The sequence below is a fragment of the Companilactobacillus hulinensis genome, from assembly GCF_003946555.1.
Classification (GTDB): Bacteria; Bacillota; Bacilli; order Lactobacillales; family Lactobacillaceae; genus Companilactobacillus; species Companilactobacillus hulinensis.
This window is the reverse complement of sequence record NZ_RHOO01000003.1, coordinates 1-57,671: the sequence shown is the minus strand read 5'-3', so window position 1 is coordinate 57,671 and position 57,671 is coordinate 1. Positions and strand designations below refer to the sequence as shown.

Below are 57,671 nucleotides of genomic sequence, written 5' to 3'. Positions count from 1 at the left end.
TATCGGAGTGTTAATCAACTTCTAAAGTGTAAGTAGTTGTGCAAATTTATAGGTATCTTGTGCAATCATTAATTCTTCATCTGTAGGAACTGTATAGGCAGCAATCTTGGAATCGTTCGTAGTAATGCGAACTTCTTTTCCACGTAATTTGTTGTTATCAGTGTCTATTTTTATACCCAAATACTTGAACGCGTCCAGAATATCCTCACGCACCTCAGGTGAGTTTTCACCGACACCAGCTGTAAATGCTAGAACATCGACACCACCCATTTCAGCAATGTATGATCCAACATATTTAACGATACGATTACGATAAATATCCAATGCTAACTTGGCACGTTTGTTTGTATCTTCTTCCGCTTCAATATCACGCATATCAGCAGAAATACCTGAGATACCCAACAAGCCTGACTTATGATTCAAAATATCGATCATGTCATCAATATCTGTTAAACCAAGTTTTTTCATCAAGTACGGTAGGATAGACACATCAATATCACCACTTCTGGTACTCATAGTAATACCTGACAATGGCGTGAATCCCATCGAAATATCTACTGCCTTACCATTCTTAATGGCACTGATCGAAGCACCGCTTCCTAAATGCATAGCGATAATATTCTTATCATTGATTCCACCATCGACCAATTCATTCAAGCGCTGAGCAATGTAACGATGACTTGTTCCATGGGCACCATACCGGCGGGCCTTGAACTGCTCATAATCAGCAAGATCAACACTGTACAAATAATTGACTTCTGGTATATCAGCAAAAAAGGATGTATCAAAGACAGCAACTTGAATTGCCTTCGGAACTAATTTCTTAAAGACATCAATGTAATAAGCTTCAACTTTATTGTGTAATGGGGCATATTCTGACAATTCAAGAATCTTATCTAGATTCTCTTCCGTAACGATCTCTGACTTTTTAAATACTTCCCCACCAGCAACGACACGATGACCAAAGGCTACAATATCTTCAAATTTCTCAATAATATGTCTTTCTTTTAGAGCATCAAGTAACAACAAAACAGCAATCTCGTTGGATTCAATTGCTTCTTCATGTTCAATTTTTTCACCGTTATATTTGAGTTTAAATACCGACTTAGGTGATCCCAAACGATCGATCATTCCTGAAGCAATTGTCTTTTTTTCGGGCATTTCAAATAGTTTCCACTTCAATGTTGAACTTCCCGCATTTATGGCCATTATCTTCATATATAAATCTCCCTTATTTTTGATATTCACATTTAGCTCAAGTGGTTGTCAGACCGCTACGGAACAACTTTACACCACTTTAAAAAAATGCTACTCTGTAGTAACTATTATAAGTCTTTTGTTGGGGGAATTCATTCGTGAAATTTTTAGATATGCTACGCAAAATTGATAATGAACCAGAGAAAAGTGCTCCAAGTACTGATAGCGCTTCCTCACAAGCGTCTCAAGGAAGTAATGACAACGCCGAAAAAGGCGAAAAAAATAATTTAAATAATGAAGTTGCTGAACAAACTGAACCAAAAGAACAACTTCCAGTCACTACACATGACAAACGTGTCAGCATTGAAGAACAAATGGACGAGCTTTCTCACCACTACGCTCAACTACGTAACGATCTAAAGACAAATCTCTTCTCAGAAAAAGACGAACACGAAACAAAGAAAGAAACTCTCGACAAATACCTAAATACTCTTAAACGTGACCAAAAAGAATCTAGCGAGAAACTAGATGACGTAAAAGCTCAAAACGATGACGCTGAAACAGAACGTCTTGCTGGAGTTCACGCTGATCAAAAGGAACAACAAGGACTCCTCAATCAATTCAAAGAACAACAACGCGAATTATCAGGTAAGATCACTGATAGCCAAAATGATTTAAGTTCTAAACAAGATGACCTATCTAAAAACGAACAAGCTGAAGCCGATATGTCATCATCCATTAAAGAAGAAAAAGATCTCCAAAAGATGATGGTCCTTATGGAGGATCAAAAGAAATCTATCGACAAGTTATACAAAGAACGTGCTGATATTCAAAAAGATATTGCCAATATCAAGGCAGATATTGATTCATTACAAAAAGAACTCGATGATGTAAATAAGAATCTTAACGATACTTCTTCAAATATTAATATGCTCAAATCAAAAGCAAATCAAATTGAAGATAAAATCAAATCAGATCGTAATTATCGTATCGAAACAACTGCTGGACTTGAAAGACATCTTCAAAGCCTCGACGATGAACGTGAAAAAATCGAAGCCGAATTGGAAGAAGTTAATGGCAAAATTGATTACCTTGAAAAGTACATCAAAGATGTTTTCCATTCAGCATACCTAGTTCGTGACGTTTATTTAGACAAGGATAAGGATTACTACGTTGCTGCTGACTCATTCAACAATGAATCACAACAACGAGATGTTTTCGATACTATCCAATTACTTGAGACTAAGTTACAAAAGCCTGTAACGCTTGTTTCCACTTTCTACAATAACCATTTGAACGACTTAGTAGATAAAAATGCTAAAAAAGCTAACATTCATATTCCTAACGTTGTCAGCTTATTTGACCAGTTACAGGCAAGCCCCACACCAACTGACAAGCCCGTTGCAATTCCAGAAAATGACGGTTGGGTAACCAGAACCGACGTTAAATCACATGACACAGTTATTTATGATCAAAATAACACCTTGTTGATGACGGTAGAATATGAAGACAAGAAGATCGACCGTATCAACTACTACAAAAACGATCAGGTAGTTAAAACAAACATCTATAACGCCGCTGGACAATTGTCGTCAGTTCAAAACTTCAATAAAGAAAAGGTTCTTACAGAACAAAACTTCTATCGCACTGATGGATCGATCGTATTAACCGTTATCTTTGAAAGTAAAAAGGCTATTAGTTATCAACTATTTGATAAGAATGGACTATTAGAACACGACTTTAACAGTAAGACTGAACTTATCAACTGGTGGCTAGAAAGTATCTCACCTAATACTGACAATGCTATTTTTGTTGGAAGCAATGATGATTTGCTGTACCAACTATTGATCAAAGCAGACAATTTGGATAGTGAATCAACAATTCCATTGATTCAAAACGTTGCTGACAACATCAAGGATGTTATTGCAACATTGAACAAGAACACTGATATGAACAACATTCTGGTTCAATATAGTAAGGATCTTCATGCAATTGAAGGTGAAACTACACGTGATATTAGTGTTAGTGTCATTAGAACTTCAACTAGCAGCGAACTTGCATTACCAGAATCACTAGAAATATAATAGAATAAATATTAATGGGGTACTCATCTGTTTGAGTGCCCTTTTTCTAAGTTTAGGAAAGTGAAAAAAACTATGAAAACCATATCCGTAATTGTCCCTTGTTATAACGAAGAGGAATCTATAAATCTGTATTATGACGCTATGACTAAGGTTAAAAATGATACTACCAAATTCAAATTTGAATATTGGTTCATTGATGACGGATCAAGTGACCATACTTATACCGTCTTAAAAGATCTGCAAGCACTTCACAGTGATGAGGTTCATTACATTTCCTTTTCTAGAAACTTTGGTAAGGAAGCAGCGCTTTATGCTGGGCTCAATGAAGTTAAAGGTGATTATACTGCCGTTATGGACGTTGACCTACAAGACCCACCTGAAATGCTCCTAGAAATGTTTGATGATCTAGAATCTGGCGAATACGATTGTGTTGGTACAGCTAGAATGGATCGTGACGGTGAGAATTCCATTATTTCGTTCTTCTCTAATGGGTTCTACGGTGTTATTAACAAAATGTCTCAGACCAAAATCATCCCTGGTGCTCGTGATTATCGCTTAATGACCAGACAAATGGTTAACGCTATTCTATCAATGACTGAGTACAATCGATTCTCCAAAGGTATTTTTAGTTGGGTCGGGTTTCGAACAAAGTATCTTCCCTATAAGAATCGTGAACGTGTTGCTGGTAAAACCTCATGGAATTTTTGGAAATTACTCAAATATGCCATAACAGGAATCATTGACTTTTCAGAACGCCCATTAATGTTTGCGACATGGATGGGAATATTCTTCTCTGGAGTTTCTGTTCTAGCAATCATTGCTATTATCATTCGTAAACTAGTTTTCCCTCTCAGCAGTGTTACAGGTTGGGCTTCGATGGTATCGATCATTCTATTGATCGGTGGAATTCAATTATTAAGTATTGGTATCCTTGGCGAATACATCGGCAAAATATTCTTAGAAGTCAAAAAACGTCCAATTTATATTATCAGAGAAAAAAAATAAGCTAAACAGTCGAGATGACAATCTCGATTTTTTTGTACAAATTTTCTTATCATTTGATAAATGATTAAATACTACCACCGAATAGGCTATAATAGACATAACGAACATGAGGACGGATAACAAAATGAATTCACGCGACAAACAAGCAGAGAACACAAAAAATGCAATTTTACGAGTAGCTGCCAAAGATTTTTTATCACAAGGATATCAGGCTACTTCTACTAGAAAAATTGCCCAGGAGTTGAATATCACTCAACCAAACATGTACCATTACTACAAGAATAAAAAAGTTTTATACGCCAAAGCAATTGAGCATGAAGTCGGTGGATTCAGTGAGAAGTTATATGCTGAATATAACAAGAATAAGGATTTACCATTTGATGAAATGCTAACAACTATATCAACTTTCATGATCACTAATTTTAAATTAAACTTTTTTATGTTGCGACATGATTTGGATACTGTTTTTACTGATGAAGAGAAAAAAGAAATCAGTAAGAATTGGGATGGCGGATATTACAAAGTTTTATTCAATATTTTTCAAGCTCACAAAGACGAATTACGTACGGACCTATCGATCCCTGTACAAGTAGGAACTTTTTTGACAATGTTAGTTCCTTACATTGAATACAGCGAAGCTAAACGTAAAAGAAACATTGCAAATCTTAACACCATGATCAAAATATTTATTCATGGTATCAAAAAAGAATAGGAGAACTAATGGAATTTATAACCCTTCTGGCATTAATGCTCTTCCTAACGTTGATCGTTAGTCACATCTTCAATAAAATGAACCTCCCTGCTGTTATCGGACAGCTGATTCTTGGTGTCATTCTCGGTAAGGGATTGCTGAACATAGTTCATTCAACTAATGAATTACAACTGTTCGCTGATATTGGTGTTATTATGATGATGTTCATTGCTGGATTGGAAAGTGACTTGAAATTACTGCGAAAACACTTAGGACCTAGCATTACCGTCGCTATATTTGGGGTTATACTTCCTGTTTTACTGACACTACTAACGTCACTAATCTTCGGTATCAATATGCGCGAAAGTATCTTCATTTCAGTAGTGTTTGCGGCCACATCAGTTTCTATTTCAGTTGAGGTGTTAAAGAGCCTCAATTATTTATCAAGTACTTCCGGCACAGTTATTCTTGGGGCAGCTGTTGCTGATGATATTTTAGCAATTTCTATTTTAAGTGTGATGTCTGGAACTTTGACGGGACACTTTTCAATCAAAAAAATCGGCATTCTCATGGCACTATGGTTATTATTTGTAATCGTCACTTATATCGCCTATCGTTTTGTAGTACCAGCAATTATGAAACTTGCTGATTACACTGAAGCTACTCATGCTCCAACTATTACTGCATTAGTGATTTGTTTGCTATTTGCTTACTTTGCTGATTGGGTACAGTTGGATTCAGTCTTAGGGGCCTTTGTTGCCGGTATTGCGATCTCCAACACACCAAACTACAACAACAAGATCAATCGTAATATTGAAATAGTCGGATATTCAATTTTTATTCCGATCTTTTTCATCAGTATCGGATTGAACCTTGAATTTAATAGTTTGATCAAAGATTTCTGGTTGATTCTAACATTCACTATTACCGGTATTATCGGCAAACTCATTGGAGCTGGATTCGGTGCAAGGATTTCTGGTTTCGATATGAAGGACTCTTACGTTATCGGTTCTGGTATGATTTCGCGTGGTGAGATGGCACTGATTGTTGCCCAAGTTGGATACAGTGTTCATCTACTATCCGAAGAATATTATTCAGCCGTTATCATTAGTATCATTCTGATCACGATCTTGGCACCATTCTTTCTAAAGCATTCTATTAGCAAAAATCCTATTTAGCCTTATCAGTACCACTTATTTGAAGAAAAGATATATAATGGTAGCGTAAACAATTTTTTAATCAATTACATGAAGGAGAAGGTTATTATGGCACATATTTTAGTACTTGGCGCTGGATACGGTGGGTTAACAGCCGCTCGTGACCTTGCCAAATCCACACCAGCAGGAACACAGATCGACTTAGTAGATAAGAACACAATGCACGTTGAAAAAACCGGACTACACATGATTGCAGCAGGAACAACAAGACCTGATGCTGTTAGTTTTGATATTCGTTCGGTTCTTCCTTCAAACGTCAACTTTATTCAAGCGTCTGTTAAAGAATTAGATCTTGATAATAAGACTGTTCATTTTGAAGATCATGATGATATTATTTATGACTATATTGTCGTAGCTCTTGGCTTCCGCTCTGAAGACTTCGGTCTAGAAGGTGCTAGCGACAATGCCCTCATCCTCCAAGACTTAGATACAGCTAAGAATATATATAAACAGTTAAATAAAAATATTGCCAACTACAAAGATTCTCAAGATCCAGCTGACTTAAGCATCGTTGTTTGTGGTGCTGGATTCACTGGTATCGAGATCCTTGGTGAATTAGTTGATACAGTTAAGATTCTTAAAGCAAAATATGGCGTTCCAGAAATCAAAGTTACATGTCTAGAAATGGCAACAAGAATCCTTCCTATGTTTGACGAAGGACTTGCTAACTATGCAGTTTCATATCTTGAAAAGAACGGTATAAAACTACTAACAGGCGCTAAGATCACAAAAATCGAACCTAAAGCTGTTGTTTACATGGACGGCGAAGAAGAGAAAAAGGTCGAAGGAAGCACTATTCTTTGGACTGTTGGTGTTAGTGGTAGTGACGTTATCAAAGACTCTGGTATCGAAGCTAGAAGAAACCGTGTTATGACAACATCATTCCTTAACCTCGAAGAACATCCCGAAGCATACTTCATCGGTGATGATTCAGCCATGATCCCAGAAGGACAAGAACGTCCATTGCCAACAACTGGACAACTTGCTTCTGCTGAAGGTGTCGCTGTAGCCTTCAACATTGGTGCCGCTTTGAATGGCAAAGAATTGAAACCATTCGTATACAGTTCAATGGGTACAGTTGCTTCATTAGGTCAAAACCATGGTATTGCCGAAATCTTGAGTAAAGGTTACAAGTTCAAGGGTCACACAGCTTCACTTATCAAACATCTATCAGGAGACAGAAGTTTGATGGAAGTTGCCGGACTCAAGACAGCCTTCAAGAAAGGTACCATTTAATTTGAAATTAATCTTAAATTAATTTTTTTCATATAAATCAATAGGCGCTGTAATCCCTAACCGGATTATAGCGCCTATTTTTGGTTTAATGCTTGAAAGTTGACCATCTATCACTCTCTGATAAACAGTAAATCACGTTCAATCGGATCAGAAATCGAATAGACTTTATTCTTAAATAGTTTCTTCAATCCTTTGACTATAGCTACATCAATAATTGCTACCAAAATAATTGTAAAAACAACTCCAAATAACTGCAGACTCAACAATTTGATTCCACCACCGTATAACAACCCACTATTAATGACATTGGGATTAACTGATTTTGTTGCAAACAATCCTGTTGCAACAGAACCAATAATTCCACTAACTCCATGACAACCGAAAATATCTAGATAATCGTTTAAATGCAGGCGATACTTCAGATAATTCATAAAATAAAAACTTCCGATTGCTGAGACAGTTCCGATCAACAAGGCTCCTGTAACACTCACATATCCTGCACCAGGTGTAATCCCAACCAATCCACAAATTGCCCCCGTACAAATACCGCTTAAAGTTGCACGTTTCTTATATATTTTTTCTAAAATGATCCAAGTTACTAATCCCGCACACGGCGCAATGGTCGTAGTAAAGAACGCTTGAATTGCTTGAGTGTTCAAACCCAATGCGCTACCTGCATTGAAACCATACCAGCCGATCCATAACAATGTAGTTCCCAGCAATATCCAAAGATCATTACCTTTAGCTGGTTCTTCTGGTTTATATGGTTTTCGCAAAAAATTCGATAGAACTAATGCTGTTATTCCAGCATTAATGTGAATAACCGTTCCTCCAGCAAAATCTAGAATCCCCATGTTTGCCAGTACCCCAGAACTAGACCAAACCATGTGTACCAATGGATAATAGATAAAAATTGACCATAAAACTACAAATGAAATAACGAATTTGATCTTATTGTCAGCAATCGCTCCTAAAAATAACGCTGGTGTTAAAATGGCGAACATCATCTGAAACAATAAATATACAGCTGTCGGCAATTTGGTTTGACCAATCAATGCATTCAAATTAATTCCCGATAAAAACATATGATCAAACTTACCTATAATACCCAAACTATTACCATCAAACGACATTGAATATCCTACTGCGATCCATAATAACCCGGCGACACCAAACATCATGAAACTATCAAAAAGGATCTTAGTTACATTCTTTTCTGGCACAAATCCCGCATAAAAAGCCGCAATACCTGGTGTCATTAACCAAACTAACAGCGTTGCTAAAATCATGAACCCTACATTCATAATCGCCACACCCCGTCCTGATATTTTAATTGCCATATTTTAATGCAATTATTTTTAGAAGTATATCAATACCACCTTAATAGACGATTCGTAATTTATCGGTAAATATAAGCTATAAAAATTGTTAAATTAATAAAATGATATTAATATCTTTCGTAAATGAGAGGTGATAACTATGTCTGTTAAGAAAAATCAAAGCTGTATAATTTGCCGCAAACGCTTCTCTCAAACTGAAGGACTATTCTTGAGAGATCTAACTGACAGTTTGAAACAGTCAGTTATTAAGCGGAACGATTTTGCTAGAGATTCTAGTTTCATCTGTCTAAAGGACTTGCAGATAATCCGACTCGCCAAAATGCAGAATATCATCGAAAAAGATCTGGATATCGACCGTCGAATGAATGCCGAATTGGAAAAGGAGTTATCAAAGAATACCTACGTGATCAGAAACCTCAATGATACTATTCACGGCAAGTTAACCCGTGGTCAAAAACTATCTGATGCAGTCGCTCATTTCGGTGGTAGTTGGGGCTTCATCATTTCATTTGTCATAATCTTGATCATCTGGATGGCAGTAAACGTCGTTCACTTCCTTGGTATAAACTTCGATCCTTACCCTTTTATACTTCTCAATCTATTTCTAAGCTGCATTGCTGCGATTCAAGCTCCTATCATCATGATGAGCCAAAACCGTCAAGCAGAACGTGACCGTTTTGATGCTGAAAATGATTATCGTACTAACAACAAATCTGAAATGGAAATTAGAATTTTACACGAAAAAATCGACCAATTGAATGAAGTTCAATGGCCACACTTACTGGATATTCAAAAGATGCAGATAGAAGTTCTTAGCGAACTGGAAAACGAGATCCAGTCGATCCGGACCGAGCAGGAAAAAACCAAGAATCCCGGACACTATCGGCATCAAAATAAAAATCTTTAATTATAAACTAGTATCACCATGCAAATCGGGAGGATAAGATGATGAATAAAACAACATCCTCATTTTCAAAATTAGGTATGCTGATAACTTTAGGAATTGTCTACGGTGATATTGGTACATCTCCACTTTACGTTATGAACGCCATTATCAATGACGCTGGCAATATGAAGAGTGCCGTTCCTGAATATATTATCGGCAGTATTTCGCTGATTTTTTGGACTTTGATGCTTATCACTACTATTAAGTATGTAATGATTGCCATGAAAGCTGACAATAACCATGAAGGTGGCATATTCGCCCTCTATGCTTTAGTACGCTCTAAAAAATGGCTGATCATCCCTGCTTTGATAGGCGGTTCTGCTCTTCTAGCCGACGGGACACTTACACCTGCAGTTACTGTAACTTCAACGATTGAAGGCTTAAAAGGTCAGTCTATCGCCGGATTCACATTTTCTAACAGTCAAAATATTGTTTTGGTTCTAGTAACCGTGATCCTACTGACAATTTTTGTCATTCAAAAGTTTGGAACCGAACGTATCGGTAGATCATTTGGACCCATCATGCTGGTATGGTTCAGTTTCATTGGGATTATGGGTTTATCCAATATTTTTAACGACCTCAGCGTTCTAAAAGCCTTCTCACCCATCTATGCCGTCAAGATCCTGACTAGTCCTGTCAATCACGTTGGTATCTTCATTCTAGGTAGCGTCTTCCTTGCTACTACTGGTGCTGAAGCATTGTACTCAGATATGGGACAGGTTGGAAAATACAATATTTATGGTACCTGGCCATTTGTCTGCACCATGTTGATGCTCAATTATCTTGGACAAGGTGCTTGGGTCATGACCCATTATTTGGACAAGCAATATATGAATCTCAATACGATTAATCCATTTTACGAGATGTTACCAGGAGAACTACGCATCTTTGCTATTTTGATTGCCACAATGGCAGCCATTATTGCCTCTCAAGCCTTAATAACTGGTTCCTTTACCTTAGTAGAAGAAGCCATTGGACTCAAGATTCTACCAAGATTACGAGTTAAATTCCCAGGCGACATCAAGAGTCAACTATACATCGGCTCAGTTAATTGGCTACTTTGCTTGGTAACTCTCAGCGTTGTTTGGAGTTTTAAGACGTCTGAGCATATGGAAGCAGCATATGGATTAGCAATCACGATGACCATGCTGATGACAACCATTTTGCTACACCAATTCTTAGTGATGAAGCATCACCGAGTTGGTGCAGGAATCTTCGTAACTTTCTTCATTACTCTGGAGTCATTGTTCTTTATCTCCAGTTTGACTAAGTTCATTCATGGTGGCTACGTTACCGTCATGATCACAGCTATCATTCTAATGATCATGGTCGTTTGGTATTACGGTAACAAACGTCGAGATTCATATCTGGATGAAAGCCAGTCTGTTTCTTTGATAGACTACATCCCACAACTAGAAAAATTGAGCAAAGACGATCAGATACCACTTTACGCTACTAATCTAGTCTTTCTTAACCGTATCGAAGACGATTATGCCATCAAACGTTCAATAATCTATTCCATCCTTGACCAAGAACCAAAACGTGCCAAGGTTTACTGGTTCATCACTGTTAATCAGACCAATAATCCTTACGACTGTAATTACAGCATCGATATGATGCATACGAGAAACGTCGTCAATGTCCAACTCAATCTAGGATTCAAGAAGTCGCAACACGTCAATATTTATATCAGACAAATCGTTAACGAATTGTTAGACGATAAAATCATTGATCCTCAAATACCTGATTATTCCATGATACGAAACCGTCGTGCCGGCTCATTCAAATTCGTTATTTTAAATGAACAATTCCAAGATCTTGGAGCTCAAGAACATATGAGTGGATTAGACAGATTCTTAATTGGTGGACGAATTCTCTTACAAAATATCACGTTGCCACCAGCATTGTGGTATGGATTGGAATTCAGCGATGTTACTGAAGAGAAGGTTCCATTATTTCTTGGTAGTCACGTAGATCATTATTTAGTACAGAAAAAAATTATGAATACACAAAAATAACCTTTCCAAATTGGGAAGGCTATTTTTGTGTATATTATTTGACTACTTTGGCTCCGAGAACTTTTTCAAAATGCTCCAACGCCCATTCGTGGCCAGCTTGATTGAACGATGCCACACATGAACTGTGAACAACAATCTTGTAGTTTAAATTGTAAGCATCGATTGCTGTATGGAGAACACAAATATCAGTGCAGACACCTGCTAAGTGAATCGTATCAACATCACGTTCACGAAGTCGAATGTCTAAATCAGTTCCCGCAAAAGCACTGTAACGAGTCTTGTCGAAAAACCTGATATTATCCTCATCTTGATGCTTCTCATACCATGGCTTCAATTCACCATATAGTTCCCTGCCCCACGTATCTTGAATATTATGAGCTGGAAATAGTTTTGTTTCTGGATGGTAACTGTCAAACGGTATGTGCAAATCAGTTGGCAACCAGACCCAGTCATCGTTCTTGCGCATAGTCTCAGCTAACTTGATAATATTAGGCTCAATATCTTGAGCCGGCTTGCCACAAGTCAATGCGCCGTTGTCCGCAACAAAATCATTCGTGTAATCAACAATAAGTAAAGCTTCATGTGATGCCATGTTCATCCCTGCTTTCTTAGTTTGGTTAACTTGATTATTGATGGATATATAAAATAAGTCAATTATTATGGTGACGTTTTTATCCTAAAAATTACTGTAAAGCGTTTTCTTCTCTGATATTATTATGAAATACTCATATGGAGGAACATTATGAATCGAAAAAAGACAATCTATAATATTGGACTGGATATTGGTACAGGATCAGTCGGATGGGCCGTCATTGACGATAACTATGCCTTGTTACACGCTAAAAAACAAAATCTTTGGGGTGTTCGGTTATTCGACCAGGCTCAAACAGCTGAAAAAACACGCAAATACCGTTCTTCCAGAAGAAGATACAAGCGCAAACGAAATAGACTTAATTGGTTAGATGAAATATTCTCTGACGAATTATTCAAAGTTGATCCTGGATTTCTTAATAGGACACGATCCTCTTGGGTATCTCCAAAGGATGAATCTAGAACTCGTGATAAGTATAATTTATTTATTGATAAAAATTTTAACGATCAAACATATTACAAACAATATCCAACAATTTTTCATCTTAGGAAGAATTTAATTGAAAATTCTAAAAAAGCAGATATACGCTTGGTTTATTTGGCCATTCACAATATTATAAAATATCGTGGTAATTTTACACATGAGTATCAAAACTATGATGTTTCCAACATGCAAACTGGCTTAAAAGATACTTTGATAAGCTTAAAGAATGAACTAATCGGCTCAAATTTTGAAATTGAATATACCAATTTACAAAAGATTAACGATATTTTACTAGATAAAAACGAACGTTCATCCGACAAATCTGATAAAGCGGTATCCTTTATTAAAACTAATAATAAAAATACTACTGAAAAGATCAAAACACTATTAAGGCTGATTCTGGGATTGTCAGTAGATATCCGAAAAATTTTTGAAATTGATACAACTGAAAAAATTGATTTACAGTTTTTATCAAAAAAATCCGAAGAACAACTTATCAAATTAAACGATTTTTTAGATGATACCCAGCTAAAGATCATATCTATTGCTCAGTCTCTCAACAGTATCATCGTACTCAATGACATTTTAGGTAAAGAAACATATTTAAGTAATGCAATGGTTAAAAAATACGATATACATCATGACCAATTGGCTCATTTAAAAAGTATTTGGTTAACGGATCCTAATACAAACGAAGTAAAAAAGGCTAGAGGATACTATAACGAATATATAAATGGAAAAGATACTTCAACTGACTTTGAATCCAACATAAAAAAATACCTAAAAGTCGTAAAACATGTGGATGTCACCAAAATAGATTTTGAAGTTGCTAATCATCAATATTTGCTAAAACAACGTAATAGTAATAGTGGTGTAATCCCCTTCCAGCTGAATCGGAATGAATTAGTACAAATCCTAAGTAACCAAGAAAAATATTTTCCATTTTTAAAAGAAAACAAAAATAAAATAATTTCCCTTTTAGAATTTCGTATACCATACTACGTTGGTCCCCTACAGGACAGAGATAAAAATAGATTTGCTTGGATGACTAGAAAATCATCTGGTCCAATAAGGCCATGGAACTTTGACGAAAAGGTTGATCGTGAGAAGTCTTCAACCGATTTTATTAAATGTATGACATCAACAGATCCATTTTTAATTGGTGAACCAGTAATACCCAAAAACAGCTTAATTTATCAAAAGTTCGAAGTCCTGAACGAACTTAATAAAATAAAAATATCTAATAGTAAAAATATAAATGATGCACAACCATTAACCGTTAATACCAAGAAAGTCATATTCAATGAATTATTTAAAAAACAAAAAAGCGTATCCTCTAGTACTTTAAAAAAATGGTTAGTAAGAAAGAGTTTATATACAGATCCTCATATTTTTGGACTTTCAGATCCAAAAAAATTTTTATCAGGTTTATCAACATATCATGATCTACTGAATATATTTGATGATACATTTGTTGATGATCTTAAAAATTTGAAATTTTTGGAAGAATTAATAGAATGGCAAACAATTTTTGAAGATAGAAACATCTTAAAAATTAAATTAAATGGAATTAATAGTTTAAAAGCAAATCAAATTGATAGACTATCAAAAACTCGTTACAAAGGATGGGGTAACTTTTCAAAAAAAATGTTAATGGGTATGTCTACCAATTGTAAGATTCCAGGAGAACATACTTCATCAAACCATAATGTACTAGAACTTATGTGGGAGACAAATGATAATTTAATGCAGGTAATTCATAGTACAAAATATACATTTGAAGAACAAATAAAAATTCAGAATAGTAACATTGATAATTTATCAACCACAGATTTAATAGAAAACATTCACATTTCTCCTGCTCTGAAGAGAGGTGTTAAGCAAGCACTTCTTGTTATCGACGATTTAGTAAAATTCATGGGACATCAACCTAAAAATATTTTTATTGAATTTACCCGCGATTCTATGCCAAGCAAAAAAACAGAATCCAGATACAAAAAAATAGCTGGCATTTATAACGCACTTGAAGAAGATCCTCATCTAAAAATTAAGAAAACATTATATTCAACTAAAAATTTGAAGAATCTACTGGACGAAAACAAGGATAATCTATCTGATGACAGATATTACCTATATTTTATGCAACTCGGAAGAAGCTTATATAGTAATGAAGTAATAGACCTAAATAATTTGTTTACAGGCAAATATCAAATAGATCACATACTTCCTAGATCATATACCCCTGACAACTCATTAGATAATAAGGCTCTAGTATCTATAAATGAAAATCAAAGAAAATCCTCTAGCTTACTTCTTCCAGATGAAGTCATAAAAAATAATATAACCAGATGGATGAATCTTAAAAATACTAATTTAATGAGTTCAAAAAAATTCAACAATCTAACTAGAACTGAAGTAAGTTCTGCCCAACAAAAGGACTTTGTAAAACGACAACTAGTCCAAACTTCACAAATCATAAAAAATGTTGCAGCAATTCTAAATGAAAAATATACAGATACAAAAATAATTGAAACACGTGCAAGCATGGGAACCGAATTTAGAAAGTCCTTCAGTGATTTGAACTATCAAACCTTTCACTATAAACATCCTGAACTGGTTAAAAATCGGGAATTAAATGATTATCATCATGCTCAAGATGCTTATATTTGTTCTGTTGTCGGATTATATCAGCTAAAGAAATATCCAAAAAATGAACTTAACATTGCATATGGAGAATATTCAAAGTTTTTTGAATCATTGAAAAAGGAAGCCAAAAAGCATGGAAATATACTGCCTAAATATGCCAGAAACAACTTTATAATTGGATCCATGAAAAGCGGAAATATTCAAACAACTTCAGAAGGAGAGGTTATTTGGACCAATAAAATAAAAAATGAGGTATTGTCTACATTCAAATATAGACAATACCTCACTAGTAGAAGAACTTTTATCAGAGATGGTGAACTATTTGGTGCAACAATTCAATCAGCAAGTAATAAAAAATTAGTTCCACTATCTAAAAACAAACCTACAGAAATATATGGTGGATATACAAGTGAAAAAACATCATATATGTCATTAGTAACAATTGGCAAAAAAACTAAACTAATTAACATCCCCGTAAGAATAGCACATGAAATAGAAATGAAGCACATATCTTTAAACGAGTGGTTAACAAAAGAGAAAACGCCAGTAAAAGTTCTAATCGCAAAAATTCCTATAAATCAACTCATTGAGAGTCCCAGATATGGATTAATTTCCTTGTCAGCTGCATCTGAGCAGTCAAATGCTAAGCAATTAACATTACCTTTTGAACAAACTGCTTTACTTGCATTATTAAACAAATCAAAGAAAGAGAAACATGCATCAATCATTCGTAATTTTGATGAAGAATACTTATACAACATTTATATTCAAATAATTGAAAAAATAGAAAAACAATATCCTATCTACTCATCCCAAAAGAATATTTTAATTAATGCCAAAGAAGAATTTTTAAGTATATCCTCCGACAAAAAAATTGAAGTAATAAATTCTTTAATATCATTCCTTAGGACTAAACCTAAAAATACAAATATAAAAATTGGCAACATTACAAAGAATAGATTTGAAAGAACACAAAAAAAGTTAGACCTATCCAATTTCAATTTCATATATCAATCACCCACTGGATTATACAATACAAAGATTCATATAAACTAAAAGGCAAAAAAAATAGCCCCCACGCGGGAGCCAATCATTAAAGATTCATTAACATAAATGTTGATTTTAACTTAGTAAGTCATTTCATATTGTTAGAACATCTATTAGTATAAATGACAGTTAGCAATTAATCAACAAAATACTTAGGAGATTTTATGGGTTGGAAAACATACTACATTGCACAGAAATCAAAATTATCTTACAAAGAGAATCATGTTATCGTTCAGCAATTGGTTGAAACCAAATCATTGCCTTTCAACCAAATAGGCTGTCTAGTTCTTGCATCTACTCAAATTGTTATCACAGGTTATCTAGTTTCTAAGCTTGCCGAAGCAAATATCAGAGTCATTTTTTGTGATACAGATCGAAATCCATGTGCTGAATTGTGTACTTATTATACAAATGAAAAAAGGAACCAGAATATCGATACACAAATATCATGGTCTATTACTCAAAAAGAAAGGCTTTGGACTCAGATAGTTACAAATAAGATTGAAAATCAAATCAATATATTACAACAAAACACTTTGGATATCTCTGGAGTAAACAAAGAACTGGAAGAAATTAAAGAAAATGACAGAACTAATCGTGAAGCTGCGGTCGCACGAAAATATTTTCCACTACTTTTTGGAAGTAACTTTTCTAGAGGAAAAAAGGAAGAAAAAATAAATATCATGCTTAATTACGGATACACTGTTATGTTATCAGCCGCTAATCAAATAGTGTCATCTCAAGGATATTTAACACAACTAGGCATTCATCATCATAGTCTTAAAAACGATTTTAATTTGTCCTGTGATTTTATAGAGCCTTTCAGACAATTTATCGATATAAAAGTCATCGAATTAAAGGATCAAGATTTTGATGAACATATAAAAAAGGAATTAATTCAAGTAATGGATCAAACTGTTCATTACGATGGTAAAGATTACATTCTAAGTAATGCCATGGATCAGTATATTAGAGACTGTTTTAAGTTTCTAGATCTGAAAAAAGACTCTATTGGTAAAGTAGGATTTATAAATGAGGCATAGGATTATGAGACTAATGGTAATGTTTGATCTCCCCACTATTACATCAAATGATAGAAGAAACTACCGTCAGTTTAGAAAAAAACTCTTAACGGATGGATTTATTATGATGCAAGAATCAATTTACACTTGTTTAACTGTAGATGGTCAGTCAGCTAACCTTTTAAAGAAAAAGGTAGCACTTTATGCGCCATCCAAAGGCTTAATTCAAGCAATGGTAATAACTGAAAAACAATTTTCAAAAATGGAATATATTTCTGGTATTAAAGATACTAGCCCTGCTAATAGTTCAGAAAGGTTTATTGTTTTATGAACGACAAATGTATAACCGTTTTCCCTTACGATCCTTTTCCAATCAACAATGGTATTACCTTTATAAATTTTCAAAATAAGTATGAATATTCTCAACTACTATTCAATTTAAACCTTTTGAAGAACCACGAAACCTTTAGTGATGATGTAGATCAGTTTATTCATTTTTATCTGAACGATAGTGACAAATTAAAGGATTCCTTGAAAGAGTTAGCTATTATAGGTGATATTACAAGTTTTGACATAAATTCAACGGCAAATATCAAATCAGTTTTTAAAACAATCGTTAATGATTCATATACAATCAATAGAGAAAAGATTGAGTCTATTAACGAACAAATAAACGGTTTATTCTTCGACATGATTAGCATTTATGATGAATCCTTTGATTTTGATTTAACAGAAGAATTAATAAAACTATTAAAATATAAAAGTATACGGGTTGATACTAGTATCTGGAATAATTACTATGATAAAATTCATTCAGTAATAACTTTTTATTCAGATTTCAGTGAAAAAAAGACATTACTCTTTCATGGTTTAGAACACTTCATAAATATAGAACAATTAAACGAATTAAATAACTATTTGAAATCGATTGGCTTGAACGTAATTAGTCTTGAATCATACCCAATGACCAAGAAGGAGAGTACTCTTGAAATTAAAATTTACTCCATCGATGATGATCATATCAGATTTGACTATTAGCCAAATACTTAAAGTTAACGTTAAGTAACTGGTTTTAGAAGTAAGTCATTTCATATAGTTTAGAACCAATAACAGATTGCGCCTGTACGTGTCGGTCGTTTTAGAAGTAAGTCATTTCATATAGTTTAGAACCATCTAAGTGATTACGACAAAAACCGTTCTAGTTTTAGAAGTAAGTCATTTCATATAGTTTAGAACCTTCTGATGTAGAAGTGATTATCAACTCCGGGTTTTAGAAGTAAGTCATTTCATATAGTTTAGAACCTCAAATTTACTACACACAGTCAAATAATCAGTTTTAGAAGTAAGTCATTTCATATAGTTTAGAACCAGGAAGATGTAATTAATAAGCATTCTCCGGGTTTTAGAAGTAAGTCATTTCATATAGTTTAGAACCTTTTGTTTTTGGTTTTGCACTTTTGGTTTGGTTTTAGAAGTAAGTCATTTCATATAGTTTAGAACCAGTAATTACCAACAAATTGACTAAACTTGTCGTTTTAGAAGTAAGTCATTTCATATAGTTTAGAACCTGTATTACGTTCGATAAGGACGAAGAATGTGTTTTAGAAGTAAGTCATTTCATATAGTTTAGAACCCAATTAACCTTAAAGGAAAAACAAATTGTCGTTTTAGAAGTAAGTCATTTCATATAGTTTAGAACCTTGAATGCTGTTCGTTGGTTATTGAATTACGTTTTAGAATAAGTCTTTTCATATAGTTTAGAACCCGCAGATACAGCCTTTGTGCCTTCTGGCCAGTTTTAGAAGTAAGTCATTTCATATAGTTTAGAACCAAGAGAAGTGGAGAGCCAAAGACAGACTTCGTTTTAGAAGTAAGTCATTTCATATAGTGTAGAACCAACAACGTCAGCAAAATGCCCCCACTTCAAGTTTTAGAAGTAAGTCATTTCATATAGTTTAGAACCTATTAAATTGAGTAAGACAACAAACAAATTGTTTTAGAAGTAAGTCTTTTCATATAGTTTAGAACCTAAGATTTTTAATATCGTCGCTGAACAGCAGTTTTAGAAGTAAGTCTTTTCATATAGTTTAGAACCACGTTCCTTGAAAAAGAACAGTGACATATCGTTTTAGAAGTAAGTCTTTTCATATAGTTTAGAACCTAAAAAATGAAATCGAAATCTTACTTCTAAAGTTTTAGAAATAAGCCTTTTCATATAGTTTAGAACCAAGTCATGTATCCTCCGGACCAGTAATACGATTTTAGAAATAAGTCTTTTCATATAGCTTATAACTTACGGGAAAATTCCTGCCTATTTATTTACTTTATAGACAACACATTTCATATAGCTCTATTTAAAAAACCAACTGTCTAAAAAGGCAGTTGGTTTTTTGATGAAATAATGCATAGTACAGTACAATCCCACAAAAAAAGCCCACCACAACCAAGTGACAGGCCAACAAACTAACTATTCATCAATACTTTCAACCTCAGAGTAATCAAAATCTTTAGTGTCATTATCAAACTCAAAAATCATCTCTGCAACTTCCTTAGGCTTCTCGATCATTCCAGCATGACCTGCACCCTTCAGGTCTTTCATAACCAGATGTGGCACACGACCGATTGTGGCCTTGGCATCTTTGACACCAGTTTCTGTCAAAATTTGATCATCATCAGAGAAGATGGCTAGGGTTGGCAGTTTAACGATACGAAGTCGTTTATTCAATGCCTTTTGTTCTAGATATTCTTCAGCAATCTTACCTAGTTTCTTATCTGTCTTCTTATCAACTTCATTGGCTGCATCATTGACAACATTAGGATTATTAAGCTTAGAAGTATCAAAATCTTTGGCAAAATACAAATCAGATTTAACTGACGACTTAGCCATCTTACCTAACAAAGGAATGCTTGCTAGAGATGAATGAGCGTCCATATCAGCGTATTTTGCATTGGCTGGTGTATTTAGTAATACAAACTTAGAAACAGCAAAATCACGCAATTCTGCCATTCTCATAGCAATTAACCCACCGACACCGTATCCGAAGATTACGGTCTTCTCAGTAATACTTAATCTAGCCATCGCTTCTAGCATACTCCAGGCCTGCATGTCGATATCATATTCGCCATTATCTGAAGCGCTTGACTTGCCTTGTCCTAGTAGATCCAAGGCAACAACTGTATATTTCTTTTGTAATTCAGGTGTAATTTCATCAAAATATTCGATGGAGCCATTAACTCCAGGAATTAAAGCGATAACCGTTTTATCGCTATCAAGATCCCCTGTGACATTAACATTTACTTTTCCACGTGAAACTTCTAATACTTTTTCCAATTTAATTCCTCTTTTAATGAGTTATTTAGTAGAACGAGTTCTCTAACAAAATATACCGAAGTTCTACCATTTTTGCATTGTTTTAAACATCTTTTTTTCTTTTTTTCATAAAACGAGTATTTTTGATTGACATTTACCTTAAAACACGTTAGATTGGACTAGACCGGATAAAGAGATGGGAGATTAAAAACATATGAATATTATTAAAGTTCAAGATCAAGATTTAGGCGGTAAGGAAGCCTTCAATATTATTGCCACAGAAATCAAAAATGGAGCTAAGGTTCTTGGTTTGGCTACTGGTAGCAGCCCTATCACTCTTTACAATGAAATGACAAGTAGCGATATTGATTTCTCAAACATTACATCAGTTAATTTGGATGAATATGTTGGCTTAAAGGCTGACAATGATCAAAGTTACCACTATTTCATGAATGAACACCTATTCAGCAAGAAACCATTTAAGAATTCATACGTTCCAGATGGTTCTGATCCTGATGCAGAAGATGCTACATCAAAATATGACAAGATTATTGAGGAAAATCCTATCGACGTTCAAGTACTTGGTATCGGTAGAAATGGTCACATCGGTTTTAACGAACCAGGTTCACCACTTGACGGTAAGACAAGTAAAGTTGCACTTACAGAATCAACAATCGAAGCTAACAAACGTTTCTTCGACGATGAAAAAGACGTTCCTCGTTACGCATATTCAATGGGTATCGGATCAATCATGAAAGCTAAGAAGATTATCCTATTAGCTTACGGTGAGAACAAAGCCGATGCTATTGCTAAAACAGTTAACGGACCTGTCTCATCAGATGTTCCTGCTAGTGCATTACAAAATCACCCAGACGTTACAATTATCGTTGACGGTGCTGCTGCATCAAAACTATAAAATCTAACAATTAATGATTTATATATAATCCTTTGAAATTAAAAATTTCAAAGGATTTTTTTTTGCAAAAATCTGTCAAAATTGCTTTCTAACTTATTCATATATTTAATTATACAGCTTCCACCATGAATAAATCATTGTCATTTAAACAACAAAAATAGCCCACTTACAAGTAGACTATTTTCATCCAAATTGTTTCATGTGGAACATATTGTATCAAAAAACACTTGTTCTCACTAGATATGGTATTTCCTATTTGTCAGCACTATTAGCCAGATCCGTACAAATCTTATGGCTCAATATTGAAGATTCAGGACTAACAGGATTATCTCCATTAGAAGAAACGGCATCCAAGAACTCCAAAATCAGTGGTTCAAATCCTCTAGTAACCAAGTTTCTCTCCCAGTCAGGACGTGCCGTCTGAATCGTTACTCCCGTCTGATAAGTATTCATCAAATTAAGATTCGTAACTTGAGCACGTTCTTCAGTACTTTGAACTGTTGTCTGTTCTAAGTTCACTCCCCCAGCAAGATTATTAGTTATCTGAACTTGAGTATGTTTTGAAGTCAAAGTGACATATCCTTGCTCTAGATTCTTGCAACTAGTAACTAGATGATTACTGACGGATTCAATTGGCTCATCTAGTAAATAAAGTGCTGTATCAACTGAATGAATCATTAAATCAAAAATAGCAAATTTTGTCTCTTGTGGAGCATCTTCCCGAATTTTCTCAGACATAATTAATCTCTTATCAGGAATTGCTTTCAATTGTTGATCAAATGGTGCAAAGCGGCGGTTAAAGCCGCAAGTAAGCATCAAATCTTTTTTCTCAGCTAACTTGTAGAGTTCTTCTACTACGGATAAATCTTCAGACACTGGCTTATCTACATAAACATTGATACCGGCATCTAATAACTGTCTAATAATTACTTCATGTGTACTTGTTGGTGTGTGAACAAAGACAGCCAAAGGCTTCTCGGCAATTAATTGATCTAGAGTTTGATGAATGTGACTGAAACCATATTTCTTAGCTAACTTTTGTCCCTTTTCAGCATTCCTAGTGGTTAAATGCCATTCAAACTTATCCTGTAAACTTGCCATCACTGGTAAATATGCCTTTTGTGCGATATTACCTAATCCAATAACACCAATTTTTTCCATAAAAATAACCTCTTCCTAATGAGCTAAAACAACTTCATTACTAAGAGTGTAGCAGATTACTGGCATCGCTTACAATAGAAACGTTGATATATCACGGTTTTAGGCACAATTGTTTCACATGGAACATATTGTATACAAAAAAATATACAAATACTATATATTGTGTCTTCAATAAATTTGCATGACTTCATCAAGGTAATTCATTAAATGCCGTTTAAAACTTTCTCCTTTAAGGATTTTCAAATGTGTACCAAATGAAAGAACATATCGGTACGACTTATCTCCATCAGGCAAGACCAATTCAGCAATAAATCCTGTCTTTGTTTCTTTTTTGATTGCGTCACTACCAAATTTCTCAACAATTCGATCTCGTACAATATCTTCTGCTTGAATCAATATTTTAGCTGATTGGAATTTACTCAACTTGGCATTAGCGTTGCCAAAGGTCATTTCTGATGCAGGCACTTCTCTAGGTACAAAAACACGCCCAGAAAAGTCAATATTTTTCATCCGAGATAATCGAAACAATCGAAATGCATTTCTTTCCAAGCTGAACCCTTGAATATACCATCGCTCATTTTTATAAACTAATAGATATGGTTCAATCTCACGAGTACTTCTTGCACCCGTTCGATCACTGTATTCAAATTGAATTGTTTTCCGATCATTGATTGAATGATTAATTTTTTCCGCCAGGCTCTTTAACTCGTTGCTTCCAATCCAAGTCGTATGATCAATCAATAAAGTTGGATTTTTATTATTATCAGCATCATACATAACATCAATTTTTCTCAAAGTCTCATTTACATCTGGACTATCAATCAAGGTCCTCACTCCACTTAGAGCGACTCGCAAATTTTTGATGTCATTAGCCGTTAGTAATTTTTTATCTATCTTATAATTCGGCATCAACCCAATTCCACCATTTCTACCCTGGGTAGTAAAAATTGGTATTCCGGCCAAATTCAATGCATCGACATCCCGGTATATGGTTCTAGTACTGACTTCAAATTTTTGAGCCATTTCTATGGCTGACACTTTGTCCGTTCGCAACAGCCACATAATCATATTAATTAATCTAGCAGTTCGCATTTATCCATCCTTTTTTAATATATGACAACTAGATGTCATATTTAAGTTGATAAACTGATTTTAACAAAAGAAAAGATGGTGCACAAAACATGATGGAATATCAAATTAAATACTTCGATGAAATACATTTAAAAGGTTATGTTGCAAAATTACCACTACCCACTATGTCAAATACCGCTGAAATATCGAAACTAAAATCAGAACATTTTACAAATATTTCAAAAAATGGTAGCTTCCCTAATCTAATGCAAGGCAGCAGCGACCAAATTGGCTATGCATTTAGTATGCCAACCAAAGATCATTTAGAATACTTTGCTGGAGCAAATACAATTTCTCAAGATAATAAATCTGTCGAAAAAGTTATTCCAGCAGGTAATTTTGTCGTTCTAAAGGGCCAGGGACAATCAAGTAGAAAGCTTTTTGATAAAATGATTCAACAATTTTTCAGTGAAATATGGAATAATCGCCGTGAACTATACAAAATTGACGGTGGATTCATTGTCGAAACACTTCTAAACGGTAATCCCACCGATTCAATTGTTGAATTACGTATTCCCACAACTGTCGAAAAATAAAAAGGAGCCAAAAATGATTTTCTGAAAATAAAATCATTTTTGGCTCCTACTTTTTGTTTTTTATTTCTGATTTTCTGAAAACGGCTATTTGTCGAATTAACTTTTCAGGCAATTATTGATCATATGGAAATTGAATTGCACCCTTTGATGTTTTGTATGGTTTTAATTCATCTGTAAATTTAAGCACAGCACTGGGGGTAGGATAAAATCCCAAGTGTTTTTTGAATCCAGCAAAATGAACAACATTTTCATCCATATAAAATGTCGGCATCGCATAAGATATCTTTTCTGTGGCTTCTGGCAATTCATCCTTCAAAATTGCATACATTTGTTTCAATTTATCTTGCTGTTCCTCAGGAGCATTATCAATATACACTTCAATTGGTGTCATTTGTGTCTACCTCGAGAATTTTAATCCCATTATACCCTTAATACCCGATACCAGCATACACAAAGTATGAACTAGAAATCACCATCATTAATGAAAATAGTGATCCCAAATACACGTATGACTTCTTATTATTCATCACACCCACTAGCAACAAAAGTATTCCCATCAAAAAAGTATCCAGTAATCTCATTGTCCATCCCCCTAAGACTATTGGTACTAACATTAACACTGCCATACTTAGCGCTATGAATAATTTGAATTTATATTCTTCTTTCGATAACAAATACAAAATGAATACTTGAAGTATCAAGATTATCATTGCAAAAGCAAAAAGCTGCATCAAAGTATCACCTCTTACATATAATTTACACAACAGATATATTTCTTAGGTATATTTACTGTAAATTTTCTGTAAAAAAATAACTCAGCCTACCGACTGAGTTATTTATAGTAACTTATTCCAATTTTATTCAGATACTTTAGCGATTCTTCCTTGTTCTATATAAACACTCAAAATTCCGATATCAGCAGGATTTACTCCACTGATACGACTGGCTTGGGCAATAGTTTGCGGATTGATCTTGCTCAATTTTTGTACAGCCTCAGTAGCAAGTGATGGAACCTTTGTATAATCGATACGGTCAGGAATCTTCTTTGATTCCATCTTCTTAAGACGTTCGATCTTCAATTCTTCCTTCTTGATATATCCAGCGTATTTGATAGCAATTTCAACTTGCTCCTTAATTCTACGATCAACAGGTCCACCTTCTGGATCACCGATCATACTAATAATATCCTCATAGTGAACCTCAGGACGTCTCAATAAATGATCAGCCAGAATTCCATCTTTCAAGCCCTTCAAATTGTGGCTTGTCATAAATGGTTCTGCCATCTTAGGAGTAATCATTTTACGATTCAAACGTGTTAATTCTTTTTCTGTAGCGTTACGTTTTTCGTTAAACCTTTCATAACGATCATCACTGATCAAGCCTAAGTCATATCCCTTGTCAGTCAAGCGCAAATCGGCGTTATCATGACGAAGAATCAAACGATACTCAGCACGACTAGTTAACAATCTGTATGGCTCATTAGTTCCCTTTGTGACCAAGTCGTCGATCATAACGCCGATATATGCTTCATCCCTACGTAAAATAAATGGATCTTTGTTTTGAGCACGCAATGCAGCATTGATTCCGGCCATCAAACCTTGTCCAGCAGCCTCTTCATAACCTGAAGTACCGTTCATTTGACCGGCAGTAAATAGATTCTTAACAACCTTTGTTTCAAGGTTCAATTTCAATTGCCATGGTTCGATAACGTCATATTCGATAGCATAACCAGGACGCATTAACTTAGCATGTTCAAGACCAGCAACTGAGTGCAACATCTTTAGTTGAACTTCTTCTGGCATTGATGTTGAGAAGTCACCAACGTAATATTCTTCCGTATCCTTACCTTCTGGCTCTAAGAAAATCTGGTGACGTGGCTTGTCAGCAAAACGTACGATTTTGTCTTCAATTGAAGGACAATATCTTGGTCCAACACCCTTGATCACACCAGAAAACATCGGTGCACGACTAAGGTTCTCACGAATAATCGAGTGGGTTGTGGCATTAGTATAAGTCATCCAGCATGACAATTGATCCTTTAAATATTGTGAATCAGGTGTCTCGAATGAGAAGTGATTTGGTTCTTTATCTCCAGGTTGTTCTTCTGTCTTATCGAAGTCAATTGTTGACTTGTTGACACGTGGAGGAGTACCAGTCTTGAAACGAGTTAGTTTGAAACCATGACTTTCAAGGTCTTCTGACAACTTGATTGAAGGGATACTGTTGTTAGGACCAGATGAATAAGTCAATTCACCGATGATGATCTTACCACGTGATGAAGTACCAGCAGTTAGAACAACTGACTTAGCATGATATCTAGCACCAGTTGCTGTAACAACACCCTTGCAGACACCATCTTCAACAATTAATTTTTCAACGATTCCTTGACGAAGGGTCAGATTAGGCTCTTCTTCCAAAGTCTGCTTCATCATACGATGGTACATATTCTTATCGGCTTGAGCACGTAATGCACGAACGGCAGGACCCTTACCAGTATTCAACATACGCATTTGAATGTATGTCTTATCGATATTCTTACCCATTTCGCCACCAAGAGCATCAACTTCTCTGACAACGATTCCTTTAGCTGGACCACCGACTGATGGGTTACATGGCATAAACGCCACCATGTCCAAATTAATCGTCACTAAGAGTGTTTTTTGACCCATACGGGCACTTGCTAGTGCAGCTTCAGAACCAGCGTGTCCGGCTCCTACAACTACGACATCGTAATTCTCTGAATCAAATTCCTTAACTTGCATTCTTTCACCTATTTTCCTAAACAGAATTGTGAGAATAGTTGTGTTATCAATTCATCTGGATAACTCTCACCAGTTATTTCACCTAACGTATCCCAACAAGAAGTCATATCGATCTGTACTAGATCAATTGGCATCCCAGCTTCGATTCCAGAAATAACATCATTAAGATTAGCCTTAGCCTGACGCAACAAACCAGCCTGACGAGCACTAGTTATGATGACATCTGTACTGCTATCTTCAATTCCTGCATTAAAAATCTTTCCAATTGTTTGTTTGATTGTATCAATACCATCGTTCTTAATTGCTGATGTAACAAGGATTATGTCATCATCCTTCAATTGAGAAACATCATTTGGCGTTATAACGGGTACTAAATCTTGTTTATTAAAAATAATAATTCGGCGCTTATCTTTTGTAGCATCCAATAACTCAATATCATCTGCTTCTAGTTTGCGACTTGAATCCAAAACTAAAATAACTAAGTCTGCTTCCTTCAAAGCCTTAAGAGAACGTTCAACACCGATTTTCTCAACCTTATCCTCTGTATCACGAACACCGGCTGTATCGATCAATTTGAGCGGAACGCCGTCGATATTAACGTATTGTTCAACAACATCACGAGTAGTACCCGCTACATCTGTAACGATAGCCTTATCTTCGTCCAACAAACGATTCAACAAGCTTGATTTTCCAACATTAGGTTTACCGACAATCGCTGTTGCTAAACCGTGTTGAAGAATTTCACCAGAATCAGCCGTCTTCAAGAGTGCGTCGATATTCGAACCGACTAATTTTGCCTTCTCCAGCAACATCTTAGTCGTCATTTGTTCAGTATCATATTCAGGATAATCAATATTTACTTCGACTTGAGCTAATGCATCTAATATTTCTTGGCGCAAGTTTGAAATCAAGTGATTTAAATTACCATCCAATTGGTTAACAGCAACCTGCATTGCCTTATCAGTCTTGGCACGAATCAAGTCCATAACTGATTCAGCTTCAGTCAAATCGATTCGACCATTTAAGAAGGCACGTTTGGTAAATTCACCCGGTTCAGCCATTCTGGCTCCAGCGCCGATCAATAATTGCAATACCTTGTTCGTTGGAACAATACCACCATGGGTGTTTATCTCAACAACATCTTCTCTTGTAAAGGTCTTAGGTGCACGCATAACTGATACCATGACCTCATCAACCAAACTGTCATCAGTTGGATCATAGATATGACCATAATTGATCGTATGTGTAGGAACTTTGGCCAAGTCTTTGCCTTTATAGATTTTCTTAGCAACCTCTATTGCTTGATCCCCCGAGAGACGGACAATCGATATTCCACCTTCCCCAGGTGGTGTCGAGATAGCTGCAATAGTGTCATATTCAGTTACTGTTGGCATGATAATCTCCTTAATTTCTAATTTTGAGCACAAAAAAAGTGCATAATCCGTCCCAAAAGACGGAAAAGCACTTTGACTACTTTTCTATGTATATAACAATTTTTAAAAACAAATTTCTAAAACATCTTAACGACATTTGTTTTAATTGTCAATTATTTACGACGCTTATAGACACGTTTCTTAGCTTTTCTAAGTTTACGTTCCTTTTCACGCTCGGCTTCTTCTTTCTCTCTTCGTTCACGACGGAACTTGAAAGGATTCTGGAAGGCCAATGTCTGAAGAACTTGGAACGCATTAGTAACAACCCAGTAAATTGTAATAGCTGATGGGAATGTTAAAGCAGGAACAAAGATAAAGATAGGCATTACATAAGTCATGATCTTTGTTGTAGCGTTCTGTGATGGTTGAGAATAACTAGAAATGTATGTACTTAAGAAAGTAAATACACCAGCTAAAATAGCCATAATGTAGTATGGATCGGCTTTACCCAATTGCATCCACAAGAAACTACCATCACGCAATTGTGTTGTCTTATAAATAGCTTGATACAAGGCAAACATAACTGGCATTTGAACAGCTAATGGCAGACATCCTGCGATTGGATTAACTCCGGCTTCACTATATAACTTTTGCGTTTCTTCACGTAACTTTTGTTGTGTATCGACATCTTTTGCTGAATATTTCTTCTGCAGAGCCTGCATTTCAGGCTGAATCTGCATCTGTTTATTCATACTTCTAGTCTGGAACCAGTTAAGAGGCAATAGAATAACTCTAATTACGATAGTAAATAGCACAATTGCCCAACCATAGCTGTTACCAACAAGAGATGCTAACCAAAGAATAAATCTTGAGAAACTATAAAGAATATAGTGATCCCAAAATCCACTACTATGACTAGTAATCGGCTCATTTAGGTTAGAACAACCGGCTAAAACTAGAACCACACTCAATAAGAGTGCGACACCTAAGTATTTCTTTAAGCTTTTTTTATTCACCTTTTACACCTATAAGTCTATATATTTTTCTTACCCTATTATCTTACCTAATTTTAGTAAGTGTACGATATTTTTCTTTGTTTCAAACATGTCCAGATCAACAGATGGTTTTCTTGCAATAATCAAAAAATCCAATTCTGCTGGTATTTCAGGTTTTAGTTCCAACAGAGATTGGCGTACATATCTTTTGATACGATTACGTCCAACGGCCGTGTGGGAAACCTTCTTACCTACTGAAAGCCCAACTCGAAAATGTTTTTGTTCTTTTTTAGGCATTTGGTACAGAACAAAATTTCGATTAGCGCATGACTTTCCTTGTGAGTAGACATATTGGTACTCATTTTCTTTTTTAATTCGATAACTTTTTCTCATATGTCACCATAGTCTCTTGTTTTTCTAATAAAAAAAGACCACCAAAATTTAGTGATCCTTCAAAACTAAGCTGATAATACTTTTCTACCCTTTTTGCGGCGTCTTGCAAGAACCCTGCGACCATTACTTGTACTCATTCTTTTCATGAAACCATGGACGCGTTCACGATGACGCTTCTTTGGTTGATATGTTCTCTTTGTAGTCATTCAATAAACCTCCTGACTTTTATACTTTAATAATTTTAATTCACTTCTTCAGACAATTGCTCGTATATAATACCATGCTTTTACGTCAATTTAAATACCAAATTTTCTATAAGTAGAAGATTTAATAAATTACTTTTGAACATTACGTCTTGTGGATAATTTGTGGATTAAGTTAGCAACTTATTTTTTCCACAAGTCTCTTAACAAATTTTTCCAATCGATTTTTTTGCTGTGAACGAGTTTTCCACAGGTTTAAAACTACAGTTACAAAGTTCTCTTAAGCCCCGTAAAAATGGACTTTGTTCTGAAAATATTTGTGGATAACTGTGTTAATAACTCAAAAGAGTTACAATAATCCACAGGCAGAATTTCTGTTGATAAACACCTTGTTAAAATAAATAAATTTAAACATCTGTTCTGTGGAAAACTTTTTTATAGAATGATAAAATATAAACTGTCTTTTTTCCGTAAAAAATTATAAACAACTTAGATTGGGGGGAAATACGTGCAAAACATAAATAATTCATCCGACTCCTCCATGACTGACTTTTGGACTTACTTTAAACAAAAACTCAAAGAAAGTTTGACTCCAGTTAGTTTTAATACCTGGGTCGGAAGTGCTGAACCTTTGTACATCGAAGGAAATGACATCCACATTGCTGTACCAACTGATCTCCACAAAGATTATTGGGAGCGCCACTATGCGGAAGAAGTTGCCATTTACTCATATGAATTCAACGGTATCGAATTAAATCCGATTATCGAAACAGAAGAGGAACACGCACAAAAAGAGCAGCCTCAAAAGACTGCTCCAAAAGAAACAAATAATGACTCTGAAAAATCAGGTCATGTTTTTCACAATTCTCATTTAAATCCAAAATATACTTTTGATTCATTTATTACCGGTTCTGGTAACCAAATGGCTCATGCAGCAGCTTTGGCCGTTGCCGAAGAACCTGGAGTTATTTATAATCCACTATTTATTTATGGTGGGGTGGGACTTGGAAAAACTCACTTGATGCAGGCTATAGGGCATCAGATGATAAAAATCGAACCAGGAGCAAAAGTAAAATATGTAACTAGTGAAACTTTCGCTAATGATTTTATCAACTCAATTCAGACAAGAACCCAAGATGATTTTCGACAAGAATATCGAAATGTCGATCTACTATTAATAGATGACATTCAATTTTTCGCCGAAAAAGAGGGGACTCAAGAAGAGTTTTTCCATACCTTCAATGAATTACACGATAACGGCAAACAGATCGTAATGACATCTGACCGTCTACCAAACGAAATACCAAAATTACAAGAGCGACTTGTCTCTCGTTTTAAATGGGGCTTATCAGTTGATATAACTGCTCCAGATTTAGAAACAAGAATTGCCATTCTCCGCAATAAAGCAGAGGCTGAACACCTTGAGATTCCTAACGATACCTTATCTTATATTGCTGAACAGGTTGATACTAATGTTCGTGAGCTAGAAGGAGCATTAATTCGTGTTCAAGCTTACTCAACTTTGAAAAATGCTGATATTACTAAGTCAATCGCTGCCGATGCTTTGAAACTATTTAAACTCTCGAAAGAGAAAAAAGGACTTTCAATCGCAAAGATACAAAATAAGGTCGCAAAATACTATCACGTTTCGATCAATGACTTAAAAGGCAAAAAACGTGTCAAAACTATCGTTGTACCTCGACAAATAGCAATGTACTTGTCCAGAGAATTAACCGATCGTTCACTTCCACAAATCGGAATGGAATTTGGCGGAAAAGATCATACGACAGTCATGCATTCATGTGATAAAATAGCCGAGTTAGTCATTAGTGATAATGATATTAAAATGGCGGTTAACGAATTGAAGGATGAACTGAGAAATTAACATGTTGAAAACTTTTGAACTTATAAGAAGTTATCCACAGCTGTTAATAACAGGACTTTTTCAAGCAAAATATATCTTCCAAATAGTTATCCACAGAATTCACAGCACCTACTACTACTGCTATTTATATATTAATTAATTAAAATAGGGAGTCAGATAAATGAAATTTTCAATCGATCGCACTAAATTCGTAAATCAAACTACAAATGTTCAGCGTGCTATTTCAACAAAAACAACAATTCCTATTCTTACTGGGATGAAACTTGAACTTACAGAATCAGGTTTAAGAATCACAGGTAGTAATTCAGACATTTCAATTACATCCTTTATTTCAAAAGATGATGCTGATAATGACTTAACAATCGAAAGCACTGGATCAATTGTTTTACCTGCTAGATTTTTTAACGAAATCATCAAAAAATTACCTGGTGACAACTTTGAATTAGAAGTACTTAACAATAATCAAACACTAATTTCATCCGGTGTTTCAGAATTCACCATTAATGGTTTGGATGCAAATAATTACCCACATCTTCCAGAAGTTGAAACAAACAACCAATTGGTCTTTCCAACTGACTTATTCAAAGAGGTTGTCAACCAGACTGTAATTGCCGTATCAACACAAGAAAGTCGTCCAGTACTTACTGGTGTTAACTTCATCATTAATAGTGAAGGCTTAACATTAGTAGCGACTGATAGTCACCGTTTATCACAACGAAAGATAAACATTACCAGTGATGAAGAATATAATCTTATTATTCCTGGTAAGAGTTTAACTGAACTAGTTAGAACCATTAGCGATTCAGTTAAAGAAATCTCAATGTCAATCTCTGAGAATCAAGTTCTGTTCAGCTTCGATAACGTAATGTTTTACTCACGTCTATTGGATGGAAGATATCCAGAAACAGACCGCTTGATCCCCGAAGATTCAAATACAAGATTAACTTTTGACACAAGTAATTTATTAGCATCAGTTGAGCGTGCTTCACTTCTTTCTCATGAAAGTAGAAATAACGTTATCAAATTAGAAATCAAAGCATTGGATAGAAAGGCTACACTTTATGGAAATTCACCTGAAGTTGGTACTGTTGAAGAAGTTCTTGATTTTGAAAACCTTGATGGAGACGATTTGGATATTTCATTTAATCCAGATTACCTAAAAGATGCTTTGAGGTCGTTTGGAAGCAACACCACAATTGAAATGAGTTTTACATCACCACTTCATCCATTTACACTACGTCCAGTGGATGATAAAGATAACTTTGTCCAATTAATTACACCAGTTCGTACATTCTAAACTTGATCCTCGGATGAATTTAACCCAGAACATTTCGTTCTGGGTTATTTTTTTGCCTTATTCCACATTTAAGCCGTAATTTTTGCTATAAGAGTTTTTCTAAGCTTTTTTAGTGGGTAGATACTTGAATTGTCAAAAATTGCTTAGAAGTGCTCTCAATAACGTTTAAGTTGTCTTTTAACTAAAAAACTACTATAATTATGTTATGTCTTTAATGGTATAAATCTAATAAATAGGGTGTTAATATGTCACAAAAAATTACAATCGATACTGAATTTATCACATTGGGTCAATTACTTAAGGACACTGGAATCATTTCAACTGGTGGTCAAGCCAAGTGGTTCTTACGTGAAAATTCGGTCAGTCTTAATGGTGAAGCAGAAAACCGTCGTGGCAAGAAGTTGCACAAAGGCGATGTAGTTGTTATCGGTGATCAAAGTTTTGAAATCGAATAATTGTATATAAAAAATCTTCGACTCCAAAACTATCGTAACTACGAGTCTTTAGAGATTGGTTTTTCACCGAACATTAATGTTTTTTTGGGACATAATGCCCAAGGTAAAACAAATTTATTAGAGGCTATGTACTTTCTGGCTTTGACCAGAAGCCATCGAACGTCTAACGACAAGGATTTAATCAGGTGGGGAAGTGAGTTTGCACGGATATCAGGTCTTGTGATCAAGGATAATACCAGCAAATTAAAGCTTGATCTGGTCATTAGTAAGTCAGGTAAAAAAGCAAAACTAAATAATCTTGAACAACGTAAATTATCTAGTTATATAGGAAATTTGAACGTTGTTTTGTTTTCTCCGGAGGATTTATCGATTGTCAAAGGCAATCCTGGAATTCGCCGGAAATTTATTGATATGGAGTTCGGACAAATATCTAGTCAGTACTTAAAAACGGTCAGTCAGTTTAGATCAGTTTTGAAACAGCGCAACGCTTATTTGAAAAAACTCCAACATCATCAGTCAAAAGACTTGGTTTACTTGGAAGTTTTATCTGATCAGTTAGCAGGTTATTGTGCTGAAGTAGTTAAAACCAGACTTGATTTTTTGAAGAAGTTACAAGTACATATTGAAAAGATTCATGATCAAATTACTGATCACCAGGAAGTTTTGAAAATCGTTTATTCGAGTTTTTATGATAGCGAGAATAAGACCGTTGATAATATCTATGATATTTATAAACAGGCTTTCAAAGATAATGCGCAAAAGGAAATTCAGCGTGGCGTTACACTTTTTGGTCCTCATCGTGATGATATTAAATTTTTGATCAATGATAAGAATGTTCAAGATTTCGGTTCTCAGGGTCAACAACGTTCGGTTGCATTGAGTTTGAAGCTAGCCGAAGTTGAATTGATAAAAGAGCAGGTCGGTGATTATCCGATTCTGTTATTGGATGATGTTTTGTCTGAATTAGATCAAAAACGTCAGACCCATTTACTTTCATCGATTGGCCGTGGTATTCAAACATTTATTACAACAACTTCGCTTGAAGATGTCGATCAGACGATTGTTAAGAATCCGAATATTTTAAATATTACTAATGGGAAAGTTCAACAGGAGGAAATTTAATGGCTGAAAACAGTAGAGAAGCTGAACTAGAGAAAAAAGAAGAGCTAGCCGAAGAATATGATGCTAGCCAAATTCAAGTCCTCGAAGGACTTGAAGCTGTTCGTAAAAGACCAGGTATGTATATTGGTTCTACTAGTAAACAAGGTTTACACCATCTTGTTTGGGAAATTATCGATAATGGTATTGATGAAGCTTTAGCTGGTTTTGCGACAAAAATTGACGTAACTGTTGAGCCAGATAATTCAATCACTGTCTTTGATGATGGCCGTGGTATTCCAGTTGATATTCAAAAGAAGACCGGTAAGCCGGCCTTAGAAACTGTTTATACGATTCTACACGCTGGTGGTAAATTCGGCGGTGGCGGATACAAAGTTTCTGGTGGTCTACACGGTGTTGGTGCTTCAGTTGTTAATGCCTTAAGTAGTCAATTATCAGTAGTTGTTACTCGTGGTGGTAAGAAGTACGGCATCGATTTTGAACGTGGTAAAGTTAAACATTCCATGCACATAGTAGGGGATGCTCCAGAATTTGAACATGGCACACTCGTTCACTTTGTACCGGATCCAGATATTTTTACAGAGACAACTGTTTACGATGACAAGGTTCTAACAACCAGAATTCGTGAGTTGGCTTTCTTAAACAAGGGATTAAAACTTACATTTACAGATAAGCGTGCTGATACTGCTGAAAAATTAGTCTTTCATTATGAAGGCGGTATTAAAAGTTACGTTGAATATATGGATAAGGATAAAGAGGTTGTTTTTGATGAACCTATTTATCTTGAAGGTGTTCAAGATGGTATTACTGTTGAAGTTGCCTTGCAATACACTGATGAATTCCACACTAATTTGATGACTTTCGCTAATAATATTCATACCTATGAAGGTGGTACTCACGAAGTCGGATTTAAGACTGCCTTAACTCGTGTGATCAATGATTATGCTCATAAGAACAAACTCCTAAAGGATACTGAAAAGTTATCTGGCGAGGATGTTCGTGAAGGTATGACAGCTGTTGTTAGTGTTAAGCATCCAGATCCTCAATTTGAAGGTCAGACTAAGACTAAACTTGGTAATTCAGATGCTAGAACAATTACTGATAGATTGTTTAGTGAGCACTTCATGAAATTCATGATGGAGAACCCAAGTACAGCTAAAAAAATCGTTGAAAAGGGTAGTTTAGCAACCAAAGCACGTTTGGCTGCTAAACGTGCTCGTGAAGTAACTAGAAAACAAAATGGTCTTGAAATTAGTAATTTGCCAGGTAAATTGGCTGATAACGCAAGTAAAGACCCAGCAATTTCTGAGTTATTTATCGTCGAGGGTGATTCTGCCGGTGGTTCTGCTAAGACTGGACGTTCACGTTTGACACAAGCTATTTTGCCTATTAGAGGTAAGATTTTGAACGTTGAAAAAGCTTCAATGGACAAAATTTTGGCTAATGAAGAAATTAGAACTTTGTTTACAGCTATGGGAACTGGTTTTGGAGAAGACTTTGATATTTCCAAAGCACGTTATCACAAAGTAATCATTATGACTGATGCCGATGTCGACGGTGCCCATATCAGAACCTTGTTATTGACACTTCTTTACAGATATATGCGTCCAATCGTTGATGCAGGATATGTCTATATCGCTAAGCCACCTTTGTATCAAGTTCGTCAAGGTAAGATGATGCAATACTTTGATACTGATAAAGAAAAAGATGATTTCGTATCACAATTACCAGCAAAACCAGAGCCAAAGATTCAACGTTACAAGGGTCTTGGTGAAATGGATGCTGATCAATTATGGGATACAACTATGGATCCAGACAAGAGAAGATTAGATCGTGTTAACCTCGATGATGCAATCGAAGCCAACAAGATTTTCTCAATGTTGATGGGTGACAAAGTTGAACCTAGAAGAATCTTTATTGAAGATAATGCTAAGTATGCTGAAGTAGATTATTAGTTTTTAAGAAAGGAAAGCAAGTTAATGGACGATAGAAGAATAGCAAATGTTAATTTGACGGAAGTAATGAAAAAATCTTTCGTAGATTACGCTGCCAGTGTTATCGTATCTCGTGCGCTTCCAGATGTACGTGATGGATTGAAACCAGTTCACCGTCGTATTTTGTACGGTATGAATGAACTTGGCGTTACACCTGACAAGCCATATAAGAAGAGTGCCAGATTCGTTGGGGATATCATGGGTAAGTATCACCCCCATGGTGACTCAGCTATTTATGAATCAATGGTTAGAATGGCGCAAGACTTTAGTTACCGTTATCCATTAGTTGATGGACACGGAAACTTTGGTTCTATTGATGGTGATCCACCTGCTGCTATGCGTTATACCGAAGCTCGTATGAGCAAGATGGCAGTTGAAATGTTGCGTGATATTAACAAGGATACTGTTGATCTTGTACCTAACTATGATGGCGAGGAAAAGGAACCTATGGTTCTACCTGCTAGATTCCCTAACCTATTAGTTAATGGTGCAACAGGTATTGCCGTTGGTATGACAACTAATATTCCTTCACATAACTTAAAAGAAGTTATCGATGCGCTACATATTTTGATGCGCAACAAGGATGCTACGATTGCCGATCTAATGAAAGTTATTCCAGGCCCTGATTTCCCAACTGGCGGAATTATCATGGGTAAGTCTGGAATTAGAAAAGCCTATGAGCACGGAAAAGGAACCATCATGCTTCGTGCCAAAGTCGATGTTGTGACTAAGAAGAACGGTGCAGAACAAATTATCGTTACAGAACTTCCTTATATGGTCAACAAGGCTAACTTGGTAGAACGTATCGCCGAACTTGCTCGTGATAAAAAGCTTGAAGGTATCACTGACTTGAACGATGAATCAGATCGTGAAGGTATGAGAATAGTTATTGATATCCGTCGTGATATGAGTGCCTCAGTTGTTTTGAATAACTTATACAAGTTGACACAGCTTCAAATTTCATATGGTATCAACATGGTTGCCATCGTCGATAAGACACCTCGTGTTTTATCGCTGAAGGAAGTTTTGTTGTACTACTTGAAACACCAAGAAGTCGTTATCAGACGTAGAACTGAGTATGAATTACGTCGTGCTCAAGCGCGTGCCCATATCCTTGAAGGATTGAGAATTGCGCTTGATCATATCGATGAAATCATCAAAGTTATTAGAGGTTCTCAAACATCTAGTGTTGCTAAGCAAACATTGATGGATCGTTTTAAATTATCAGATAAACAGTCGCAAGCTATTTTGGATATGCGTCTTGTTCGTTTGACAGGTTTGGAACGTGAAAAGGTTGAAGCAGAATATCAAGATTTATTAGTAAAAATTGCTGATTACAAAGATATTTTGGCTAAACCTGAACGTGTTGATAAGATTATTTATGATGAATTGCTTGATATTCAAGAAAAATTCGGTGATCCAAGAAGAACTGAAATCCGCGCTAGTGAAGTTGCTAATATTGAAGATGAAGATCTAATTGAAGAAGAGAATATCCTAGTTGTTTTGACACACAAAGGTTATATCAAACGTTTGTCTACGGATGAATTCCGTGTTCAAAATCGTGGCGGCCGTGGTGTTCAAGGAATGGGTGTTCATGATGACGACTTCATTGAACATATGATTTATACTTCAACTCATGATCGTCTATTGTTCTTTACTAATACTGGTAAAGTCTATAGAACCAAGGGTTATGAAGTTCCTGAATACGGTCGTACGGCAAAGGGAATTCCTGTTATCAATCTATTGAATATTGAAAAGGGCGAGACTATTCAAACCGTTATTAATGTTGATAGGAATGTTGATCGTGAGAATTCGTATTTGTTCTTTGTAACTAAGTACGGAACTGTTAAACGTACACCTGTAACGGACTTCGCAAATATCAGACATTCTGGTCTACGTTCTATAACGCTTAAAGATGGCGATGAACTTGATAATGTCTTCCTAACAAATGGCGACAAAGTCATCTTTATTGGAACACATAAAGGTTATGCTGTAACCTTCAGAGAAAGCGACGTTCGTCCTATGGGAAGAACCGCTGCCGGTGTTCGTGGTATTAAGTTACGTGATGAAGATTACGTTGTTGGTTCATCAATTGTTGAAGCTGGTGAAGAGGTTCTAACTATCTCTGAAAAGGGATATGGTAAGAGAACCTCAGTAGAGGAGTATCCTATTAAGGGACGTGGCGGTAAAGGTATCAAGACTGCTAACGTTACTGCTAAGAATGGTCCTATTGCTGGTGTAGCAGCAGTTAATGGTGACGAAGATATCATGCTGATTACTGATAAAGGTGTTATGATTCGTTTTGCGGTTGATAGTGTATCGCAAACTGGACGTGCAACTTTGGGTGTCAGATTGATAAAGGTTGACGATGATTCAATCGTTTCAACTATGGCAAAAATTGAAGAAGAGGAAGTAGACGAAAGTGCTGGTGATGGTAATACATCATCAGATAATACTTCTAATTCAGATAATGACGATAAATCAGCTTCTAGTGATTCAGAATCGAAACAAGATGCTCCTTCAGATGGAGAAACATCCGACGATGATTCTGGGGATGACTCGGAAGAATAAAAACAAATAAACGTTTCTGCGTAATTTGATTATGTATCGTTCAGGATACATGTCAGGCAGAAACGTTTTTTTATTGAAAATTATTATGGTATTCACTGAAAATTTATGATAAAATCTTACATTGTGAGTATAAAATGTAGTTAATTTATGCTCCTTGTTCTTTCAGTAGAACCATTAGACCATAAGGAGGTGCAGTTATGACACATTACGAAATTACATATATCATCAAACCTGATATTGAAGAAGACGCTAAGAAGACTCTTATCGATCGTTACGACAAGATCCTTACAGACAATGGCGCAACCGTAATCGACTCAAAAGACTGGGAAAAGAAACGTTTAGCATACGAAATTGCTAATTACAAAGAAGGTATTTACCATATTGTTAATGTAAATACTAACGATGATGCAGCTATCAACGAATTCGACCGTCTATCAAAGATCGATGACAACATGCTACGTCACATGATTATCAAACGTGAAGACTAATTTGTTTCACGTGAAACACTTTAAGGAGGCAGACATATGATTAATCGAGTTGTACTAGTTGGACGCCTGACACGTGATCCTGAACTTAGATACACATCTAGCGGGGCTGCCGTTGCCAGTTTTACAGTAGCAGTAAATAGAACATTTACTAATGCTCAAGGTGAACGTGAAGCTGATTTTATCAACTGCGTTATCTGGAGAAAAGCTGCTGAAAACTTTTCTAACTTTACTAATAAAGGTTCACTTGTTGGTGTTGATGGACGTCTTCAAAGTCGTTCATATGAAAATCAACAAGGTCAAAGAGTCTATGTAACTGAAGTTGTCGTAGATAACTTCTCCCTACTAGAATCTAGAGCTGAAAGTGAAAAGAGAAATTCTGGTTCATCAAATAGTAATAACAATTTTGGTGGTAATAACAGCAGCAACAATAACAGCAATCCAAATCAAGCTCCATACAACAATCAACAAAGTCAATCTAATCAGTCTCCATTTGGAAACAATAATAATAACAACAATAATCAATCTAACAATAACAGTAACAACTCAAATAATATGAGCGATCCTTTTGCTGACAATAGCAAGCCAATCGACATATCAGATGACGACTTACCATTCTAATATAGAAGGGATGACTAAAATGGCACAACAAAGACGTGGCGGACGTAGAAGACGTAAAGTTGACTTCATCGCAGCTAATCATATCGAATACATCGATTACAAAGACACTGACTTACTTAAGAGATTTATCTCAGAACGTGGTAAGATTTTGCCTAGACGTGTTACAGGTACAAGTGCAAAGAACCAAAGAAGTCTTACAATCGCTATCAAGCGTGCAAGAATCATGGCTCTATTACCATTCGTTGCAGAAGACTAATTTTGAAAACTAAGGTCGGGACAATTGTCCTGGCCTTTTTTTGTACTTAAAACTGGTAAAATTAGTTAATATATCTCAGTATTATTTTCTCAATAAATATGTGCCGGCTGTGATAAAATTAAGGGGTATATCTAAGAGGGGACTAATATGAAAAAGATAAAATCTAATCTGCGTTTCTTCCTTTCTCGAGTTGATTACTCAACACAACTGACGGCAGTTTCGTTAGTTGTTATGTTGATTTCAATATTTATAGTTGGACTGATACACGGTTCTATAAGCGGTTACATTCAGTCTCTATTAGTCGTGATTGCATTTGTTTTGTTTATATATCTATTTTTGCTTTTAGGAGAAAAAGCTGGTAAGTATACTAATAATTTGCAGTATCGAATTGATCGAGGAACGGACAATAGTTTTGTCGAGTATCCATTGGGAATCATGCTTTATGATGATGATAAGCAAGTACAATGGGTCAATCCTTATTTTGTTGAGAAGACGGGTATTGATTCAGTGTATAGCATGAATATCTCTGACATTTCATCCGACTTGGCATCTTTTGTTGATGATGATGAAGACGAAGAAGAGCATGGTAAGCACAAAACAATTCAAATTGGCAACAAGTACTATTTGGTACAAGTTCAATCAGAATTAAAAGTTATTTACTTTATGGATATTACTCACTATTCAAAAGTTGAGAAACGCTATGAAAAAAATCGTTCAGTAATTGGTCAAGTATATTTGGATAATTATGCTGAAATCACTCAATCTATGAGTGACAGGGATATTTCTAATTTGGATAATTATATTACGAATGAATTATCTAATTGGGCTTCTCGTGAGCAAATGTTCTTAAAGCGTATCGATGATGACCATTTCTTCATCGTTGCTTATACTGGTAAGATTTTTAAAATGGAAGAAACTGGTTTTAAAATACTGGATATGATTCGTGAATATACTTCTCAACAGAATGTTCCGTTGACGTTAAGTATGGGCTTCTCCTATGGTGTTGATGATTTGAATACCTTAAATGATGAAGCACAGAAAAATCTTAATCTTGCACTAGGTCGTGGTGGAGATCAGGTTGTTGTTAAAGAAATTGGTCAAAAAGCTAGATTCTATGGCGGCAATACTGATCCAATGGAAAAGAGAACACGTGTTCGTGCAAGGATGATCAGTGAAGCTTTGCAAGAGTTATTGAAGGACAGTGATCAAGTTATTGTTATGGGACACTCACATCCTGATATGGATGTTGTCGGTTCTTCACTTGGTATTAGAAGAATTGCCTTGATGAATAACACCCCATGTAAGGTTGTTATTGATCCTAAAACAATCCATACCGATGTTAGTCGTTTGTTACAGTTGATCAATAAGGATCCTGCAATTAAAGACGATATTGTTACACCTGAGGAGTCTTTAAGTATTAGAACTCCTAATACATTAATTGTTATGGTTGATCATTCTAAGCAGAGTATTTCAATCAATCCTAACTTGTTCAATCTACCTAATGAAAAGGTTGTCGTAATTGATCACCACAGACGTGGAGAAGAATTCCCAGAGAATCCAATGCTGATTTATATCGAACCTTATGCATCATCTACCAGTGAATTGATAACAGAGATGCTCGAATATCAACCTAAGAACAAAAAGGCAATCGAGAAGATTGAGGCAACTTCATTATTGGCTGGTATTACGGTCGACACGAAGTCATTCTCACTTAGAACTGGTACTAGAACCTTTGATGCAGCCAGTTATCTTCGTTCAGTTGGTGCAGATGAGGCCTTGATTCAGAATCTATTGAAGGAAAACATTGATAGTTTCATCCAAAGAAACCATTTGATCGAGACAATTACTATGGTAGGTGGAAATATGGCAGTTTGCTTTGGCGAGAATGATCGATCGTATGATCCAGTTATTGTTGCTCAAGCAGCGGATACATTGTTATCATTGAATAATGTTGAGGCATCATTTGTTATCAGTAAACGACCTGATGGAAGGGTTGGTATCTCTGCCAGAAGTCTGGGTAAAGTCAATGTTCAAGTCATTATGGAAAAACTTGGCGGTGGTGGACATCTAACGGATGCTGCAACCCAGATTGCTGATGCAACTGTTGATCAAGCTAAGGATCAGTTAATTGATGTTTTGAATGATTATCAAAAATAGAGAGTAGAGAGAACTCTCAATAGATTTATTTAATATTATGGAGGATTTGTCATGAAGGTTATTTTTACTCAAGATGTTAGAGGAAAAGGTAAGAGGGGCGAAGTTAAGAATGTCGCTGCTGGTTACGCACAAAACTTTTTAATCAAGAACAACAAGGCGATTGAGGCAACTAAGGCAAATATGGCCAAGTTAACAGCTGAACAGAATCGTGAGGAAAAGGATTATCAAGCTGAATTAGAGGAAGCTAGGAAATTTAAAGCTGAAATCGAAAAGGATAGTACAGTAGTTGAAATTCAAGCCAAAGCTGGTACTGATGGAAGATTATTTGGTTCAGTGACAACAAAGAAAATTGCTGAAGAGCTGAATAAGCAATACGGAATGAAAGTCGACAAACACAAAATGGAACTCTCAGAAGGTGCTAAGGCACTAGGCTACGTAAATGTACCCACAAAGATTTTTGAGGGTGTAGAGGCCACAATAAGAGTTCATATCGTTGAAAAGAGCTAGGATATAAATGAATAATGATATAACTTCACGCATACCGCCCAATGACAAGGATGCTGAGCAATCCGTCTTAGGGGCGGTATTTCTTAGTCAAGATGCATTAGTAGAAGCCATGGAATATGTTGAAGCTGAAGATTTTTATCAACATGCTAATCAATTGGTATTCCAGGCTATGGTCAATCTGAATGACCGTGAAGAACCAGTCGATGTGGTGACGGTTCAAAATGAATTAGATAAGATGAATCAAATTGAAGACATTGGCGGAGTTAGCTATCTGGCTGACTTGGCCAATGCTGTTCCCACGGCTGCCAATACAGCTTATTATGCCAAAATTGTTAAAAACAAAGCAGTCCTAAGAAGATTGATCAACGCTGGTACAGAAATTGTCAGTCGAAGTTTTGAAGAAGATGAAGATCTTGATACAATCATCGACAAATCTGAACGTGACATTATGGAAGTATCTGAGAATCGTAGCAACAAAGGTTTCCGTAAAATTTCCGATGTTGTTAAGTCGTCATTTGAAGAAATTGATAAGTTGTATGATCAAGATACAGATGTTACGGGATTATCTACTGGCTATAAGGATCTAGATGCTTTGACAACTGGATTACATAAGGACGAGTTAGTAATTTTGGCTGCTCGTCCTGGTATGGGTAAGACTGCCTTCGCATTGAATCTAGCACAGAATGCGGCTACAAAGGATCAAGCTACTGTAGCAATATTCTCACTAGAAATGGGTGCGGAACAATTAGTTAATCGTATGCTTTGTTCAGAAGGTAGTATTGATGCTAATTCGCTCAGAACCGGACAATTGGACGAGAATCAATGGAATAGTTTAGTTGTAGCAATGGGTAGTTTATCAAAGACAAATGTTTATATTGATGATACTCCAGGTTCTAAAATGGCTGAGATCAGATCAAAATGTCGTCGACTTTTGAAGGAAACAGGTAAACTTGATTTGGTCATCATCGATTACTTGCAGTTGATCGAAGGAACTGGACAAGAGAATAGACAACAAGAAGTGTCAGTTATTTCTCGTAACTTAAAAAAATTAGCAAAAGAATTACATGTGCCAGTAATCGCGCTATCACAGCTTTCTCGTGGTGTTGAAGCGCGTCAGGATAAGAGACCTATGTTGTCAGATATCCGTGAATCTGGTTCAATTGAACAGGACGCTGATATTGTTGCTTTCTTATATCGTGATGATTATTATCGAGATGAAGAAGGCGATGGTGAAAATAGTGAACCTGAAAATCAAGAGGACCAAGATGTCGGTGAAGTCGAAGTTATCGTCGGAAAAAATCGTTCGGGTCCTCGTGGAACAGCTAAGCTATTGTTCGTGAAATCTTATAATAAGTTTTCTTCGATTGCTAATATACCTGAGAACTAGAGAGTGGAAGAAGCCGGGAGATTTTGAGCATTACCTAGATAAAGGATAGTGCCAACGAAGTTGGTGCAATCTTTTATCGTAGTAAGCGCAGAAATCTGGCTTCTGCAACTCGTTTTGAAAACATTAAGACCAACGAATCAAGATCCAAATACAAAGTGCAAGAGGAGAAATTGGATATGACAACAGTTGTTGTAGTAGGAACCCAATGGGGTGACGAAGGTAAAGGTAAGATTACTGATTACTTTAGTGGTGAAGCTAATATTATTGCTAGATATCAAGGTGGAGATAACGCAGGTCATACTTTGAATATTGATGGTCAAGTTTACAAGTTAAGATCTGTTCCATCTGGTATTTTGTATTCTGATAAAACTAGTGTGATCGGTAATGGTGTGGTTTTGAATCTAGAATCTCTAGCAGAGGAATTAAAACGCCTAAATGATCAAGGTGTTGATACATCAAACTTGAAGATTTCTAACCGTGCTCAATTAATCCTTCCTTATCATATTCAATTAGATAAATGTCAAGAAGCAGCCAGAGGAAACTCTAAGGTTGGTACTACAAACCGTGGTATTGGACCTGCTTATATGGATAAGGCTGCTCGTGTTGGTATCAGAATGGCTGATATTTTGGATAAAGATATTTTCAAAGCTGAACTAACTGAGAATCTTAAACAAAAGAATGAAATGTTCACTAAGGTTTATGGCGTTGAAGCTATGAAGTTTGATGACATTTTTGAAAAATTCTATCAAATTGGGCAAGATTTGAAGGACCGTGTTATTGATACTTCAGCTTACTTAAATAAAGAATTAAAATCCGGTAAGAATGTGTTATTTGAAGGCGCTCAAGGTATCATGCTTGATATCGACCATGGTACTTACCCATATGTAACTTCATCTAATCCTGCTGGTGGTGTAACAACTGGTGCTGGTATTGGTGCTCCATTGATCGATAACGTTATTGGAGTTGTTAAAGCCTATACATCACGTGTTGGTGCTGGTCCATTCCCAACTGAGCAAGATAATGAAACAGGGGACTTTTTGCGTGAAGCTGGACATGAATATGGGACAGTTACACACCGTCCACGTCGTGTTGGCTGGTTAGATACAGTTGTATTACGTCACTCAGCTAATGTTTCAGGTGTGACACATCTATCACTTAACTGTCTTGATGTCTTGACTGGATTGAAAGAAATTAAGGTATGTACTGGTTACGATTTGAATGGCAAAATTATTGATGAATATCCAGCAAACTTGAATATCTTGGCTCAATGCAAGCCAGTTTATAAGACTTTTGATGGTTGGGATGAAGATATTACTCAAGCTAAGAGTTTGGAAGAATTACCTGTTCAAGCTCAAAAGTATTTGGAATTCTTGAAGAACGAATTAGGTGTAGAATACGCAACAGTTTCTGTTGGTCCTGATCGTGAACAAACTATTGAAGTTAATGATGTTTGGAATGCTTAAATGAAAATATAAAAGGCAGTTATCTACTAAATTGTAGATGGCTGCCTTTTTTGCTTCCGGTTACTAAATATTTTTATTAAGTATAAAGCTATAAAAAATTAATTCTTAGTATCAGTAGAAATAATCCCACGTTGGAATCGAATAAATTTATTGCTATTACGATTATATGTCAAAGTATAGTAGTAACTTGTATCTTTTGTTTGTTGCTTTAAGTATATGCGTGAGTATCTTGGTACATCTGATAGTTGATATCCAACGATACCGAAGTTCGTTACTCGTGAGTTAGAGTTTCTGGCTAAATTGTACAATCCATTATTACTGTTATCTGGATCCAATCCTAGATTGAGCGACAGTTGATTGAAGTCTCCAGGATCAGTGGCATTAGTCATTGTTAAATTGGAATTAATGATAGTAGTTTTGATACGTTGCATAAATGATTTTGCTTGATCAATACCAGAATTTCCTAATTCAGTATTTTCAATCACGTATTTTGGTGGATAAAGATTGTTTTTGGTATTCAAATATTTGGCCGAAACGATATCATTACCGTTATAATACAAGCGATAACGGTAACTGACTATATTCTTGGTATCGTCGTAACGATTGCAACTGACGGTTATGTATTTACCATGATAGTCGCGACCAAAATTTAATAGTGTCATTTTGAAGATGTAGCGATGAGATTTCTTATTTACTTTTTTCATCAGAGCTTTTTTTTGATCACTAGACAAGAAGTCTAGTTCTTTAGTTGTTTCATAATTATTATTGATAGTGGAAACTAGGCCGATGGCTTTTTCTTTGGTATGTTCCATATTCCCGGTCTTTAATGAGATCGACTTTGGAGTTAGTCCTTCGTCAACATTTTTAGGGTTGACTATCAATGAGAATGGAATGGTCATACTAGCAATCTTGTTGACAGTTTTATCTTTGATATTATAAATATTGAAGCCATAAGTAATACCAATAATCAGTATCAGTCCTAGTAGAACAAACCATTTGATATATTTTTTGTTTAATTTTTTCAAATTATTCACCCTTTGTAAGTGTGTTACTTTAATATATATAATATACAAAAAGATACGTCTGTTTGGAGAAAATAATGAAAGATAAGAAAGATTTAAAAGGTGGCAAAGACTATATGCTTGTCGGTGCTGCGGTGGTTGGTGTAATAACTGCCGTAATATTCTTTGTCATGCTTTCACGCGGAGTTGTAAATGCCGTCGTGACTTCCAAGATATCCAGTCAGTATCAGGATAAGGAATTGGAAGTATTGAAGACGGATCTTGACTATCATTCATTGAATGCAATTGGAAAATTGATCGATGTCTCTGATGGCTATGTGGTAACGCCAGATAATGTTAGAAAGTACAATGAATTAGAACAATATGTACGTGCTAGGAAACAACGTTCAGCTGATATTTCTTCACTATATGATGGTAAAGATGATTATCGAGATGATGTGACTGAACAGAAGATCAATGCTCTTGATAAAGACTTGTTGAATGAAAAAAATCAAGATGTTTATCAAAAGTTGCGGAACAAGTTGGATACGATCCAAATTTGGTATGAGCAAACTCGTGACGCTGACAAATATATTTCTAAGGTCTGGGACGAATTCAACAATGATAATGCTAGTTTGACCTTTAAAAAGGTGTCAATGTCTAGCACTTACTATAAGTTGATCAAGAATAAGGCCGTGAAGAAGCAATGGGAAAATTCTGTTGAGCAGATGAGAGAATATTATGCTAATCATCAAGGTGAGAGTACACAAGTTACCGCCGCAAAGCAAGAATTAGAAGAATTAAGAAATTCTCCTTTAACGGAAAAATACACTCCGGCTAAGGTCGATATAATATCTAGTCTTGATTTCTCCAGTGATGCTGAAGATGCGTTAACTGCAGCTGGGCTAACTGGGAAGTATGTACTATATTATGATTCTAGTTCGAATAACCTAGCATTGATGACCAAAGTTGGCAGTAAGTATGTTGCCCAAGATGGTTATGTCAACGTAGTCAGTTCGCAGGTCGCAAAAGGTAAGTACACTATTAAACGGCTCGTTTCAGCCGGTGCAACAGATGCAATCATTACCGATAGTAATAATGATAACTTCGGTCAGTATGTATCTAGCGCTACAAGCGATGAATTATCCAATCTGGATGTTTCATCAAATGCTGATAATACAACGGCTGATTTCAATTCAGCAACGCCAGTCTTCTGGTTTAAGAACAATAGTAATTTGACAAGTTCAATTTACTTCACTAGTGGTAATACGATTGGCTTCATTTATGCCGGTGGATCAAGTTATGATAATGGAATGCAGGTAAGTTCGTCTGACTTATCGAGTCTGAAATCCGAAATTTCAACAGGAATTACATTCTATGTCAATTAGGGGTCATTATGCGAGAAACTAAAATAACAAAAAAACATTTAAAAAAGCATAGAAAATGGCCATGGATTCTTTTGGTCATTTTGGTAGTGATTGTTTCTGGAATGGGAATATTTTGGGCTAAGTATGGATATGACATCAAGAATAATATTGCTGATGGGTACTCATACAGTCAAGGATTGACGAAGAACGACTTTAGGCCGAAGAACAGCACCGTTATATATGATCGTAACGGTAAAGTAATCAAGAAATTGTCTCAATCAAGTTCCAGTTATACATCGATAAATAATATTAACGGTAATATTACAAAAGGACTTGTCGAAGTTGAGGATCAGCGATTCTATATTCATCATGGTGTTGATCCCTATGCTATCCTTCGTTCCTTTGGAGCACGATTGCTACGTCGGCGAATTGAAGGTGGGTCTACTTTGACGCAACAATTAGTTAAAAATGTTGTTTTGAAGGATCAATCACAGACATTTAATCGTAAGTTAAAAGAAATGGTCATTGCCCAGCAGTTAGAGAAAAAATTTACTAAGAAGCAGATTTTGGAATTCTATATCAATGATGTTTATATGGGACATGGATCATATGGATTCAGTAGTGCGGCTGATTATTACTTCTCACAACGTCAAAAAGATTTATCTATTGATAAAGTTGCTATGCTAGTCGGCATCCCCAACAATCCAGTTTATTATGATCCAGTTAACTATCCAAAGCGTTCATTGTTGCGGCGTAACATGGTTCTGTCTATCTTCTATAAGAACGGCTTGATCAGTAATAAGACATATCAAGAAGCTAGGAAACGTCCGTTAGGACTCAAAATCAATGAACATAAATATGATAACGATATATCCAACAATTATGCCCTAAGTTATGCTGTCTACAATGCGACTGAGGAATTAATGAAGTCATCAGGTTTCACGATCAAGTATGATTTTGAAACTGATAAAGAAAGAAAAGACTACGATACTAAGTACCAACAAGCATATGAACGTGCCCATGGTGAATTAATGGATGGTGGTTACAGTATCCATACGACAATTGATATGGATATTCAGAATCAAATTGAAAATATCGTTGCCAAACAGTACGCAGCATATACCGGTAGAGATGCGCATGGTAAGTTGGCTCCTCAGGTCTCAAGTACAGTGGTCGATAATAAAACCGGTGATGTAATTGCGGTAGTCGGAGGTAGAACAACAAATGGCGATCAAGTTAATCGTGCTATCAGTGGATATCGTCAGCCTGGTTCGACCGCTAAGCCGCTAATAGCGTATGCACCGGCATTTGAACGTGGTTACTTGCCACAAAGTACCGTGGTGGATTCACCAGTAAGCAATATTACTAACTGGTATAGCGGCTTCACTGGTAAAACGACCGTTCGACACGCACTGGAGAATTCAATCAATACAGTTGCTTATAAGTTGGCAGAGCAAGATACTAAGCACACTTATTATGATGATATGACTAAGATGGAATTCGCCAGATTGACACCTAGAGATCAGTCAGATAAAGACATTAATCCTCGAGTTACACTAGGTAGTTTCACGTATGGTACGACGACAACTGAGATGGCATCGGCCTATAGCTCATTTTCACGTAATGGACAATTCATCCATCCCAGTAATTTGACGAGTATTTATGATACGGCACATGAACGTTATATTTATCAAAATACCCATTTGAAGAAGAAAGTTTATACGGCAGATGCAAGTTACATGACGCTCAATATCATGCAATCTGTTGTTACTGATGGACTTGCTAAGGCTGCGGCTTTGGATAACTACAGTCATACCGCAGGTAAGACCGGTACAACTGATGATACGAGGGATTCTTATTTTGTAGGGATGACTAAGGACTTCACTATTGCTAATTGGACTGGTAATGATATAGCCTCCACCATGACGGCCACCGAACAATCGTTACCGATGTCGACGTTTAAGGCTGAAGGTGAGTATTTAGTCGATCAACTGAAGGAAAAGGATACTGACTTTAAGAAGCCAAGTACTATCAAAGTTAGTGGTAAAAATCTAACTGTAGTCAAGAGTACTCAAAGTCCAAGCATCCAAGATGTGATCGACACGAACTTTGCTAAGTACAATAAGGAACAAGAAACTAAGAATTCTGATCGTTTATACAATCTGGATTATCGAATCATCTATCACTTAACTAAAAAAGAAGAGTACAGTCGTGAAGATAAAGTCCAGAGGGCTATCGACAAATATAACGATTCTCCAATCGAGAAGCAGTCACAATATGATAAAAAACTCGATGAATTGCAGAAGATTCGATATTTGAATGCCAATGTTAAACGCCAGAGTGCCAAAATTGAGTTCAATAATCAGATTCTCGAATTACAAAAGGATCTTAATATGAAACAGGCAATGTTCCAGTCTGAAAAAGATAACAAGAAGATTGCCAGTTATGAAGAACAAAAAGAAGAACTAGAGAGTCAGCGTGATCAGGAACGTAAAGTAAAGATTGCTACATTACAAAAGCAATATGATACACAACTGCAAAAGGTTAAAAGTGCCTATAAGAACAATGATTCCGATAAAGAAGCTCAGAAACAAAAGCTAGTTGATATTATGAATCAGATTAGAAGTTATGGTGGGGATGCACCAGATTTGAAGTTAGATATCGATAGTTCAAGTAGTTCTAGTTCTAGTTCAAGCAATTAAGACAATCAAAAAGGCGACTCCACAATCCAAATGGAGTCGCCTTTTTATATTCTCAAATTCAACTATACTTCTATTTCAGGACCGTTAGTCCGCTTAGCAATAGCTGGAAGAATTAATCCTAATAAAATGAAAACGATTGGTGTTGCAATATTTAGAGCTAATTGGAACCACCATGAACCTGGATCCGCAGCCATGTCCATTTTTGGAACCATACCCATAATACATGCGAAAGCTGTAAGTAAGAACGTCCATAGACCGAATCCGAAGCCTACGTATTTGTTCTTAACGAACATATAATCTGACTTGTATTTATCTAATTGCTTAGTCAACAGCATGTATGCGAGGAATACCCAGAGGTAACGCATAGGCATAACGATTGAGTTAAGGTTAAGCATCCAGTTGTACAAGTCGTTCATTCCCTTGATACCAAGGGCAGGAACAATAATCAAGATAGATACTAGAACAGCAGTCATATAATAACCGTTAATAGCAATACCCTTCTTGTTCTTCTTGCTCAATGCCTTAGGAATGTACTTCTTATCAGCATCATCTAGCAACATACGAAGAGGAGCATCGATAGAGATTGCTAGGGCAGCTGCTGAAGCTAAGGTATTAGTTAAGGCAAATGCCCAAACGAATAAGTTACCAACGTGGAAACTATTACCTAAGAATTGGAAGGCTTGGTAAGCACCATTAGCCATCAAGTCAGCAGGGATGTGATTTGAATTAACGATCATACCGATGGCGAATGAACCCAAGATAGCTGAAACAGCAACCATTACGGCAAGAATGATCATCCCTAGAGGGAATTCCTTTGAGGCATTCTTAGTCTTGTTAACGTATGGTGAGATCTTTTCTGATCCACCAACAGCAAAGACTAACATTGAGATCGTTGTGAAATATTGAAAATCAAATTTCGGTATATATGTGTGAATATCAGACATGTTAGGTGTAGCAATTTGTACATGAGTGATGAAAGGAGCACTAACTCCCAAAATAATGAATAGCATCGACATTAAGAACATGGCGATACCAGCTATACTACCAATGTTGTTCAATGTGGCAGCACCCTTACTTGCTATCCACACGAACGCCAAGAATATAACCAAGCTCAGTCCCTGTACCACAAGTGGTGAGACAGTATTGACAAATGAACCGTTACCCTTAAATAACCAGCTCAAACTGATCATAATGATCTGTGGCTTTTGTGCCAAATATGGAACGTGAACCACCCAGTAAGTCCAAGCAGCGAAGTAAGCTAGTTTATTGTTCGAAAGCATTTTGATCCACGAACTAACTCCACCACCAGAATTTTGAAACGCTGATCCTAATTGTCCCACCATCAAAGTGTAAGGAACAAAATATAGAACCATGATCAAGATCCAAGAAGTTACAACAGCTAAGCCTTGATTGGCAAAGTTATTAATAACATTATTCAGACCCCAGACAGAGGTAAACCCAACTAAAGCAATATTCCACCATCTGAAGGTCTTCGCATTATTCTTTGTTTCTGGCATGAAAAATCCTCCTATAGGTAAGCATCAAAACTGGATTTTGGTTTTAACACTCTACGAAGGAAAATTATACAGTAAACAAATGTGAATTGTGTTCAAATTTTACATTTTTGGTTTTCTGAAATAGATAATGCCTCTAACAATAGAGATTAAATATTGAGCAGAAAATAGTCCCACCGCTAAAAATGCCGCAATCAAAAAAGTCGTGATGGCTTGTTCCAGTGAATCGATGAAACGATTTTGAACCATGTATAAAATCGTTCTATAGGCATTGCCCCCAGGAACTAAGTTAACTAAACAAGGGATGTAGATGATATTTTCAGGCAGACGATATTTTCTTGATAAGTAATATGCCAATAAACCGATGATCAGAGCACCGATCATATTGGCAATTAAAATATTTACATGAGCATATGTTTTTAAAACCCAAAAGGCAGTCCAGCTAAGGGAACCAGTGATGCCGATAATACCGGCAGCTCGATGCGGAGCATTAGTGATCAAGGAGAACCCAATGGCAGAGGCTGCACTTAGAATAATATGTAATAGAAGTTCTAGCATTATTGTTCCCCCTTTCTAAAAAATAATCAAAGCTGTCGCAATACCAAATCCGATACTGCTGGCGACTAAGACCGCATCAAGTAGTTTAACGGCGCCACTAAGAGCATGCCGCATGACAAGTTCACGAAAGGCATTAGTAATTGCTACACCAGGAACTAATGGCATAACAGCCCCGATAATAATATTGTGATAATTAGCAATTAAGTTGAAGTCTTTCAGAATGATACCTAAAAGGGCAATCGTGAATCCTGAAATAAATAAGTCGACATATGGTAGTGGTGAAATGATGGATAAATAGTACGAAATTGCATATCCAATCGTACCGACAATGAAGCAATAGATGAAATAGTATAGTGGCATCGTAGATATAAGCATCGGTGCCATGGAAACCAGTCCAGCTCCAAAAGCTTTTAAATAAAATGGGAAGTCAGTTGTGTGCTTGTCTTGGTAGATCTTATCGATTTCGTGGACAAAATCTTTTGGACTGAGCGTATGACTAGCCAATTGACGTGACATGGTGTTAATATCATCAATCATCTGTAGATTAGTGCCGCCTAGATTGGATTTGATAAATTTTGAAGTCTCACCGTCAACTTCAATGAAGACAGCCGTGACCGTGACGTAACAGTTGACCCTATGGCCCAATGAATATCCGATCCGGGATATAGTGTCCTCAATTCGATAGGATTCGGCACCACCATTGATAAGCAGGTAGCCAGTTTTTAAGCAAATCTCGGAAACTCTTTGGTAACTCATTTTCCGCATATCATTTGCCCCCGTTTCATATAATAAGTAAATAAATTATCTTTAAATAAAATTATAACGTCATTCTGTTTTTAACAAAGCAATTTGACAGAATTGATTAAACTTTTATAATAGTCTTCAATGCATTTGTATGCTTATTTTAATATTTACAAAATAAATAAGGCTGTATAATTGCATTCTACCTATATATAATGAACAAGGTAGCAATATGATGTAGTAATTTCGGATACACTAATTGGAGTTTAATATGGACAATAATAATAATATGTCTAGAGAACAAAGAAAGATATCTAGAAACAGCGCCTTGTCTAGTGGCAATGGCGGTGGAGGAGGCAAGCATCCGTTCTTGAGAGTGCTTGGCTTAACACTTCTAGTAGCTTTGTTTGTTGTTGGTGCTTACGGATTCAGATTGTATGCCCAAGCCCAAAATTCTCTAGGTAATACCTACAAAGCGCTTGATGGCAAATCACCTTCAGCCAAGATCAGTAACAAGAAGCCCGTTTCGATTCTTTTGCTAGGGGTTGATACAACTGATAACGGAGTTAGAGATACCGAAAAAGATTATCGTGGTAATTCAGATACTATGATCATCGTAACGGTCAATCCTAAGACCAAGAAGACGACTATGGTTTCTGTACCACGTGATACTATGGCTCAAATCTGGAAAGGTGCGGATCATAACACCAAGAAGATTGCTAAGATCAATTCTGCCTATAACATAGGTAATGAAGAGAGTGCCGTTGTCACGACAGAGAAGCTCTTGAATGTGCCGATCGACTATTACGTCAAAGTTGATTTCAATTCATTGAAGAAAATCGTCAATGCGGTTGGTGGTGTCGACGTAGATGTACCATTTAGCTTCTCTTATGGTGATACTGGTGAAAAAGAGTCACACTTCAAGAAGGGCAAAATGCACCTTAATGGTAAGCAAGCACTGGATTACTCTCGAATGAGATACGAAGATCCAGAAGGTGACTATGGTAGACAAAAGCGTCAACGCCAAGTTATCACTGCAATTATTAAAAGTGCAGCTAGTGCCAAGACCTTTACACGTTATCAAAAAGTCTTAGATAGTATTTCTAATTCAATGACAACTAACTTGAGCTTTTCGGATATGCAATCAATGTTCTTGAATTACAGTAGTGCAGCTAAGAACATTGGATCAGATCATCTACAAGGATATGGGTCTATGATAAGTGGATCATCATATGAAATTGCACCAACTAAAGAAATGCAACGAGTATCTAATAAGTTGAGAAAGCAATTAGGACTGTCAGAAGAAACACTAAGCAATCAAGAAACAAAACTCAATAAGTATAATGAGAAACGAGGATTCTCGTTTGAATATACAGGTACACAGACGCAAAATTATGTGACGACTATGAGTACAACTACATCTAGCAGTAATGGTGTCGGGAGTACAGGAAGTACTAATAGCGGAGTTGGAACTGAAACTGAACACCGATATACAGGTGCTGGATCAGGACCAGACAACTACTAATATTGAATAGATAAAACGAACATGAGGGCTGAAACAGGTATTTGTTTCAGCTTTTTATTATGTTTGAGATGGATTAATAAGGAGAGTATTTATGAGTGTTTTAGAAGTACATAACTTGACGCAGCAGTTTTTGGATAAAAGACTGTACGATGACGCAAGTTTACAAGTCAATAAGGAAGACCATTTGGGTATTACTGGTCAAAATGGTGTAGGTAAGTCTACATTTATCAAGATTTTGACAGGTCAGATCGAACCAGATGAAGGAAAGATCACTTGGCAAAAGCACCTTACTGTTGGATATTTGGATCAGCAGGCTAAGTTAGTTTCGGGGATGACTATCAAAGAATATCTACAAACTGCATTCGCCAACCTATATGAAGCAAATGATAAATTAACAGAGATCTATATGAATGATCCAACAGATGAAGACTTGGAAAAAGCCGGTAAACTACAAGAAATACTGGATGCTAACGACTTCTATGAACTAGATACTAAGATTGAACAAGTCGCTACAGGTCTAGGACTAGATGCAATTGGCTATGATCACGATGTTTCACAGCTTAGTGGTGGACAACGTTCTAAGATTATCTTGGCAAAGATTCTATTAGAGAAACCAGATATGATTCTGTTAGATGAACCAACTAACTACTTGGATACTAACCACATTGAATGGTTAGCAGATTATTTGAATAACTTTGATGGAGCTTTCATAGTTATTTCCCACGATTACAATTTCTTGGATAAGATAGTTAACTGTGTGGCAGATATCGAATTTGGAAAGATCACAAAATACACAGGTAATTTGAAACAAGTTCAGAAGCAAAAGTCTGCGAATAAGGAAACGTATATGAAAGCCTATGTTAAGCAACAGGAAAAAATTGCTAAAACAAAAGCTTATATCAGAAAATTCAAAGCTGGAACTAGATCTAAGAGTGCAAAGAGTCGTGAAAAGCAATTAGCACACATGGATGTATTAACACCACCTGGTAATAAGAAAATCGGTAGCTTTGGATTTCCATATCAAGAGATACCTAGTTCAAGAATGGTCTTGGAAGTTAATGATCTGAAGATAGGATACGATAAGGCCTTGTTTGAGCAGAAACTCAACTTCTCTATAGTAAGTGGAGAAAAAATGGTCATCAAAGGATTCAATGGTATCGGTAAATCTACATTGATCAAGACTCTATTGGGACAACTCAAACCAATCGACGGGGATTTTGAGTTCTCTGAGGTGGTTAAGATCGGATACTTTAAGCAGGATTTGATTTGGAAAAACAATATGGAGACCCCATTCCAAGTGGTTAGTCGTGATCACCCAGATAAGGATGGCAAAGAGATAAGAAGAGTTCTAGCCAGAACGGGATTGACTAACCAACAGATTATGTCTAATATGAGATCATTGTCCGGTGGAGAGCAGACTAAAGTTAAATTAGCTGACTTAATGTTCGATCCAACTAACTTCTTATTCATGGACGAACCAACTAACCATCTGGACGATGAGAGTAAAGCAGCCTTGCGCAAAGGCCTTAGAAACTATGATGGATCAATGATCTTAGTCACTCACGAAGAGGATTTCTATAGTAGTGACTGGATAGATAAAGTACTTGATATCGAAGAAATCAAAAAAAATTAACTTTTTTTCAAAAAGTACTTGCAAAGGTGTTACTTCAATAGTAAGATATTACTTGTTGTTGCGACAGAGCAACGGCGACAACGACTTGAGAGCTTCCAACTTGATAGTCGTTGAAAAATTATTTTAAAA

Annotated in this window: 47 protein-coding genes, 1 pseudogene and 1 CRISPR repeat array (1 of these 49 running past the window's edge); of the genes and pseudogenes, 31 read left to right on the top strand and 17 right to left on the bottom strand. The window is 35.9% G+C overall.

The features are described 5' to 3' along the window. A protein-coding gene (locus EKM66_RS02595; protein ID WP_125761398.1) for a 1,4-dihydroxy-2-naphthoate polyprenyltransferase crosses the window boundary here: on the top strand, positions 1-25 show its 3' end. It extends 890 nt beyond the left edge of the window; only the last 25 of its 915 coding nucleotides appear in the window; its start codon lies beyond the left edge, outside the window; its stop codon occupies positions 23-25. On the opposite strand, the gene EKM66_RS02590 is transcribed toward EKM66_RS02595, so the two are convergent. Further along, the gene (locus tag EKM66_RS02590; protein ID WP_125761396.1) at positions 22-1,218 is read right to left on the bottom strand and encodes an acetate/propionate family kinase; all 1,197 of its coding nucleotides are present in this window, start codon (positions 1,216-1,218) and stop codon (positions 22-24) included. The two genes, EKM66_RS02595 and EKM66_RS02590, sit on opposite strands and share 4 nt — an antisense overlap. Before the next feature lie 137 nt (positions 1,219-1,355). On the opposite strand from EKM66_RS02590, the gene EKM66_RS02585 reads away from it, so the two are divergent. The 5 genes from EKM66_RS02585 to EKM66_RS02565 all read left to right on the top strand — a co-directional run bounded on the left by EKM66_RS02585 (position 1,356) and on the right by EKM66_RS02565 (position 7,430). Next, positions 1,356-3,281, top strand: coding sequence for a coiled-coil domain-containing protein (locus tag EKM66_RS02585; RefSeq protein WP_125761393.1), 1,926 nt, complete (start codon positions 1,356-1,358; stop codon positions 3,279-3,281). A gap of 72 nt (positions 3,282-3,353) precedes the next feature. Continuing rightward, a complete protein-coding gene (locus EKM66_RS02580) occupies positions 3,354-4,286 on the top strand; it encodes a glycosyltransferase family 2 protein (protein WP_125761391.1) in 933 nt (310 codons plus the stop codon). A gap of 124 nt (positions 4,287-4,410) precedes the next feature. Beyond that, positions 4,411-4,998, top strand: coding sequence for a TetR/AcrR family transcriptional regulator (locus tag EKM66_RS02575; RefSeq protein WP_125761389.1), 588 nt, complete (start codon positions 4,411-4,413; stop codon positions 4,996-4,998). 8 nt (positions 4,999-5,006) lie between these two features. Then, entirely contained in the window at positions 5,007-6,155 is a 1,149-nt protein-coding gene (locus EKM66_RS02570) for a cation:proton antiporter (protein ID WP_125761388.1), read from the top strand. Between the two features lie 87 nt (positions 6,156-6,242). After that, positions 6,243-7,430, top strand: coding sequence for an NAD(P)/FAD-dependent oxidoreductase (locus EKM66_RS02565; RefSeq protein ID WP_125761386.1), 1,188 nt, complete (start codon positions 6,243-6,245; stop codon positions 7,428-7,430). 110 nt (positions 7,431-7,540) lie between these two features. Here the strand turns inward: EKM66_RS02565 and EKM66_RS02560 are convergent, their stop codons facing one another. Further along, entirely contained in the window at positions 7,541-8,734 is a 1,194-nt protein-coding gene (locus tag EKM66_RS02560) for an ammonium transporter (protein WP_125761658.1), read from the bottom strand. A 175-nt stretch (positions 8,735-8,909) separates the two neighbouring features. Here EKM66_RS02560 and EKM66_RS02555 point away from each other — a divergent pair, with 175 nt between their 5' ends. Then, positions 8,910-9,677, top strand: a complete 768-nt coding sequence (locus EKM66_RS02555) for a DUF1003 domain-containing protein (RefSeq protein ID WP_125761384.1) — start codon at positions 8,910-8,912, stop codon at positions 9,675-9,677. 41 nt (positions 9,678-9,718) lie between these two features. Further along, positions 9,719-11,734 (top strand): KUP/HAK/KT family potassium transporter, encoded by a 2,016-nt coding sequence (locus tag EKM66_RS02550; protein WP_125761656.1) that lies wholly within the window; start codon positions 9,719-9,721, stop codon positions 11,732-11,734. A gap of 34 nt (positions 11,735-11,768) precedes the next feature. Here the strand turns inward: EKM66_RS02550 and EKM66_RS02545 are convergent, their stop codons facing one another. Continuing rightward, the gene (locus EKM66_RS02545) at positions 11,769-12,326 is read right to left on the bottom strand and encodes a cysteine hydrolase family protein (protein WP_125761382.1); all 558 of its coding nucleotides are present in this window, start codon (positions 12,324-12,326) and stop codon (positions 11,769-11,771) included. Between the two features lie 150 nt (positions 12,327-12,476). Here EKM66_RS02545 and cas9 point away from each other — a divergent pair, with 150 nt between their 5' ends. From cas9 to csn2, 4 genes are all read left to right on the top strand, one after another. After that, positions 12,477-16,511 (top strand): type II CRISPR RNA-guided endonuclease Cas9, encoded by a 4,035-nt coding sequence (gene cas9, locus EKM66_RS02540; protein ID WP_125761380.1) that lies wholly within the window; start codon positions 12,477-12,479, stop codon positions 16,509-16,511. A gap of 155 nt (positions 16,512-16,666) precedes the next feature. Next, entirely contained in the window at positions 16,667-17,545 is an 879-nt protein-coding gene (gene cas1, locus EKM66_RS02535; RefSeq protein WP_125761378.1) for a type II CRISPR-associated endonuclease Cas1, read from the top strand. A 4-nt stretch (positions 17,546-17,549) separates the two neighbouring features. Beyond that, entirely contained in the window at positions 17,550-17,855 is a 306-nt protein-coding gene (cas2, locus tag EKM66_RS02530; RefSeq protein WP_191988026.1) for a CRISPR-associated endonuclease Cas2, read from the top strand. After that, positions 17,852-18,562, top strand: coding sequence for a type II-A CRISPR-associated protein Csn2 (gene csn2 / locus EKM66_RS02525; protein WP_125761374.1), 711 nt, complete (start codon positions 17,852-17,854; stop codon positions 18,560-18,562). Before cas2 ends, csn2 begins: the two co-directional genes overlap by 4 nt. Before the next feature lie 31 nt (positions 18,563-18,593). Continuing rightward, positions 18,594-19,818: a CRISPR direct-repeat array (repeat unit 36 nt; unit sequence GTTTTAGAAGTAAGTCATTTCATATAGTTTAGAACC). A 173-nt stretch (positions 19,819-19,991) separates the two neighbouring features. Here csn2 and EKM66_RS02520 read toward each other — a convergent pair. Further along, positions 19,992-20,855, bottom strand: coding sequence for an alpha/beta fold hydrolase (locus EKM66_RS02520; protein WP_125761372.1), 864 nt, complete (start codon positions 20,853-20,855; stop codon positions 19,992-19,994). Positions 20,856-21,048: 193 nt separating this feature from the next. Here EKM66_RS02520 and EKM66_RS02515 point away from each other — a divergent pair, with 193 nt between their 5' ends. After that, complete coding sequence (locus tag EKM66_RS02515) at positions 21,049-21,750, top strand: glucosamine-6-phosphate deaminase (protein WP_125761370.1); 702 nt, start codon at positions 21,049-21,051, stop codon at positions 21,748-21,750. A 252-nt stretch (positions 21,751-22,002) separates the two neighbouring features. Here EKM66_RS02515 and EKM66_RS02510 read toward each other — a convergent pair whose 3' ends face one another. After that, on the bottom strand, positions 22,003-22,911 hold the full coding sequence (locus EKM66_RS02510) for a Gfo/Idh/MocA family protein (RefSeq protein ID WP_125761368.1): 909 nt from the start codon (positions 22,909-22,911) through the stop codon (positions 22,003-22,005). Between the two features lie 168 nt (positions 22,912-23,079). Then, on the bottom strand, positions 23,080-24,003 hold the full coding sequence (locus EKM66_RS02505; protein WP_125761366.1) for a helix-turn-helix transcriptional regulator: 924 nt from the start codon (positions 24,001-24,003) through the stop codon (positions 23,080-23,082). A gap of 89 nt (positions 24,004-24,092) precedes the next feature. Between EKM66_RS02505 and EKM66_RS02500 the strand changes: the two genes are divergently transcribed. Then, a complete protein-coding gene (locus EKM66_RS02500; protein ID WP_125761364.1) occupies positions 24,093-24,578 on the top strand; it encodes an effector binding domain-containing protein in 486 nt (161 codons plus the stop codon). A 46-nt stretch (positions 24,579-24,624) separates the two neighbouring features. Here the strand turns inward: EKM66_RS02500 and EKM66_RS02495 are convergent. From EKM66_RS02495 to rpmH, 7 genes and pseudogenes are all read right to left on the bottom strand, one after another. Further along, positions 24,625-24,969: pseudogene (locus tag EKM66_RS02495) on the bottom strand (iron chaperone). A 37-nt stretch (positions 24,970-25,006) separates the two neighbouring features. Continuing rightward, complete coding sequence (locus EKM66_RS02490; RefSeq protein ID WP_125761360.1) at positions 25,007-25,312, bottom strand: hypothetical protein; 306 nt, start codon at positions 25,310-25,312, stop codon at positions 25,007-25,009. Positions 25,313-25,435: 123 nt separating this feature from the next. After that, the gene (gene mnmG, locus EKM66_RS02485; RefSeq protein WP_125761358.1) at positions 25,436-27,340 is read right to left on the bottom strand and encodes a tRNA uridine-5-carboxymethylaminomethyl(34) synthesis enzyme MnmG; all 1,905 of its coding nucleotides are present in this window, start codon (positions 27,338-27,340) and stop codon (positions 25,436-25,438) included. Between the two features lie 8 nt (positions 27,341-27,348). Further along, positions 27,349-28,734, bottom strand: a complete 1,386-nt coding sequence (gene mnmE / locus EKM66_RS02480) for a tRNA uridine-5-carboxymethylaminomethyl(34) synthesis GTPase MnmE (RefSeq protein ID WP_125761356.1) — start codon at positions 28,732-28,734, stop codon at positions 27,349-27,351. 152 nt (positions 28,735-28,886) lie between these two features. Then, on the bottom strand, positions 28,887-29,729 hold the full coding sequence (gene yidC, locus EKM66_RS02475) for a membrane protein insertase YidC (protein ID WP_125761354.1): 843 nt from the start codon (positions 29,727-29,729) through the stop codon (positions 28,887-28,889). Positions 29,730-29,759: 30 nt separating this feature from the next. Then, positions 29,760-30,101: a ribonuclease P protein component gene (gene rnpA, locus EKM66_RS02470; protein ID WP_125761353.1), complete on the bottom strand. Its 342-nt coding sequence runs from the start codon at positions 30,099-30,101 to the stop codon at positions 29,760-29,762. A 65-nt stretch (positions 30,102-30,166) separates the two neighbouring features. After that, the gene (gene rpmH, locus EKM66_RS02465; protein WP_076614082.1) at positions 30,167-30,307 is read right to left on the bottom strand and encodes a 50S ribosomal protein L34; all 141 of its coding nucleotides are present in this window, start codon (positions 30,305-30,307) and stop codon (positions 30,167-30,169) included. A 538-nt stretch (positions 30,308-30,845) separates the two neighbouring features. On the opposite strand from rpmH, the gene dnaA reads away from it, so the two are divergent. The 13 genes from dnaA (at position 30,846) to EKM66_RS02400 (ending at position 46,501) form a co-directional block, all read left to right on the top strand. Beyond that, positions 30,846-32,189 carry a chromosomal replication initiator protein DnaA gene (gene dnaA / locus EKM66_RS02460; protein WP_125761654.1) on the top strand — a complete coding sequence of 448 codons (1,344 nt, stop codon included), beginning with the start codon at positions 30,846-30,848 and terminating at the stop codon, positions 32,187-32,189. 160 nt (positions 32,190-32,349) lie between these two features. Further along, positions 32,350-33,486 (top strand): DNA polymerase III subunit beta, encoded by a 1,137-nt coding sequence (dnaN, locus tag EKM66_RS02455; RefSeq protein WP_125761351.1) that lies wholly within the window; start codon positions 32,350-32,352, stop codon positions 33,484-33,486. A 245-nt stretch (positions 33,487-33,731) separates the two neighbouring features. Then, entirely contained in the window at positions 33,732-33,941 is a 210-nt protein-coding gene (gene yaaA, locus EKM66_RS02450) for a S4 domain-containing protein YaaA (protein WP_125761349.1), read from the top strand. Then, on the top strand, positions 33,942-35,063 hold the full coding sequence (gene recF / locus EKM66_RS02445) for a DNA replication/repair protein RecF (RefSeq protein WP_125761347.1): 1,122 nt from the start codon (positions 33,942-33,944) through the stop codon (positions 35,061-35,063). Beyond that, positions 35,063-37,015 carry a DNA topoisomerase (ATP-hydrolyzing) subunit B gene (gyrB, locus tag EKM66_RS02440; RefSeq protein WP_125761345.1) on the top strand — a complete coding sequence of 651 codons (1,953 nt, stop codon included), beginning with the start codon at positions 35,063-35,065 and terminating at the stop codon, positions 37,013-37,015. The genes recF and gyrB overlap by 1 nt, the downstream gene beginning before the upstream one ends. A gap of 24 nt (positions 37,016-37,039) precedes the next feature. Next, positions 37,040-39,625: a DNA gyrase subunit A gene (gyrA, locus tag EKM66_RS02435; RefSeq protein WP_164505020.1), complete on the top strand. Its 2,586-nt coding sequence runs from the start codon at positions 37,040-37,042 to the stop codon at positions 39,623-39,625. A gap of 197 nt (positions 39,626-39,822) precedes the next feature. Beyond that, positions 39,823-40,113 (top strand): 30S ribosomal protein S6, encoded by a 291-nt coding sequence (gene rpsF / locus EKM66_RS02430; protein WP_125761342.1) that lies wholly within the window; start codon positions 39,823-39,825, stop codon positions 40,111-40,113. A gap of 36 nt (positions 40,114-40,149) precedes the next feature. Continuing rightward, positions 40,150-40,731 carry a single-stranded DNA-binding protein gene (gene ssb, locus EKM66_RS02425; RefSeq protein WP_125761340.1) on the top strand — a complete coding sequence of 194 codons (582 nt, stop codon included), beginning with the start codon at positions 40,150-40,152 and terminating at the stop codon, positions 40,729-40,731. Between the two features lie 19 nt (positions 40,732-40,750). Then, the gene (gene rpsR / locus EKM66_RS02420) at positions 40,751-40,987 is read left to right on the top strand and encodes a 30S ribosomal protein S18 (RefSeq protein WP_025025051.1); all 237 of its coding nucleotides are present in this window, start codon (positions 40,751-40,753) and stop codon (positions 40,985-40,987) included. A 147-nt stretch (positions 40,988-41,134) separates the two neighbouring features. Beyond that, on the top strand, positions 41,135-43,144 hold the full coding sequence (locus tag EKM66_RS02415; RefSeq protein WP_125761338.1) for a DHH family phosphoesterase: 2,010 nt from the start codon (positions 41,135-41,137) through the stop codon (positions 43,142-43,144). A gap of 51 nt (positions 43,145-43,195) precedes the next feature. Next, positions 43,196-43,651 carry a 50S ribosomal protein L9 gene (rplI, locus tag EKM66_RS02410; RefSeq protein WP_125761336.1) on the top strand — a complete coding sequence of 152 codons (456 nt, stop codon included), beginning with the start codon at positions 43,196-43,198 and terminating at the stop codon, positions 43,649-43,651. 7 nt (positions 43,652-43,658) lie between these two features. Beyond that, positions 43,659-45,038 (top strand): replicative DNA helicase, encoded by a 1,380-nt coding sequence (gene dnaB, locus EKM66_RS02405; protein WP_125761334.1) that lies wholly within the window; start codon positions 43,659-43,661, stop codon positions 45,036-45,038. Positions 45,039-45,214: 176 nt separating this feature from the next. Next, positions 45,215-46,501, top strand: a complete 1,287-nt coding sequence (locus EKM66_RS02400; protein WP_125761332.1) for an adenylosuccinate synthase — start codon at positions 45,215-45,217, stop codon at positions 46,499-46,501. 98 nt (positions 46,502-46,599) lie between these two features. Here the strand turns inward: EKM66_RS02400 and EKM66_RS02395 are convergent, their stop codons facing one another. Continuing rightward, positions 46,600-47,526 (bottom strand): hypothetical protein, encoded by a 927-nt coding sequence (locus EKM66_RS02395; RefSeq protein WP_125761330.1) that lies wholly within the window; start codon positions 47,524-47,526, stop codon positions 46,600-46,602. 74 nt (positions 47,527-47,600) lie between these two features. Between EKM66_RS02395 and EKM66_RS02390 the strand changes: the two genes are divergently transcribed. Both EKM66_RS02390 and EKM66_RS02385 read left to right on the top strand, forming a co-directional pair. Beyond that, positions 47,601-48,890 (top strand): hypothetical protein, encoded by a 1,290-nt coding sequence (locus EKM66_RS02390; protein WP_125761328.1) that lies wholly within the window; start codon positions 47,601-47,603, stop codon positions 48,888-48,890. A gap of 8 nt (positions 48,891-48,898) precedes the next feature. Then, entirely contained in the window at positions 48,899-51,571 is a 2,673-nt protein-coding gene (locus EKM66_RS02385; RefSeq protein WP_125761326.1) for a transglycosylase domain-containing protein, read from the top strand. A 62-nt stretch (positions 51,572-51,633) separates the two neighbouring features. On the opposite strand, the gene EKM66_RS02380 is transcribed toward EKM66_RS02385, so the two are convergent. From EKM66_RS02380 to EKM66_RS02370, 3 genes are all read right to left on the bottom strand, one after another. Continuing rightward, the gene (locus EKM66_RS02380) at positions 51,634-53,088 is read right to left on the bottom strand and encodes an amino acid permease (protein WP_125761324.1); all 1,455 of its coding nucleotides are present in this window, start codon (positions 53,086-53,088) and stop codon (positions 51,634-51,636) included. A 99-nt stretch (positions 53,089-53,187) separates the two neighbouring features. Beyond that, complete coding sequence (locus tag EKM66_RS02375; protein WP_125761322.1) at positions 53,188-53,643, bottom strand: threonine/serine exporter family protein; 456 nt, start codon at positions 53,641-53,643, stop codon at positions 53,188-53,190. A gap of 15 nt (positions 53,644-53,658) precedes the next feature. Next, the gene (locus EKM66_RS02370) at positions 53,659-54,408 is read right to left on the bottom strand and encodes a threonine/serine exporter family protein (RefSeq protein WP_125761320.1); all 750 of its coding nucleotides are present in this window, start codon (positions 54,406-54,408) and stop codon (positions 53,659-53,661) included. A 247-nt stretch (positions 54,409-54,655) separates the two neighbouring features. On the opposite strand from EKM66_RS02370, the gene EKM66_RS02365 reads away from it, so the two are divergent. Together EKM66_RS02365 and EKM66_RS02360 are read left to right on the top strand one after the other, a co-directional pair. Next, positions 54,656-55,909 (top strand): LCP family glycopolymer transferase, encoded by a 1,254-nt coding sequence (locus tag EKM66_RS02365; RefSeq protein WP_125761318.1) that lies wholly within the window; start codon positions 54,656-54,658, stop codon positions 55,907-55,909. Positions 55,910-56,000: 91 nt separating this feature from the next. Continuing rightward, positions 56,001-57,542 (top strand): ABC-F family ATP-binding cassette domain-containing protein, encoded by a 1,542-nt coding sequence (locus tag EKM66_RS02360; RefSeq protein ID WP_125761316.1) that lies wholly within the window; start codon positions 56,001-56,003, stop codon positions 57,540-57,542. The last annotated feature ends 129 nt before the right edge of the window (positions 57,543-57,671 follow it).

Bases quoted from the DNA above. Each gene is read 5' to 3' on its own strand.
- EKM66_RS02590 (WP_125761396.1), bottom strand. From the start codon at position 1,218: ATGAAGATAATGGCCATAAATGCGGGAAGTTCAACATTGAAGTGGAAA.
- EKM66_RS02580 (WP_125761391.1), top strand. From the start codon at position 3,354: ATGAAAACCATATCCGTAATTGTCCCTTGTTATAACGAAGAGGAATCT.
- EKM66_RS02575 (WP_125761389.1), top strand. From the start codon at position 4,411: ATGAATTCACGCGACAAACAAGCAGAGAACACAAAAAATGCAATTTTA.
- EKM66_RS02570 (WP_125761388.1), top strand. From the start codon at position 5,007: ATGGAATTTATAACCCTTCTGGCATTAATGCTCTTCCTAACGTTGATC.
- EKM66_RS02565 (WP_125761386.1), top strand. From the start codon at position 6,243: ATGGCACATATTTTAGTACTTGGCGCTGGATACGGTGGGTTAACAGCC.
- EKM66_RS02560 (WP_125761658.1), bottom strand. From the start codon at position 8,734: ATGAATGTAGGGTTCATGATTTTAGCAACGCTGTTAGTTTGGTTAATG.
- EKM66_RS02555 (WP_125761384.1), top strand. From the start codon at position 8,910: ATGTCTGTTAAGAAAAATCAAAGCTGTATAATTTGCCGCAAACGCTTC.
- EKM66_RS02550 (WP_125761656.1), top strand. From the start codon at position 9,719: ATGAATAAAACAACATCCTCATTTTCAAAATTAGGTATGCTGATAACT.
- EKM66_RS02545 (WP_125761382.1), bottom strand. From the start codon at position 12,326: ATGGCATCACATGAAGCTTTACTTATTGTTGATTACACGAATGATTTT.
- cas9 (WP_125761380.1), top strand. From the start codon at position 12,477: ATGAATCGAAAAAAGACAATCTATAATATTGGACTGGATATTGGTACA.
- cas1 (WP_125761378.1), top strand. From the start codon at position 16,667: ATGGGTTGGAAAACATACTACATTGCACAGAAATCAAAATTATCTTAC.
- cas2 (WP_191988026.1), top strand. From the start codon at position 17,550: ATGAGACTAATGGTAATGTTTGATCTCCCCACTATTACATCAAATGAT.
- csn2 (WP_125761374.1), top strand. From the start codon at position 17,852: ATGAACGACAAATGTATAACCGTTTTCCCTTACGATCCTTTTCCAATC.
- EKM66_RS02515 (WP_125761370.1), top strand. From the start codon at position 21,049: ATGAATATTATTAAAGTTCAAGATCAAGATTTAGGCGGTAAGGAAGCC.
- EKM66_RS02510 (WP_125761368.1), bottom strand. From the start codon at position 22,911: ATGGAAAAAATTGGTGTTATTGGATTAGGTAATATCGCACAAAAGGCA.
- EKM66_RS02505 (WP_125761366.1), bottom strand. From the start codon at position 24,003: ATGCGAACTGCTAGATTAATTAATATGATTATGTGGCTGTTGCGAACG.
- EKM66_RS02500 (WP_125761364.1), top strand. From the start codon at position 24,093: ATGATGGAATATCAAATTAAATACTTCGATGAAATACATTTAAAAGGT.
- mnmG (WP_125761358.1), bottom strand. From the start codon at position 27,340: ATGCAAGTTAAGGAATTTGATTCAGAGAATTACGATGTCGTAGTTGTA.
- mnmE (WP_125761356.1), bottom strand. From the start codon at position 28,734: ATGCCAACAGTAACTGAATATGACACTATTGCAGCTATCTCGACACCA.
- rnpA (WP_125761353.1), bottom strand. From the start codon at position 30,101: ATGAGAAAAAGTTATCGAATTAAAAAAGAAAATGAGTACCAATATGTC.
- rpmH (WP_076614082.1), bottom strand. From the start codon at position 30,307: ATGACTACAAAGAGAACATATCAACCAAAGAAGCGTCATCGTGAACGC.
- dnaA (WP_125761654.1), top strand. From the start codon at position 30,846: ATGACTGACTTTTGGACTTACTTTAAACAAAAACTCAAAGAAAGTTTG.
- dnaN (WP_125761351.1), top strand. From the start codon at position 32,350: ATGAAATTTTCAATCGATCGCACTAAATTCGTAAATCAAACTACAAAT.
- yaaA (WP_125761349.1), top strand. From the start codon at position 33,732: ATGTCACAAAAAATTACAATCGATACTGAATTTATCACATTGGGTCAA.
- gyrB (WP_125761345.1), top strand. From the start codon at position 35,063: ATGGCTGAAAACAGTAGAGAAGCTGAACTAGAGAAAAAAGAAGAGCTA.
- gyrA (WP_164505020.1), top strand. From the start codon at position 37,040: ATGGACGATAGAAGAATAGCAAATGTTAATTTGACGGAAGTAATGAAA.
- rpsF (WP_125761342.1), top strand. From the start codon at position 39,823: ATGACACATTACGAAATTACATATATCATCAAACCTGATATTGAAGAA.
- ssb (WP_125761340.1), top strand. From the start codon at position 40,150: ATGATTAATCGAGTTGTACTAGTTGGACGCCTGACACGTGATCCTGAA.
- rpsR (WP_025025051.1), top strand. From the start codon at position 40,751: ATGGCACAACAAAGACGTGGCGGACGTAGAAGACGTAAAGTTGACTTC.
- EKM66_RS02415 (WP_125761338.1), top strand. From the start codon at position 41,135: ATGAAAAAGATAAAATCTAATCTGCGTTTCTTCCTTTCTCGAGTTGAT.
- rplI (WP_125761336.1), top strand. From the start codon at position 43,196: ATGAAGGTTATTTTTACTCAAGATGTTAGAGGAAAAGGTAAGAGGGGC.
- dnaB (WP_125761334.1), top strand. From the start codon at position 43,659: ATGAATAATGATATAACTTCACGCATACCGCCCAATGACAAGGATGCT.
- EKM66_RS02400 (WP_125761332.1), top strand. From the start codon at position 45,215: ATGACAACAGTTGTTGTAGTAGGAACCCAATGGGGTGACGAAGGTAAA.
- EKM66_RS02390 (WP_125761328.1), top strand. From the start codon at position 47,601: ATGAAAGATAAGAAAGATTTAAAAGGTGGCAAAGACTATATGCTTGTC.
- EKM66_RS02385 (WP_125761326.1), top strand. From the start codon at position 48,899: ATGCGAGAAACTAAAATAACAAAAAAACATTTAAAAAAGCATAGAAAA.
- EKM66_RS02380 (WP_125761324.1), bottom strand. From the start codon at position 53,088: ATGCCAGAAACAAAGAATAATGCGAAGACCTTCAGATGGTGGAATATT.
- EKM66_RS02375 (WP_125761322.1), bottom strand. From the start codon at position 53,643: ATGCTAGAACTTCTATTACATATTATTCTAAGTGCAGCCTCTGCCATT.
- EKM66_RS02370 (WP_125761320.1), bottom strand. From the start codon at position 54,408: ATGCGGAAAATGAGTTACCAAAGAGTTTCCGAGATTTGCTTAAAAACT.
- EKM66_RS02365 (WP_125761318.1), top strand. From the start codon at position 54,656: ATGGACAATAATAATAATATGTCTAGAGAACAAAGAAAGATATCTAGA.
- EKM66_RS02360 (WP_125761316.1), top strand. From the start codon at position 56,001: ATGAGTGTTTTAGAAGTACATAACTTGACGCAGCAGTTTTTGGATAAA.